Origin of the sequence: Leucobacter sp. NPDC077196 (genome assembly GCF_040687075.1) — a bacterium.
Taxonomy (GTDB): domain Bacteria; phylum Actinomycetota; class Actinomycetes; order Actinomycetales; family Microbacteriaceae; genus Leucobacter.
On the sequence record NZ_JBFBML010000006.1, the window covers coordinates 1 to 57,671 of the forward strand.

The following is a 57,671-nucleotide window of genomic DNA, read 5'->3' on the forward strand; positions in this document are numbered from 1 at the left end:
AAGACGCATCGTCACCGACTGAACAGGGGTGGCGACAGGCAAGCAAACTCTGCCCTGCACATCATCGCGATCGGGAGACTCAGAACTGACCCGCGCACCCAGGACTATGTGGCGAAGAAGCTATCTGAAGGGCACTCGAAGATGGAAGCGCTCAGATCTGTGAAACGATACTTGGCGCGGGAAATGTTCTACGTACTCAGAGCGAGAACCGAGGTGATCAATCAGACCCAGATTGCTGCTTGACACTTAGAAGGGCGTCCGTGGATGCTGCCGAGATCACTCGATCATTCGTCAAAGATGCGCTTGCGTTGCCTCTCAGTATCGAAACGCTTCAGATGCACGTGGCGCGACAGCCGAATACCCGGCTTGATGAGGAGTTGCACGCTGCCGAAAACGAAGAACCAGGTTCCGATGAGCGATGTCGCTTCTCGCAGGAACAGCAGGCTCCCCACGACGAAGAGCACACCGATCCCGATGTCGTTGACAAAGCTGAGCACCTGGTATCGGTTGCGAATCACCAGCTCATTGCTGCCGAGCGCAACTTCGATATCGTGAGCGCGGTCATCCGACGACGTATCAGAAGCCATTGCTCCAGTCTCGCAGAACGCGCACCCGGATGCGGCGCGAACAACACACGCTAATGCCGCCGAAGCGCATTCAGTGCAAGCGCGCCAAGCGGCACGAGCGACACCAGGAGCAAGGTGGTACTGAGGGCCACATCGGCGTCCCGAACCAACGCACCACCGATGAGGAACGATCCGAAGAGGATCGCCGGGGTCTGGCTCCGCCGCCTCGTTTCACCCCGAGCCACGCGCTGTTCAAGCTGCGGCGTGCGCACCTCGAGTTCGCCGCTATCGATCCGGTCGAGTGTGGCGCCGAGGCGTGACGGCAGTACCACGAGAGCTCGGGCGGCTTCCAGAACGCGGCTGGCGACATCGCCGACCACGTTGCCGCGCTCCTCACGAATGAGCTGCTGGGCGTACGGCTCGATCGCGTCCCACAGATTGAATTCGGGATCGAGGGTGCTGCACACCCCAGAGGTCAGGGAGATCGCCCGAATGATAAGCAGGAAGTTCTCGGGAAGCTGGAATGGAAGCGTCCGGATCACGTCGCTGAACTCGTGACCGAAGTCGCTGAATTCACGCGGGTCGACGTCGCGCAGCTCGGCGAAGCCCATTCCGCCGAATCGGGCGAAGAGTTGCGTCATGGCTCGCTCCAGCTCGGAAGCATCCGCACTGGGCAGGAGCACGCCAACCTCGCGCATCGCCGCCACAAGACCGCGTCCGTCGCGCGTGGCTGCTGCAACGAGCAGCGAGCGCAGCGCGCCTCGGGTGCCGGAAGGCACCTCACCCATCATGCCGAAGTCGATGAAGGTGAGACGCCACTCCCCTGGCTCACCAGTCTCACTCGGTGTGACGAACACGTTCCCGGGATGCGGATCGGCATGGAAGAAGCCGTGTGTGAAGAGTTGATCGAACATGACCGATGCGAAACGCAACGCTACTTCGTGAGGGTCGATCTCCGACGCACGCAGAGCGTCAACGTCAGACACTTTGATCGCCGAGACATCTTCGAGCGTGAGCACCCGACGACTGGTGCGCTCCCAGACGACCTCGGGTACGGCGACGCCAGAGTGTTCGGCGAAGTTCTCGCGAAAGCGCTCCGCGTTCGCCGCCTCCTGCAGATAGTCGATTTCCTGGAGACTAGTGGCAGCAAACTCTTCGACGAGGGAGGGCATGTCGACGCGTCGGGAGACCAGGCGCACATGGCTCAACCACCGACCGACCTTGCGCAGCGCAGCGAGGTCGACCGCGACGATGCCGTCGATTCCCGGCCGCTGCACCTTGAGCACCGACCGCGAAAATCCGACGTCAGCTGCCAACGCGGGAGCGAGTACCGCCGCATGTGCCTGTCCGAGCGAGGCCGCCGCGAGTGGCGAAGCATCGATTTCTGGGAACACCGTGGAGAGCGAGACCCCCAGCTCTGCCTCGGCGAGCCTGCGGATGTCTTCGAACGCTTCAGCAGGAACTTCATCTTGCAGCCCTTCGAGCTCCGCCGTGATCTCCGGCGGCAAGACGTCCAGCCTCGACGACATGAACTGACCGACTTTGATCATGAGCCCGCCGAGCTCGATTGCGAGACCGTGAAACGCCCGGGCAAATCGCCGCATTCGACGCGCTCGGGTGCGCTCCGCGATCCGCTGGAGACCGAATCGCGGCAGCACGAGCTCGTACCACCACGCGTGCGCGAGGTGGCGCGAAGCGAACCTCAGAATGCGTCGATAGCGGGCCTGGTCGATCTCAGTCGGGAGGTCGCCGCTCGAGGCCTCGAACGACACCCCGCTCAGCCCTGGGCGAGGATGCTGTACAGGCGTCGACGCGTCTCTTCGAGCACCTCGACCGCCTCGGAAACCTGCTCCGTGTTCCCTGACCGGCCGACCTGTGCGGCCGCCTGTGCTAGTTCGAAGCCGGCTTGGGCGAGGGCTCCGTGACGCTTGGGGGCGCTTTCCGAAGCCGTATCCCAGGGAGCTTTCGCCTCGCCCGCAGCCACGGCTTCGCCGCCCGCGTCCGTCAGCGCGTACGTCTTGCGACCGTTCGACTCTTCAGCGGAGATGAGGCCCTCGTCGGCGAGCATCTGCAGCGTCGGATACACCGATCCAGCGCTGGGCTTCCACGAGCCGCCGCTGCGCTGCTCGATCTCGCGGATGATCTGGTAGCCGTGCATCGGCTCTTCTGCGAGGAGCGACAGCACTGCCGCGCGCACGTCACCACGCGCCATGCGGGATCCGGCGCGCTTCTCGAACCCGGTACGGAGCTGATCCATCGCCTCCCACAGCGACTCCCCCGGTGATCCTGAACCGAATCCGAATGAGTTGAATGACTGATGCATGGCGTCCTCCGTGTCTGTCGTGCGACGTTCGTGAGCGATAATCAACAACATACGCCGACATGCTGAACGATACATGTCAACCCGCGACGAATCCGCCCTCGTGGCAAGGTGACACCGGCGGAATGCAGGCTCAGTACTACGCCGCATCACGTTTCGGTGACTTCCGTGCCGTCGCGCGCTTCTTCGCGGCGGATTTCGTCGTGGTGCTTTTCTTCGCCGTCGCTTTCTTCGCCGTCGTCTGCTTCGCCGTCGTTTTTTTCGCCCCAGCACCGGACTTGGAGCTGGCCGACCGGCGAGCTCCCGAGCCGCCGCGCCCGCGCTTCTTCGCAGCCCGTGAGCGCTGCACGCTCTCCTTCAGCGCGGCCATGAGGTCGATGACCTCCGCGTCGCTCCCCTCGTCGCCCTCAGAACCGCCGAACGTGGCATCCGTATCCAGCGCGTCCCCCTCCGCGAGCTTCGCCTGCACGAGCTTGCGCAGCTCTTCCTGGTACTCATCGTGGAAGTCGGCGGCGTCGAAGTCTCCCGAGAAGCTCTTCACGAGCGCAGCAGACAGCTGGAGCTCTTTCGCGGTAATGCGCACCCGCTCGTCGAGCTCGGGAAACTCGGCCTCGCGCACCTCGTCTGGCCAGAGCAGGTTCTGCACGACGAGCACATCGTCGCGCACGCGGAGTGCGGCGATGCGCGTCTTCTGCCGCAGCGCGAACTGCACGATCGCGGTGCGGTCTGTCTGCTCGAGCGTGCGCCGCAGGAGCACGTAGGCCTTCGACGACTTTCCGGCGGGTCTCAGAAAGTAGCTCTTCTCGAACATGATGGGGTCGAGCTGGTCGGTGGGCACGAATTCGACCACCGAGATCTCGCGGTTGCGTTCCTGCGGGATCGCGTCGAGCTCATCCTTCGTCAGAATGACCGTTTCGTCTTCCTCGACGTAGGCGCGATCGATATCGGCGTACTCGACCGTCTCGCCGCAGACCTCGCAGCGTCGCTGGTAGCGGATGCGCCCGCCGTCGCGCGCGTGCACCTGGTGCAGTTCCACGTCGTGATCCTCGGTCGCACTGAACAGTTTCACCGGCACATTGACGAGCCCGAAGGTGATCGCCCCGGTCCATATGGCTCTCATACGTACAGTAGAGCCGAATCGAGTGTCAACGGGCTACGCCTTGTGCCTCGGCGGAGGAATGCTGTAGCCATGGCCGCTGCACAGCACACCGTGCGCATCGACGGGCGCTCGATTCGGTTGTCGAACCTCGACAAGGTGCTGTATCCGGCGAGCGGCACGACGAAGGGCGAGGTGCTCGGCTACGTCAGCGCGATCGCGGAGACCATGATCCCTCACTGCCGCGACCGCGCGGCGACGCGCAAGAGATGGCCGGACGGCGTGGGCGAGAACGGCGAGGCCTCCAGCTTCTTCCAGAAAGACATCGGCGAAGATGCGCCGGCCTGGGTGCCACGGGGAAGGATCGACCACAGGAACCACCGCAACGCGTACCCGGTGGTGAACGACGAGTCGACCCTCGTCTGGCTGACCCAGCTCGCGGCCCTCGAGATCCATGTGCCGCAGTGGAGATTCGCATCGACGTCCTCGGCTGCGGACGGCGGCGAGCCCGACGCCCGCAGCGCCCCGGATCGCCTGGTTCTCGACCTCGACCCGGGACCCGGCGTGGGTCTGCGGCAGTGCGCGCGCGTCGCGTTTCTGGTGCGCAACCTCTTGGCGGGCATGGGACTCGATGCGGTTCCGGTCACGAGCGGAAGCAAGGGCATCCACGTCTACGCGCCTCTCGACGGAAACCAGACGTCAGAGGAGGTCTCGGCCGTGGCGCGCGAACTCGCTCGGGCTCTCGAGAAGGATCATCCCGACGACATCGTCAGCAGCATGAAGCGCGACCTGAGACCCGGAAAGGTGTTCATCGACTGGAGCCAGAACAACGGCAACAAGACGACAATCGCCCCGTACTCACTGCGCGGTCGCGCTCGGCCGACCGTTGCCGCACCTCGAACCTGGCGCGAGCTGGCCTCGCCCCACCTGCGTCACCTCGAGTTCCGGGAAGTACTCGATCGCGTCGAACGTCGAGGCGACCCGCTCGCGGCACTCACCCGAGAGAGCGCATCGGTGCGCACGTCCGAGCGCCTCGAGGTCTACCGGTCCAAGCGAGACCCGACGCGCACGCCCGAACCGGTGCCGGAGGCGTATCGCAGAAACGAAGCGCCGGCGCGTGCAGACAGCTCTGCGGCGGACACCGAACCCGGCGCGCCGGTGTTCGTGATCCAACGCCATCAGGCACGCCGTTTGCACTTCGACTTCCGCCTCGAGCACGACGGCGTGCTCGTGAGCTGGGCGCTCCCCAAGGGCGTGCCGACCGACCCGAAGCAGAACCATCTCGCGGTGCCGACGGAAGATCACCCCATGGAGTACCGGCACTTCGAGGGCACGATCCCGAAGGGAGAATACGGGGCGGGCACCGTGCGCATCTGGGATTCCGGAACCTTCGTGCTCGAGAAGTGGCGGGATGATGAAGTGATCGCCACGCTCACCGGATCCGCAGAGCACGGCATCGGCGGTACGCGCACGTACGTGCTCTTTCGCACCCAAGTCGACCCGCCGCAGTGGATGATCCACCTGAAGGGCGAGACGGGGTCGGCGAAGGCCCGACCGACCCCACGGCGAAAGCCGGCGAGTGCTCCGCTGCCGTCGGCGCTCCGCCCCATGCTCGCAACGCGATCCTCTGCCGCCGCACTCGAGCGCCTCGAAGCCGACGACTGGTCGTTTGAGATGAAGTGGGACGGAATGCGGGCCGTCGTCGCAATCGACGGGGATGACGTGACCGTTACCAGCCGTTCTGGAAGAGACGTCACGGAGGGCTTTCCAGAGCTGCTCGCGGCGGTTGACGCCGTCGGGGCCGACTCCGCCGTCATCGACGGAGAGATCGTCGCACTCGGGCCGAACGGGGCGCCGAGTTTCTCGAAACTGCAGGAGCGCATGGGTCTCACGGGCGCTCGCGACATCGCGAAGGCGCGACGCTCGGCGCCGACGCGGTTTCTCGCCTTCGACGTGCTCGCGATCAACGGAACCGATTGTCGAGCGCTCCCGTACGAGGCGCGGCGTGAACTCTTGCTCGACGCAATCGCCACGGAAACGGACGTCGAAGATGACGCCGTTGATGCGAGCGCGATCTCGGTGCCACCCGCCTTCGACGGCGATGCCGAGAGCGCGCTACGCGCGAGCGAGCGGCTCGGGCTCGAGGGCGTTGTCGCGAAGCGGCGATCCAGCCCCTACCGCCCGGGCACGCGCTCGCAGGACTGGCTCAAGGTGCCGCTCTTCGACACGACCGAGGTGATCGTGATCGGGTGGCGGGCGAGCGACGCAGACCCTTCGGGCTTCGCGTCACTACTCCTCGCCGTTCCAGAGGCGGGGGGTCTGCAGTACGCGGGCCGCGTCGCGAGTGGATTCACCGCTGCCGAACGCCGTCACACGAGGCGTCGACTACAGACGACAGAGCGACCGGACGCGCCGATCGACGTGCCCAGCGAAGCTCGGCTCGAAGCGCACTGGGTCGCACCTGAGTCGGTCGGCGAGGTGACCTTCAGGGAACGCACCCCGGAGGGACGACTGCGACATGCGGTGTGGCGCGGTTGGCGGCACGACCGCGATGCGTCGGAGTTCGTCGCCGACACGTAGCGACACGTAGACTCGTGCGTTATGGCAATCGGATCGACTATGCACACGTTCGAGGTGGAACTCGCCGACGTGGATCGCGGGGTCTACGAGCACTTCACCCTGCGAGTCGCGCGACACCCTTCTGAAACCGAGCCATTCATGGTCACGCGGATCATCGCGTACTGCCTGGAGTACACAGATGGCATCGCGTTCGGCGGCGGCGTCTCGACGAGCGACGAACCCGCGGTGCTGGTGCGCGACCTCTCCGGCGCGTTGCGAGCGTGGATCGAGGTCGGCGCTCCCGACGCCGCCCGGGTGCACTCCGGCAGCAAGTCGGCCGAGCGGGCGGTCGTCTACACGCACCGCGACCCCGAGAAGGTGATCGCGAGCTGGCGCGGCAAGACGATTCATCGTGCCGCCGACATCGCTCTGTACGCCGTCGACCCGGCACTCGTCGCGGGTGCCGTCGCCGTTCTCGAGCGCCGGAACACGCTGACGGTATCGCGCACCGAGGGGCAGCTCTACCTCGATCTCAACGGCGCGAATCTCTCCGGCACTGTGGTCGAGCACGGCCTCGACTAGGCAGCGCCGCACTCAGACGATGATCGTCGCGGACCCGGGGTCGACGCGGCGTGGCTTCGCGGCGCTCCAGATGATTCCGACGCCCACGGCGGTGAGCACCAGGCCGGCGACCACTGCGGCGATCGAGAGCGCGATCCCGGGCCAGACCAGCGCGAGGATGCCGCCTGCGAGCAGCACCGCGCCGGGCACGATGCCGATGCTCGGCCGGCTGCGACCGAACTTCATTCCTATCGCGAGCCACAGTGCACCGAATGCGATCAATCCGAAACCGGCGAAGCTCACGAGTGCGCGCGCGGTGATCCCTGTGAACGCCATGGCGATCACGCCCGCGACGATCAGCAGGATCCCTCCGATCGACCCTCCGCGAGCGAGCAGCATCACTCCGTTCGCGATGAGCGCCGCACCGAAGAGCACGACGAGAATCCAGCTCGCCGCGAAGAACGGCCACACGACGAGCCCGAGTCCGATCAGGGCCACGATCACTCCGATCGCGACCACCGTAGCCTGTGGAAACGCCCGCCCGCCCGGCGTGTTCGAGCCGCCCTGCATCGGGCGCGGAATGGGTGGCTGGGACACGGAAACCTCCGAGTTCGATTGGACGCTGCATGGCGGGCGACCGAACTTGCGCGCACGCGCCGTTCGGGCCATGCCGCTACTGTACGGGGTCAGCCTTTGCGGCTTCGCCGCGCCAGGCACCTGATCGCCGTCGGCGTATCTCGGTGCAGATCGCGGGTGGTGGCGGCAGAATGGAGTCGATGGATCGCGATGACTTCTCCCGGCCGGCCCTCGAAGTCGCCCCCCAGATCCTGGGTGCGCGGCTCACCGTGCACTCCCCCGATGGCACGGTGTCGATTCGGATCACCGAGGTGGAGGCGTATCACGGAGTGGGCGTCCCCGGGGTGCACGACGCCGGATCGCACGCGAGAAACGGGCGCACGGAGCGCAACGCTTCGATGTTCGGCCCACCGGCGCACGCGTATGTGTACTTCAGCTACGGCATGCACTTCGCGCTGAACCTCGTGTGCTCTCCGGAGGGCATGGCCTCCGGAGTGCTCGTGCGCGCCGGGGAAGTCGTCGCCGGCGCGCAACTCGCCGCGCAGCGACGCACAGCCCGACGACCGGGAGCGGAGATTCGATCCGTGCAACTCGCACGCGGGCCGGGCAATGTCGCCCAGGCGCTCGGCATTCGCCGAGAGTCGCACGACGGCCTGCAACTCTTCGCAGACCCGTTCGCGCTCGAACTCCCCGAGCACCCAGCGCCCGAAATCGCCGCGGGACCCCGAGTCGGCGTCGCGGGCCATGCTGGCGGCCCCGACTTCCCCTGGCGATTCTGGATTCCCGAAGACTCCACCGTTTCCGCGTTTCGACCGGGTAGAGGCGCCCCGAAACCGACGAGACCGGTCTAGCGCGCCTCATCCGCGTCGGGCTTCACCAGTGCCGCGAGCGCTGACGCGCCGGTCTGGGGGTGGAACTTCGCGAGCCCGACCACACCGATGATGGCCACGGCACCGGATGCGATGAAGGCGATGATCGCCCAACCCGGCGCCCCGGCGGCCTCATCGAGCACCACGATGCCGATCAGCACGGCAACAATCGGATCGATGACGGTGAGGCCCGCGACGACGAGATCGGGCGGCCCGGATGAGTAGGCGTTCTGCACGAAGACGAGGCCCAGCAGCGCACCTGCGAGCAGTGCGGCCACGCAGGCCCAGGTGAGCCATTCGAACTCGCCCTGCTGCAGCCGTCCGATCACGGACTTCGCGAAGGTTGCGACGAACCCGTACAGCACGCCGGCTCCCACGATGTAAATGAGCGCGACGCCGCGATGACGAAAGATGAGTGTGAGCACCGCAATTACCGCGAACACGACGCCGAACGTGATGAGGATCTCGATGAGTTTCGAGTCGGTGACAGGCTGATCCGAAGCGGTGAAGGCTGCAATGGTGACGAACACCACGATCCCGAGCACGGCGAGGCCGATCGACGACTGCACCCGCTTTCCGAGCTTCACTCCGCTGACGCGAGAATTGAGGATCGACGTGATCACGAGTCCGACGACGCCGATCGGCTGCACGATGATGAGCGGCGAAAGCGACAGCGATCCGATTTGAAAGACGACCGCCAGACCGAGCAATAGCGTGCCCGCCACCCACGAGGGGCGCGTGAGCAGACTCGCCACGTGGCGGAACGACAGGCCCGCTCCAGCACTCTGGCCGGTAATGCGCTCGACCTTGTTCAGGCCCCGTGACTGGTACTGCGCGCCGAACGCGAGCAGCGCAGCACCAACGAGCGCAAGCGGAATGCCGATGAACTGCCTCGGATCGAGCGAGGTCATCTCGCTCACGGCGTCGGTGAGACCGAGGTCTCCCATGTGCCGGGCGGCGTCAATCAAGCTCGAATGCACAGCACCACCCTAGCGCCTGGGTTGCGCCTCACGGAGTCGTCGAGCCGGACGCGGCGAAGGCGGACGCGCACCGGTTACGCGTCGTCACCGCGCATCAGCTCGACCAGTCGCGCCGCCGCGCGCGGCACCTCGTCATTGACGATGACCTCATCGAATTCGTCAGCGGCAGCGAGCTCCACCTTCGCAGTCTCGAGACGACGCTCCCGCTCCGCCTCGTTCTCCGTGCCGCGCCCGACCAGTCGGTCCACGAGTTCTTCCCAGCTCGGTGGCGCGAGAAAAACGAGGCGCGCTTCGGGCATGCTCGCGCGCACTTGGCGCGCGCCCTGCAAGTCGATCTCGAGCAGCATGAGCGCCCCGCGCTCGGCTGCCTCGAGCACGGGACGGCGCGGCGTGCCGTACCGGGACTGGTTGTGCACGGTCGCCCACTCAAGCAGCTCGTCTGCGGCGAGCATCCGATCGAAGCCTTCGTCATCGACGAAGAAGTAGTGCCGCCCGTGTTCCTCGCCGGGGCGAGGCGCGCGGGTCGTCGCCGAGACCGAGAGCTGCACCTCGGGATAATGCTCCCGAATGTACGTCGCGACGGTCCCCTTACCCACCGCTGTGGGCCCGGCGAGCACCGTAAGCGGGGGGCGCGGTCCGACGCGACCGCTTCCGGTGCGTTCGCGCACGAACGACTCCAGTCGATCCCGCTGCAGTTTGCCCAGGCCTCCGAGGCGCTTCCGGTCGGAGATGCCGAGATCGTCGCGCACACGCTCGGCCTTCACCGAGCCGATCGCCGGAAACGACAGCAGGAAATCGGTAATGCGCAGTGACGCCGCAGCGGTGTCGGGGACGCGAGACTGCTCGAGCACGCGAAACGGCGACACCTCACCGGAGCGCAACCGCCGCTTCAGGTCGGCCCTCGCCTGTCGCGCCGCGATCGCAGCGCGATTCGCCGCCACACGATCCACCTCTGGCATCGTCCGAGCAGTCGTCACCGTGTCACTCCCTCGTCGTCATCACTGCGTCATCTGCACGCAATGCGTCATAGCCTAGGCCGGTTCGCCGTTCAATGCGAAGCGAACTGCGGCTGCGCGCTCGCGAAGCCGCTCGCTCAGCCCGTTCGGCCCCCCGTTCAGTATGCTTCGCGACTCGTTTGCGAGCAGCGCGTTCCCGATGCCCCCGAAGATCGTGCCCGCTTCTTCGATGCGCGCGCCCTGGTGTCCGAATCCGGGAGCCAGAACCGGGAGGGCCGGTCCGACTGGCCGCTCGGAGATGTCGATGTCGAACGCGGCGAGGTTGAGCGTCGCGCCGAGCACGACGCCGACGCTTCCCACTGCGGCATTCCCCATGTGCGCCGCGTTCCATTCGAACGCATCCTCCACCATCGACGCTGCGACCGTGCGTCCGTCAGCCCGCCGCGCCCGCTGCACGTCGGCGGCTTCGGGGTTGGACGTCGCCGCCAGCACGAACACCCCCTTGCCGTCGACCTCAACGCGATCCAGTGCGCCCGACAGCGTGCCGAAGCCCTGATAGGCCACCACCGTCATGGCGTCGGCTTCGAGGGGTGAGCCGGGGGCGAGCCAGGTTTCGGCGTAGGCAGCGAAGCTCGAACCGATGTCTCCGCGCTTCACATCGGCAATCACGAGCAGACCCGCGGCCCGTGCGTCGGCGAACACCCGCTCGAGTGCCGCGAAACCAGCCGAGCCGAAGCGCTCGAAGAACGCGACCTGCGGCTTCACGCACGCCGCTGTGCCGGCGGCCGCCGCAACGACGTCGCGTCCCATGCGCTCGGCACCGGCAGCGTCGTCAGCCACTCCCCACTCAGCGAGCAGGGGGCCGTGCGGGTCGATGCCCGCGCACAGGTGCCGGCCCGCGGCGAACTCCGCCGCGAGCCGGTCCCCGAACGATCGGTGCGTCATCGAGCGGCCAGAGCCGTGTCGCGATCGATCTGGTACTCCTGCAGCGACTTCACATCGAATCCGCTCCTCTGCGCCGAGATCGCTCCGACCGCAGCTGAGAGCTCCGACACGGTGGTGAAGATCGGCTTGTCCGCCGCCACCGCCGCCGCACGGATCTCGTACCCGTCTGCGCGAGCCGAGCTGCCCGACGGCGTATTGATGATCATGTCGACCTCGCCGCGGTTGATGAGATCGACGATCGTGTCGCCCTCGGCGACCGCGCTGTGCTTGCGCACGACCTCAGAAGCGATGCCGTTGCGCCCGAGCACCACCTGGGTGCCCTGCGTGGCCAGGATGCGGTACCCGAGCTCCTGCAAGCGGAGCGCGGGCAGCACGATGGAGCGCTTGTCGCGATCTGCGACCGAGAGGAACACTGTTCCGCTCTCGGGCAGCGCGCTGCCCGCCGCCGACTGGCTCTTCGCGAATGCGGTCGGGAAGTCGCGGTCCATGCCCATGACCTCTCCCGTCGAGCGCATCTCGGGTCCGAGCAGCGAATCGACGACGAGCCCCTCGTGCGTGCGGAAGCGCTTGAACGGCAGCACGGCCTCCTTGACCGCGATCGGCGCGTCGATCGGCGCACGCGAACCGTCGCGCTCGGGCAGCAGTCCCGCCGCGATCAGCTCGGCGATCGTCTCACCGGCCATGATCCGCGAGGCGGCCTTCGCCAGCGGAATCCCGAGTGCCTTCGAGACGAACGGCACGGTACGCGATGCACGCGGGTTCGCCTCGAGCACGTACAGCACGCCCTGGCCGATGGCGAACTGCACGTTCAGCAGTCCGCGCACGCCGATACCCTCGGCGATGCCGAGCGTCGCCTCGCGCACGCGTGCGATCTGGTCGTGACCGAGCGTCACCGGAGGCAGCGTACAGCTGGAGTCTCCCGAGTGCACGCCGGCCTCCTCGATGTGCTCCATGACGCCGCCGACGTAGAGCTGCTCGCCGTCGAAGAGGGCGTCGACATCGATCTCGATCGCGTCGTCCAAGAACCGATCCACGAGGAGCGGGTGGCCCGGTCCGACAAGAGCGTGGCCCTCGATCCGACCGAAGTATCCGCGCAGCGACTCGGTGTCGTACACGATCTCCATGCCGCGGCCGCCGAGCACAAACGACGGGCGCACGAGTACGGGGTAGCCGATCTCCTCGGCGATGCGAATCGCACCCTCCTCGTCGATCGCGGTGCCGTTGCGCGGTGCGAGCAGACCGGCACGATCGAGGATCCGGGAGAACGCGCCCCGCTCCTCAGCGAGATCGATCGCCTCGGGCGTCGTGCCGAGGATCGGGATCCCGGCGTCCTTGAGCGGCTGCGCGAGACCCAGCGCGGTCTGGCCGCCGAGTTGCACGACGACGCCGAGCAGCTCACCAGACGCCTGCTCGGCGTAGATGACCTCGAGCACGTCCTCGAGCGTGAGCGGCTCGAAGTACAGGCGATCCGAGGTGTCGTAGTCGGTCGACACGGTCTCTGGGTTGCAGTTGATCATGATCGTCTCGTACCCCGCGTCGGAGAGCGCGAACGAGGCGTGCACGCAGGAGTAGTCGAACTCGACGCCCTGGCCGATTCGATTCGGGCCGGAGCCGAGAATGACGACCTTCTTGCGGTCGCTCGCCGCGACCTCGGTCTCGAAGTCGTACGACGAGTAGTGGTACGGCGTCAGCGCGGGGAACTCGCCGGCGCAGGTGTCGACGGTCTTGAACACGGGACGCAGACCGAGGCCGTGCCGCAGGCCGCGGATCTCCGACTCCGAGACCCCGCGAATCGAAGCGATCTGCACGTCGGAGAAGCCGTGATCCTTCGCCTCTCGCAGCACGTCGAGTGTGAGCTGCGGTGAGCGCTGCACCATCTCGGCGACCTCGTTGATCAGCTGGATCTGGTCGAGGAACCAGGGATCGATCGAGGTCGACTCGAAGACCTGCTCGATGGTCGCGCCGAGCCGCAGCGCCTGCTGCACGTCGACGATGCGGCCGTCGGTCGGGCGCTTGATCGTCTCGAGAATGTCATCGACGGGGCGCGACTCATCCCCCCAGTGGAACGAGGAGCCGCGCTTCTCCAGCGAGCGCAGCGACTTCTGCAGCGCCGTCGTGAAGTTGCGGCCGATCGCCATGGCCTCGCCGACCGACTTCATGGTCGTCGTCAGGGTGTCGTCGGCCGCCGGGAACTTCTCGAACGCGAACCGAGGAGTCTTCACCACGACGTAGTCGATCGATGGCTCGAAGCTCGCCGGCGTCTTCTGGGTGATGTCATTCGGGATCTCGTCGAGGCGGTACCCGAGAGCGAGCTTCGCAGCGATCTTCGCGATCGGGAAGCCGGTGGCCTTCGACGCGAGCGCCGAGGAGCGGGAGACGCGCGGATTCATCTCGATGACGATGATGCGGCCGGTCGCCGGGTCGACGGCGTACTGGATGTTGCAGCCGCCGGTGTCGACGCCCACGCGACGGATGATGTCGATGCCGATGTCGCGCAGCTTCTGGTACTCGCGGTCGGTCAGGGTCAGCGCGGGGGCGACGGTGATCGAGTCGCCGGTGTGGACGCCCACGGCATCGACGTTCTCGATGGAGCACACGACGACCGTGTTGTCGGCCGTATCGCGCATGAGCTCGAGCTCGTACTCCTTCCAGCCGAGGATCGACTCTTCGAGCAGCACCTCGCTGGTGGGGCTGTAGTGCAGACCGTCACCCGCGATGCGGACGAGGTCCTCCTCCGTATACGCGAACCCCGAACCGAGGCCGCCCATGGTGAAGGACGGGCGCACGACCAGCGGATACCCGAGATCCTTCGCGAACTCCTTCGCCTCTTCGAGCGTGTGCGCGATGTGCGAGCGGGCGACCTCTGCCCCCGACTCGATGACGAGGTCCTTGAAGATCTGGCGATCCTCGCCGCGCTGGATCGCCTCGACCTTCGCACCGATGAGCTCGACGCCGTGCTTCTCGAGGATGCCGAGATCATGCAGCTGGATCGCCGCGTTGAGCGCCGTCTGGCCGCCCAGCGTGGGGAGGATCGCGTCGGGTCGCTCCTTGATGATGATCGACTCGATCACCTCGGGAGTGATGGGCTCGACGTACGTCGCATCCGCGAAGTCGGGGTCCGTCATGATGGTCGCCGGATTCGAGTTCACGAGGATGACGCGCACGCCCTCCTCGCGAAGCACGCGGCAGGCCTGGGTGCCCGAGTAGTCGAACTCGCACGCCTGGCCGATGACGATCGGCCCGGAGCCGATGACGAGTACTGAATTGATGTCTGAACGCTTGGGCATCGGGTCAGGCCTCCTGGGCGTGTGCGCCGGTCGAACGGGTGGAGCGGCTCGAGACCAGCTCGCGGAAACGGTTGAACAGGTAGAAGGCGTCGTGCGGTCCCGCCGCGGCCTCGGGGTGATACTGCACCGAGAACGCCGGGATGTCGAGGCATTCGAGGCCTTCGACGACTTGATCGTTCAGGCTGAAGTGGCTCACCTGCACGCGGCCGAAGCCTTCAGGCGCTTCGATCTCTCCCTCGATCGGTGCATCGACTGCGAAGCCGTGGTTCTGCGCGGTGATCTCGACGCGGCCGGTGCGCTTGTCGAGCACCGGCTGGTTGATGCCGCGGTGGCCGAAGGGCAGCTTGTAGGTGCCGAACCCGAGCGCACGGCCCAGCAGCTGGTTGCCGAAGCAGATGCCGAAGTACGGCACCCCGTCGCGCAGCAGCTCGCGCAGCACGTCCACCTGCAGATCGCTCGCAGCGGGGTCCCCCGGGCCGTTCGAGTAGAAGAGCGCATCGGGAGCGATCGCGCGGATCTCGTCGAGCGAGGTCGATGCGGGAAGTACCGTCACGTCGAAGCCGTGCTCCGAGAGGTAGTGCACGGTCGCGCGCTTGATGCCGAGATCGAGCACCGCGATCGAGCCGACGCGATCCACCCCTTCGGCCGCCGGTACGTCGTAGCGCTGCGGCGTCGTGACGAGCTCAGACAGGTTCTTGCCAGCCATCGGCTCCTGCGCGCGCACGAGGGCGAGCTGCTCGTCGTCCGAGAGATCGAAGTCGGCGCCCGAGAACACCCCGGCGCGCATCGCGCCCGCCGAGCGGATGTGGCGGGTGATCGCGCGCGTGTCGACGCCCGAGATGCCGACGACGCCGTCTTCGACCAGGTCCTCGTCGAGCGAACGCTCGGCTCGGAAGTTCGACACGCGGCGCGCGGGATCGCGGACGATGAAACCGGCCACCCAAATCTTGCGCGACTCCATGTCGTCGGCGTTCGCGCCGGTGTTGCCGATGTGCGGCGCCGTCATGAGCACGATCTGGCCCGCGTAGGAGGGATCGGTGAGCGTCTCCTGGTACCCGGTCATGCCGGTCGAGAAGACGACCTCACCGAGCGTGCGCCCGGTCGCTCCGTATGCGCGCCCTACGTATCGTCGCCCGTCTTCGAGCACCAGCACGGCTTTGCCCGTGGGCACTGCAGAAGCTGGGGGCGCGGTGACGCCCTGGGGCGCCACGGCGTCGTTCGCCGTCTCTTCGGTCGGGTTCGTAGTCACGCATCCTCCTGGGTGGTGTGGGAAGTGGAATGGGTCTGGGGGCCGGAGGTCGGCAGCGCCGTCCCGGCAGGAATGATCTGAGCGACCGTGTCTGCGAAACGTAATTGCTCAGCGGCCTGCGAAAATCTGAAGCTCGACTCGATCTCGGTGCCATCGGCGGCGCGCCACTGGAGCAGAGAGAGCCCGTCGCGCTCGACTGCCTTGCCGACCCGCCGGCTCGCGACCCCGCTGCCGATCAGTCGTTCGACCGGAAGGTGCACTTCGGGCTCGCCGGTGACGGCGATGGTGGCGCCGTCTGCGCGCAGCGTGAGGTCGGCGAAGCCCTTGAACTGGAGTCCAGGAATCGACAACCGGTCGAGCGGGGCGCCGACGCGGGTCGTCGACACGTAGCTCACTCGGGGGAACGTGGCGAGCACCATGCCCACGAGGGCGTCGCCATGCTCGGCGAACTCGGTATGACGCCGTGCGCGCCCCCGCCAACCGAGCCACATCGCGAGCAGCACCAGCGCAGCAATGGCGATCATGACGAGCGCGAAGGTACCGCGGCTCACTGCAAGGCTCCGATCCCTCGCGCCGCGGCCGCAACCGTCTCGGCCGCCACCACGTCCCCGCCATCCACCGTGAGGTATCCGCGGCGCAGCGTGTACGCCACACGACCGGGCAGCTCCATGCCGAGGAACGGCGAATTCACGCTCTGGCCGCGCAGATGGTCGGTCGAGAACGTGCTCGTGCCAGACGGGTCGACGAGCACGAGATCGGCGGGTTGGCCGGCCTCGATCGCCGTCGGGTGCCCTTCGAGACGCCCGATCTCGGCGGGCCGCTGCGACAGCAGCACTTCGAGTTCGGCCCAGCTGGCGTGCGCCTCCTGCACGAGGGTCAGGAGCGAGATCGGTAGCGCCGATTCGAGGCCGACCATTCCGAATGCGGCGGCATCCCACTCACAGTCCTTCGCCTCGACGGGGTGCGGCGCGTGGTCGGTGGCGATGATGTCGATGATGCCGTCGGCGACCGCAGCGCGGAGGGCGAGCACGTCCTCCTCGCGACGAAGTGGCGGGTTCACCTTGTAGCGCGCGTCGTAGCTGCGCGCCAGCTCCTCGGTGAGGATCAGGTGGTGGGGCGTCACCTCGGCGGTCACCTGCACGCCACGGGCCTTGGCCCAGCGGATGACCTCGACCGACCCGGCCGTCGAGAGATGGCAGATGTGGAGTCGCGCTCCGATGTGCTCGGCGAGGAGCACATCGCGCGCGATGATCGATTCCTCGGCGACCGCAGGCCACCCTTTGAGGCCGAGCTCGCTCGAGAGGGCGCCCTCGTTCATCTGCGCACCCTCGGTGAGCCGTGGATCCTGCGCATGTTGAGCGATGACGCCGTCGAAGGTCTTCACGTATTCGAGTGCTCGTCGCATGAGCAGCGGATCGTGCACGCACTTGCCGTCATCGGAGAAGACGCGCACCGCGGCGCGCGAATCCGCCATCGCGCCGATTTCGCTGAGTCGCTCTCCCGAGAGATCTTCGGTGACCGCACCGATCGGCCGCACGGTCGCGTAGCCTGCCGCGTCACCGAGCGCCTGTACCTGCTCGACCACGCCCGCCGTATCTTGCACCGGCAGGGTGTTCGCCATCGCGAAGACGCTCGTGAATCCGCCGGCCGCGGCGGCGCGCGTGCCCGTGAGCACCGTCTCGGACTGCTCGAAGCCCGGCTCGCGCAGATGCGTGTGCAGATCGACGAGCCCGGTCAGCGCGACGAGCCCTTCGGCGTCGATGACGCGCTCGCCCTCTCGGGGCTCGAGCCCGCCGGCCGCCTGCGTGGCGCGCTCGACGATCACGCCGTCTGCGATCCGCACGTCGACGGCGGCGGCATCGTTCACGTGCTGCCCGCGCTCGGTGAGCGCTGCGGCAAGGCGTGCGCCGCGGATGAGAATCCCGTTCGTCGGGGTGGTGTGCGTCATGCTTGCTCCGTTCGCTCGCCGGAAAGTAGAAGGTACAAGGCCGCCATCCGCACCGAAACGCCGTTCGCGACTTGCTCGAGCACCGTCGATCGGTGCGAATCGGCAGCACCCGAAGATATTTCGAGCCCGCGGTTCATGGGGCCGGGATGCATGACGATCGCGCGATCCTGCAGACCCGAGAGCCGGGTGTCATCGAGCCCCCACACACGCGCGTACTCTCGTTCGTTCGGGAAGAACGCGGCGTGCATCCGCTCGCTTTGAATGCGCAGCATCATCACAACGTCGGGGCGCTCCTCACGGAGGGCGGTGTCGAAGGAATGGTGTACCTTCACCGGCCAGGTGCGCGCGCCGTATGGCAGCAGCGTCTCGGGAGCGACGAAGCTGACGTGAGCGCCGAGGGCGTTCAGCAACCAGAGATTCGACCGGGCGACGCGGGAGTGCGCGATGTCTCCCACGATCACCACGGAGACACCGTCGAGGTCGCGACCGCGACTCGCCTCACCGCTCTGCGACGCCCCGAAGAGCCGGCGCCGCATCGTGAACGCGTCGAGCAGTGCCTGCGTCGGGTGCTCGTGAGTGCCGTCGCCCGCGTTCAGCACACCGGCGTCGATCCAGTTGCTTGCGGCGAGCTTCGCCGGTGCGCCTGATGCCGGGTGCCGGATGACGACGCCATCGGCGCCGATCGCCTGCAGCGTCTGGGCGGTGTCCTTGAGCGACTCGCCCTTCGAGACCGAGGAGCCCTTCGCGCTGAAGTTGATGACGTCGGCGCTGAGGCGCTTCGCCGCCGCTTCGAATGAGATGCGGGTGCGCGTCGAATCCTCGAAGAAGAGGTTCACCACGGTCTTGCCCCGCAGTGTCGGCAACTTCTTGATCTCGCGCTGCTGCGTGGCCGCCATCTCTTCAGCGGTGTCGAGAATCAGGATCGCCTCATCCCGCGAGAGGCTGCGCGTATCGAGCAGGTGCCTCATGCGATCGGCTCCGTGCTCGCTCCGGGCTCGGCACTGGCATGGGCGTCGCCGCTCGCGTGGGCGTCGACTCGGTCCTCCGAGGTGATCGTGACCTCGTCGCTCCCGTCATGCTCTTCGAGTCGCACGGCGATGCGCTCGTGCTTCGCGCTCGGCAGATTCTTGCCGATGTAATCGGCGCGGATCGGGAGCTCCCTGTGGCCGCGGTCGATGAGCGCCGCCAGGCGCACGACCTGCGGGCGCCCGTGGTCGTTCAGCGCGTCGAGCGCGGCACGCACGGTGCGACCCGAGTAGAGCACGTCGTCGACGAGCACCACCGTCGCTCCGTCGACGCCTGACGCGGGCATCTCCGTGGGGCGCGGCGCCCGAGTGGGATGCTGGGCGAGGTCGTCGCGGTACATCGTGACGTCGAGACTGCCGACGGGTACGTCGCGGCCCTCGATGCGCGAGATGATGTCGCCGATGCGCCTGGCGAGCAGGCTTCCACGAGTCGGAATGCCGACGAGAACGAGCCCGTCGACGCCCTTGTTCGCTTCGATGATTTCGTGCGAGATTCGAGTCAGCGCGCGCGAGATCTCAGCACGTTCGAGTACTGTTCGCGTTCCCATAACCGAGCCCCCCTTCCCCGCCTCACTGGACGGAACTTAAAGAAAAGCTTGCAACCGCGCCAGTCTATCGCATGCGGCGACACCCGGCATGCCGCGGCCCTGCGCCACCGCCGAGTCCCTGCGCTCCTGCCGATTCCCCGCCGAAAGTTGAACATCTCTGCGGGGACTCGGCAAGCGGGCGGGGACTCAGCGAACCACGGGAGACTCGGCCATCGCAATGGCGACGGTGCGCGCGGGATCAGGCGTCGGCGTGATCTGCGATCTTGCCGAGTACGCCATTGACGAAGCGACCGGAGTCGTCGGTCGAGTACTCCTTGGCGAGTTCCACTGCTTCGTCGATCGCGACCGCCGCGGGCACCTCCGCATTGAAGAGAATCTCCCACGAAGCGAGCCGCAGCAGTGCCCGATCCACGTGGGGCATGCGCTCGAGCGTCCACCCCTGGGCGTAGCTCATGATGAGCTCGTCGATGTGATCGCGGTGATCGGTCACACCGTCGACGATCTCGCGAGCGTACAGCCAGGAGGCCGCACGGTCGGGTTCGCTCGACGCGCGCTGCGCCTCGGCGTTCACGATCACGGCGATGGACTCGTCACGAAGATCGGCCTGGTACAACATGTCGAGGGCGCGCTTGCGCGCCTTGGTACGTGCAGACACCGAGGACTAGTCGTTGACGCGGCCGAGGTAGTCACCCGTGCGGGTGTCGACCTTGACCTTCGTGCCGGTCTCGAGGAACAGCGGCACCTGAATTTCGGCACCGGTCTCGACGGTGGCGGGCTTCGTTCCGCCGGTCGAGCGATCGCCCTGCAGGCCGGGCTCGGTGTACGTGACCTCGAGCACGACCGATGACGGGAGTTCGAGGTAGAGCGGATCCCCCTCGTGCAGCGCGATCTGCACCTGAAGGTTCTCGAGCATGAACTTTGCGGCGTCACCGACGACTGCACCGGAAACGGTGAGCTGATCGTAGTCGGACTGGTCCATGAAGACGTAGTCGGCGCCATCCTGGTACAGGTACTGGTAGTCGCGGCGGTCGACATTCGCGGTCTCGATCTTCGCGCCTGCGTTGTAGGTCTTATCGATGATCTTGCCCGAGACGACGTTCTTCTGCTTGGTGCGAACGAACGCCCCGCCCTTGCCCGGCTTCACATGCTGGAACTCGACCACGCTCCAGAGCTGGCCGTTCTCCTTGATGACGGTGCCATTCTTGATGTCGTTCGTACTGGCCATGCAGTGATTCTCCGGATTCTATAAAGTTCGAGCGCCTGAATACGCGCCGAACCAGCATACATGCCACTCTTCTTGGATGCTTCGCACAATCGCGAGGCTGTGTGCTTGACGATCCCTCTAAGCTCTCTTCCATGCACATGTTCTTCCGCACTCTGTGGCACCAGTGGTTCGTGGGCCGGCGCGGCTCGAAGCTCGGCTTCGAGGGTGTTGCTCGCTCTCGCTTCCGCGTCTGGCCCACCGACCTCGACATTCTGCGACACATGAACAACGGCAAGTACCTCTCCATCATGGACGTCGCGCGGTTCGACCTCATTCAGCGCAACGGCGTGTGGGAGCTATTCGCGCGCGAGCGCTGGTACCCGGTGGTGGTCGGACAGACCATCTCGTACCGCAAGTCACTGAACCCGTGGCAGCGATTCTGGATCGAGTCGCGCATCCTCGGCTTCGACGATCAGGCCGTCTACATGGAGCAGCGTTTCGTGCGCCCAGACGCCCAGCGGCGACCCGACATCCACGCACGCGCGGTGGTGCGCGCTCGCATCCTGCGCCGCTCGGGCGGCGTCGTTCCTGTCGCCGAGGTCATTGCGAAGAGCGGGGCCGACCCGAGCCGGCTCGTGGTTCCCGACGAGGTGCTCGAGTGGGGGCGCTCCACTCGCCTCCCTTCCACCCGCGTCGACGCCATCAGCATTTGGGAGTAGCGACGTTCAACTGATCGGGGTGCGTGCGCCGAGATGCGGGCCCTGGTTTCCCATCTCGCGGCAGGTGATGCGGATCGCGCGTTCGCTCTCGTCGTACACGTGGCGAGCAGCGAGACGCCCCCCGGCAAGCGGCCCGTCGAGCCAGGTGAAACTTGCGGCGTCAACCGGTGCCGAGCCAGCCGCAACCAGCATGAGCTGCAGCATGAGCATTTCGGGCAGCGTCACATGGGGTCCATACGAGAACCCGAGCCCCAGCACCGGCGGCCGTGCTCCGGCGGGCACCAGGCGCAGGGTCCAGGTGACTCCCGATTCCGTCACCACCGGAGCGCCCGCTGGCGCCGCATCGAGCAGCTCGAATTCCTTCTCGGCCTCCGTCGCGAGCACGAGCGGAGACGCCCCGCTCGCATCGACCGCGAGCGGTGCTGACGAGGCACCCGACGGCGAGCCGGCAACTGCCTCCGCGGCACGCGTGAATGCCGCCTGCCAGGCTGTCGCACCGCACCCGAATGGTGCCGGCACAGCGGTCAGGGAGGCGTCTGCCGCAAGAGCGCTCCCCAGCTGCCCAAGATCGACACCGGCAGCGGCGAACGCTTCGACCTCTGGCACATCGATGCCGAGCCACGCACTCGCCTCACGGGCGGCCCCGAAGCTGCGCTCGGCTCTGCGCGCGGCATCGGGTTCTGCGACATCGGCGAACGCTGCGTGCGGCATCAATCGCGCCGCCGCGGCGTCGAGGCGCTCATCCAGAGCCTCAGCAGCACCCGGTACTGCGTAGCGCGCCGCCGCGGCATCGAGCTCGGCCGCGAGGTCGGGAAACAGAGCTCTCACGAGCTCGACGCGGTCGCGGCCGCTACGTCGACCAATCGGCCGAGTTCCAGAATCCATCACATCCCCCTGACTCAACTCCGCTTGCGCAACTTGAATGATTCAACTCTGCCGACTCAACCTGCCGCGCTCGCCGCTCCTCACGCTAGCGGATCCGGCGCGACTCTTCGTCGAACACGAGGCTCTGCAGCACCTCGGGCAGCGTGCGCGCGTCGAGCACCGTGCGCCCCTGCGGGGCGTACCGCGACGCGAGGTCCCCCGGCCCGATGCCAATGCCATGCACCTCCACACCCTCGGCGCGCAGGCGATGCAGCGCGTGCTCTGCGGCGACGGGATCATTTGATCCACCATCGCTCACCAGGATCACAATGCGTCGACGTTCGATCCCGTCGACCGACCGTAGCCGGGAGGCGCGGGCCGGGTTCAGGCCGAGCTGCACGCCGAGCTGCTCCGCCGCTGCTCGCAACGCAGCCCCGTCGTTCGTCGATCCCCGCGGAACTCGGATCGCACCGTGCACCGCTCGGCGCACGGCGTCGTCCAGGCCACTCGACAGCGGCTTCACCACGTCGACCGCAGAGTCGAAGACGATGAGCGCGGTGCGAATGTCGAGATCGAGGGCCACTCCGCTCGCGCGTTCGGCCTCTTCGATATCACGGGCGACCCCCGCGAGCGCCTCCGTCATGATGAGCATCGAGTCGGCTGCCGCTTCGGCCGCGACACCCTGCATCGAGGCCGATCGATCGACCAGCAGCACGTAATCGGTGCTGCCCGAACGGCGAGTGCGGCGCAGTCGGATCGCGCGATCGCGAAAGGCCCGCGGCCGAGCCACGCCGGCACGCGACTCGGCAATGGCAGCAGCGAGCGACTCCGCGGCGAGGTCGTCGCCTTCTGCGCGTGGTCGCGCGCTCGCCACGCGACGCGGTGCCGCCCGTTCGGCGATCACCCGTGACCAGACGGCGCGCATGCGCTCGATCGCGTCCGCCAGTTCGGCGGCGCGTCTCCGATACTCGGCCAGTGCGGTATCGGCGGTTCCACCTGCGGTACCACCGCTCGCGCCATCGACCGGTGGCTGTGGCGCAGACGGATCCTCCGCCGTCGCTGCCTCCGGAACGGGCCCTCGGGAGTCAGTGCGCCCGCCACCAGGCATTGGCGTGGCGAGCACCCGGTCCAAGAAACCGGCCTGCTCGGCAGCGAAGAGATCGGCGCCCTCTGCGGTCTCGCGCCCGTCTCCGGCGCGGGCGCGTTCGTCGCCGGAATCCCCTTCGGCGCCAGCCCTATCGGGCGTCTCGGGATCCTCAGTCGAATCGTTTTCCCCGCCCCCACCGGGATCGGGTTCGGCTGCGTCGTCGTCCTGCTCCTCCCCGCTCCCCGACACCCCACTCGGCGGGGCGTCCTGCTCGCCCATTCCTCGGCCTCCGCTGCCACCATCGAGCCCACGCTCCAGCGCGTCGAGCGCCGCGAGTCGATCGTAGGCGCCGAGCAGCCAGGCGACGGCGCGCTCATACCTGAGCACACTGCTTCGCTGCGCGTCTGGCGCCATCACCCGGCGGAACGCGCTGAGTCCGTCGATCGCTTCGTCCATTTCGCACGCTCCGCGCTCGCTGGAGGTGATCGGAGCCGCAGGTCCGATAGCTTCGACCATGAGGGCGCGCCACGCCAGCTGCACGTCGGAATGGGTGCCTGCCAGGAGCGCGCCGAAGTCAGCGCGGCCGACGAATGCCGCGCGCAGCACGACAGCAGCCCACTGCAGGTGACGCGGCCACGCGGTCACATCGGTCGGTACACTGCGGTACGCCGCCGCGGCGAGGGGCGCGCGAAGTCCGGGCATGGCAGTGAGCAGTTCGGCGCTTGACTGCACGCGATAGACGGCGTCGAACAGGGGCGCAGCGTCGGGGCGCACCCGCACGAGCGAGCTTCGCCGCCGTGCGCGAGCCGCCTCAACACGGGCGTTGCGCGGTCCCTCCCACAGGTGCAGGAACGCGAGCGCCGCAGCTTCGGAGTGGCCGTGACCACGAGCACCGTACCAGCCGAGACCCACCTGCAGTCCCGAGTCGGTGAGCTCCCACGTCTCATCGTCGGTGACGCGTACCGACATCCCGACGATCGCACCGACCGCTTCGAGGCGAGCACGCAGTTGCCCGCTCATCGAGCTCGGCTGTGACTCCATTCCCTCACCCTAGCCCGGCCCGAACTGCAGTCCGTTCGCCGTGGTAGCGTGACGCCATGCTCCCCGTCGACTCAGACCCTGTTCTCGGAGAGGCCGCGGCGCTGCGCGAGGAGACACGCCGCATTCGGCGTGCGATCGCGATCGATGATCCTGCTGAGGCTGCATCGCTCCGGTCAGAACTCGCGCGGGTCAGCGGCCGTCTCACGGCCCTCGCCGAGGAGCCGTCGAACCGGCAGATCTTCTCCGCGGCGCTCGACGAACGCGCGGCGTCGCTCCGCGTCGCTGTGCGGGCACACCGCGCTGCAGCAGCCGTGGTGCGCGACCGCACTGCGGCCGATACGATCGTCGCCCGCGCGATGCGCGGTGCGCGCCCGTTGACCGCCGGGGAGAGCGACCGCATCCGCGAACTTCGCACGCATCGTCCCGACGCTGCCTGGCAGGCGTCCATCGACAGCGAGAATCGCCGAGATGCCGTACTGGTGGCACTTGGCACCCTCCGCATTCGCGAGGCGCGTCGACAGCTGCGCGACGGTCTGCTGCAGACGGCGCAGATGCGCGGCATCATCGCCGAGGCCATTCCCGCGCTGCGGCAGGGCGACCCCGTGTTCCTCGTCGGTGAGACCGGCGGCGCCAAGACGGCGCTTGCGGAGCATCTCTCCCGCACAGGCCTCACCCTCGAGCCCGAACTCATTTCGGGCTACGGCGATATCACCAGCGCTCAGGTCATCGGCACGCACGAGCTCCGCACCGAGGCCGGCGCAACCGTCAGCATCTTCACGCCAGGTCCGTTGCTTCGCGCCATGCGCGAGGGCCGCCCGGTGATCCTCGACGAGGTGAACGCGATGCCGCCCGAGTTCTTGAAGCGGCTCAATCGAATTCTGCAGTTGAGGCCGGGTGACACACTGCACGTGCAAGAGGACACGGGGCGTCCTGTCACCATTGCATCCGGTTTCGCCATTCTCGCCACGGCGAACGAGCAGACCCCGCACCGCTACCGCGGCCTCGATCGGCTGAGCGCCGAGCTCGTCAATCGCTTCGGGGCGAACACATACCGGGTCCACTACCCCGATACCGGGCGCGACTATGCCGAGTTCCCCGCTGAGAACGGCTTGCTCGCGGTCGCCGCGGTCGCCGACCATCACGGTGAGATCCCCGACCATGTCGCACCCCAGGCGCTCATCCGTGCCGCGCGAGCGGCCTTCATCAGTCAACAGGTGTTCGCGGGCGAGCACGGTTCGGGGTTCGCCGACTATGTGAGTGCGGAACGAGAGATCGACGGTCGGCCCGGGCTCGAGGAGTCCGTCATCGCGCCGCGCACGCTCGTCGCGATCCTGCAGAAGGTCGCTCGTAGTGCGGGCGAGATCAGCCTTGACCGCGCGTTCACCCGCTTCGTCGAGGGGGTCATGCACCGGGAGGATCGACGCGTGCTCGCACTGATCCTCGAGGGCCAGGGGTTCAGGATCGCCTGACCAGAGTTCGCGTCAGCCTTTCTCCGCGCTGAACAGACCTCCGGGCGAGGTGTCGGATCAGAGATCCCCACCCTCGCCCGGAGGTCTGCGGTCAGGTTACCCGGTCGCCCGAGCAGTGGTACTACTCGGAGCCGTCACCGCGTGCTCGTCGCAGACGCGACTGCGCGAGGAACAGCACCAGGCTGAGTGCTGCGAGCCCGAGCCCCATGCCCAGCATCGGCATCATCTCTGAGCCCGTCGTGGCGAGGCCCTGCGGCGTCTCGGCGTCCGCCTGCGGCGTGCCGGGCTGTGTCGGCTGCTCAGGCTTCGCCGCCGCATCCTGTTCAGGCTCCGTCGACTCCTTCTTCGGGTCGGAGGGGAGCTCGACCGGAGTCGTGGTCGTCGCCGAGCAGGTGCCTTCGATGAGGCAGAACTCCTCGGGCACCGAGGCCGCATTGACGAGACTCAGGTCGCCCGAGCCGGTGACCTCGACCGAGTACGAGAACGACGTCGATGCGCCCACCGGCAGGGGGCCGCTCCACGTCAGCATCGGCTCCGTGTACGAGACCTCACCCGTCTCGGCTGTGGCATCACCGTTGTAGGTGGCGTCATCGAGGACCGCGGAGAGGTCATCATGAGCCATTGCAGGTTCGGCGTCGGTGAATGCGACTCCGCCGGTGTTCTTCACCGTCACGGTGTAGTCCACGCGATCCCCGGGCGCCGCGACGCCGGTGAACAAGGATGACTTCTCGATGCCAAGACCGGGAATGCCGTGGCTCGTGCAGTCCGCACGCTCACCGTCGGCTGGTGCGCACGTCGTCGGCTCATCGCCGGGGTCGCCCAGGAAGTTCGCCAGAGCCATGTCTCCGAGCTCGGCTCCCGGCTTCACCGTGACGGAGTAAGTCACCTCGGCGTGCTGCCCCGGGAGGAGCGTCCCTTCGATGGTGAAGCGTCCATCGGCGATCGGCGACACCGTCAGGCTGTCCGTGCTCGAGACCGGAGCCGAAACTACCTCGGCATCGTCGAGCACGCCGCTCAGGTTGTCTTCGCGGAGCAGTTCGACCGGGGCCGTGCCGATGCCCTCGAAGTGGAGCACGTAGTCGATCGTCTCGCCCGGACGCACCACCGAGCCGCTCGCCGGGTTGCTCTCCTTCCAGTCTTCCCAGGCTCCCGAGCCCGTGATGCTCGAGGTCGCACAGGGAGATTCAGGATCCGCCGCGAATTCCGTGAGGCAGACCGTGTTCAGAAGGTGATAGTCGCCCGATTCGTTCGGCTCCGCGGTCACGGAGTACGTCACCGTCGCGGTCTCGCCCGAGGCGAGCGAACCCTCCCACGTCAGTTCGGACCCGTCGACCGCGACGGTGCCGCTGCTCGCGGCAGCGTCGTCGTTGTACGATGCATCGTCGAGCACGCCGGACATGTCGTCGGTGAACGAGCAGGGCCGTTCGGCGGTGCACTCACCGGGGCCGTTGTTGGTCACATCGATCGTGTACTCCACGCGTCCGCCGGACGCGGGAAGTTCAGTCACGTTCGCCGACTTCTCGATCACGAGCTCGGGGTCGAGCGGAGTCGCGGTGTTCATCACGGTGCAATCGACCATGCTGCCTGGCGGAAGGGTTCCAGCTTCGACGACGAGTGAGGTCGCCCCGTCTGCGGGAGCCAGAACGGCGTCGGGCTCTCCGTTGACCGAGCACTGCCACGCCGGCTCGTATTGGCCGAGATCCGTCGCCCCGTCGCCGACTTCCGAGAGTTCGACTCGCGTGTTGGAGAGCACGACGACCTCGTCGGTGGACGCGGTGTTGCCGGCGGCCGTCGAAGCCGACGACAGCACGTTGCCGTCGCTGGCCGCCTGCACCGTGAACGAGTCCTCCGGGGCGATGCGGGAATCCACCTGCTTCGTGAGGCGCACCTTCGACGTCATGATGCCGAACGCGACGGCCTGGCGGGAGTTGACCGTCTCCCCCAGTCGCTGGGTGAGGTACGACGGCTCGGTCGCACTGACCACGGTCGCGAGCGTCGCGCCGTTCGCACCCCACGTGCCGTCGCAGAGCACCTGGGTGGTGCCTTCTCCGGGCATCGGATCGGGGCAGCCGCCCGGGTTCGCAGGATTGGTCTTCGGACCACGGTCGATCACGTTGATCGGCGCGTCGGAGGACCAGGTGATCGTCTCACCGCCGTCCAACTGTGGGCCATCGGTCGACTCGGCATCGGCACCGACGAGGGCGTAGCCCGTCACCACGTTGCCTGCCACGTCCTTCACCTCGATGTCGCGCAGCGTCAGCAGATTGGCGCCATACGACCCCTCGCCCGCGGTCATCAGCGCCGGCTTGCCCGGAATGTCGTTGTACGTGCCCCCGCCCAGCGCGCCACCCGTCGCACCCCCCAGAGTCGGCACCTCGGAGGCGACGATGTCGCGATGCGTGTGCGTGATTTCCGGCGTGTCCTCCGCCGGTGTGTCCGTGATGTTGAACGACACCGTGTACCCGCCATCGAGGCCGATCTGCATGTCTTGCCCGGCATCCGATTTCGCCTGCGCGTGATCGAAGCCGGACATGTCGAGCCAGAAGATCGTGTCGGCGTACTTCCCGCTCGTTGCGTAGCCGCCGCCTGCGGCCTCCCCCACCGCGTTGGCACTCGTCGGCGTCGAAGCCACCAGCGATGTCCCCGCGATCACGGCGCTGATGAGGAGTGCCCCCGCCGCCCGTACTGGCCGACGAAGCCAGTGTTCCCTATTCGTTTGCATGTCAATCCTCTGAACCAAAACTGGACTACGCGCAGCACAGAAGGACCTGCACGCTGCGCAACGACCAATTTCTCATCAGAGTCGGGACGGGCTGCCTCAATCAGGAGAAGGCAGTACTGGGTGAACGATTCTTACGCACGCTGACGCCGCTCTAGCGTATGAGACGCGCGCGAATCGCGGCTCAGCGCGCTCCGAGCGTCGACGCTAGTTCGCGATTTCCTGGTAAGCGAACTGCAGCATCGACTCGTCGACACCGGCGAGTACCCGCGGCTTGCCGATCTCGTCGAGCACGATGAATCGCAGCATTCCCGCACGCGCCTTCTTGTCGCGCTGCATGGCCGCGAGCAGGCCGGGCCAACGGCCTGCCGGATATGCGAGCGGCAGCGTGAGCGAGGTGAGAATTCTGCGGTGCCGGTCCACGGCCTCATCGGAGAGGGCGCCCGCCAGGCGGCCGAGTTCTGCCGCGTACATCATGCCGATCGAGATTGCGACGCCGTGCCGCCACTGGTAGCGCTCGGCGTGCTCGATCGCGTGTCCCAGCGTATGTCCGTAGTTCAAGATCTCGCGCAGGCCGCCCTCGCGAAAGTCCTCAGAGACCACGCGCGCCTTGACACCGATCGATAGCTCGACGACGCGCTGAAACTCGGGCGTCGTCGGGTCGGTCGCCCGTTCGACGTCCCGCTCGAGGATCTCGAGGATCTCGGGCTCGGCGATGAAGCCGCACTTCGCGATCTCGGCAAACCCCGCAAGGATTTCGTTGCGGGGCAGCGTCCCGAGCAGTTCGAGGTCGCAGATCACCGCAGACGGGGCGTAGAAACTGCCCACGAGGTTCTTGCCCTCGGTGGTGTTGATCCCGGTCTTACCGCCCACCGATGCGTCCACCATGCCGAGCACGGTCGTGGGAATCTGCACGAGGCGCACGCCGCGAAGCCACGTCGCCGCGACGAAGCCGGCCAGATCGGTCACGGCGCCTCCGCCCAGCCCAATCACCGCGTCGGTGCGCGTGAAATCGGATTGGCCGAGAATTTGCCAGCAGAATGCCGCCACCTCCACGCGCTTCGCCGACTCGGCGTCGGGAACCTCTGCGAGCAGCACTTGGGTGTAGCGATCCTGCAGCGCTTCGCGCAGATCGTTCGCGATCTTCCCGACCGTTGGCGTGTGCACGATCAGCACCTTCGCCACGCGCTCTCCGAGCGCCTCCGGTACGCGGTCGAGGATGCCCCGGCCGACCGCAACCGTGTACGGGTTCTCGCCGGTGACTGAGATCTCGGTGACATCCGTCATGACTGCTCCTTCTCGCCGCGGCGGGCGCTGCGCTGGTGGCGTCCGCCGTTACGGGCCCACTGGGCCACGCGGCGAACGAGTTGGTCCTGGGTCGCACGGTCGGTGCGATAGGTGACGTCGGCAACCGCCTCATAGAGCGGACGACGCTCCCGCAGAATCCGCCCCCAAGCCTGCGGGTCGTCGCGAAGCAACGGTCGCCGTGCGAGGTTCGCCGTGCGCAGTACAGCTTCCTGAGTCGTCATCAGCAGCACCACGGGATGCTGCGCAAGCAGTTCACGCGTGGATTCCGTGAGCACCGCGCCGCCGCCGAGTGCCACGATGCGACACCCCTCGGCCGCCAGCTCATCGGCGATGACCTCCGCCTCGATGCGCCGGAACTCCGCCTCGCCGTGCGTTGCGAAGAACTCGGTGATCACACCGTGCCGACGCACGATCACCGCATCGGTATCCACGAATGGCACGCCGAGCTCTCGTGCGACGCGCTTGCCGAGGCTGGTCTTTCCCGCTGCCATCGGACCGACGAAGACGATGGCGCGATCGGGAAGCCGCGCGCCGGGTCGCCGGCGCCGACGTCGGCGACCGCGCGCACGGGCGGAGGTCGTCGCACCGCTCGCTGAAGGATCGTTGCCGGTGCCCGATGCGCCAGAAGCGTCTCGGTTCGCCGCTCCACCGGAATTCGCCGCCTTCGCTTCCTCTGCCACGGCCGGAGGAATCACCTGCAGCGGACTCGTCGGCGGTGAGGGCTTCGGCTTCTGCGCGGGCGGCCCGACATCACGGGCCACCCGGCGGTGCCCGTTCATCGTGTTCGCCCGTTCACGACTCGATGACGGTTGACAGGCGCTCCGGGATCGCCGCGACGAACGCCTCGAGGTTCCGACGGGTCTCGGCGACGCTGTCGCCACCGAACTTCTCGGTCACGGCATCCGCGAGCACCAGCGCGGTCATCGCCTCCGCCACCACTCCTGCAGCGGGTACGGCAGAAACATCGCTGCGCTGATGATGCGCCTTCGATTCCTCACCTGTCGAGATATCGACCGTTGGCAGCGCGTGCGGCACAGTTGCGATGGGCTTCATTCCCGCGCGCACGCGCAGCACCTGGCCGGTGGTCATACCACCCTCGATGCCACCGGCACGAGAGGTCTCACGCGCAATGCGACCGTCGTCGAGGTGCAGCTCGTCGTGCGCTGCAGATCCACGGCGCCGCGTCGTCTCGAAGCCGTCGCCGACCTCGACTCCCTTGATGGCCTGAATTCCCATGAGAGCCCCGGCGAGACGCGAGTCGAGACGGCGATCCCAGTGCACGTACGAGCCCAGTCCGGGCGGCAACCCATAGGCCAGCACCTCGACGATGCCGCCGAGCGTATCGCCCGACTTCTTCGTATCGTCGACCTCCGCGACCATGCGTTCGCTCGTCTCGGCGTCGAAGCAGCGCAGCGGATCAGCATCAAGGGCGCCGACGTCTTCAGGTCGCGGCAGCTTGGCTCCGGCGGGGACGACGACGTCTCCCATCGAGATGGTGTGGCTGACGAGGCGAATGCCGAGTTCACCGAGAAAGGCTCGAGCGACCGCTCCAAGGGCTACGCGAGCTGCAGTCTCACGGGCACTCGCCCGTTCGAGCACCGGGCGCGCTTCGTCGAAACCGTACTTCTGCATTCCCGCGAGGTCGGCATGGCCCGGACGTGGGCGCGTGAGCGGCGCTCCTCTGCCGCGCGATTTCTCCGAGAGCTCCGTGGCTTCGGCAGACATGACCTCTGTCCACTTCGGCCACTCCGTGTTGCCGATACGGATGGCGACGGGACCGCCGATCGACACCCCCTGCACCACTCCGCCTGAGAGACTGAGCTCGTCCTGCTCGAACTTCATGCGCGACCCGCGCCCATACCCGAGCTTGCGGCGCGCGAGATCTTCACGGATCCCGTCGAGCGATACGGGGACGCCGGCAGGCAATCCCTCGAGGACGGCGATCAGTTCGGGGCCGTGAGATTCTCCGGCAGTCAGCCAACGCAGCATACCCGCTATCCTCCCACACCCCGCGGCGTCCGTCAGACGGCGCGGCGCATTGCGCAGCGTACGGCATCTTCATTCTCGAGGGGAAGCGCAGGATCGCCATGGGTGAAGATGCGCACCTGCACGAGCGCCTGTTCCACGAGCATTTCGGTGCCTGCATAGGCGACGCCTCCCGCCGCACGCCAGCGCGTGGCCAACGGGGAGGGCCAGGGATCGTAGGCGACGTCGAACAACGGCACGACGGCCAGGCTCGCCGGAATCTCGATCGCGGCGGTGGCGGGGCCCGGCAGTGTCGAAATGACCAGCGTCGGCGCGTTCGGTCCCGTCGGCTCGACCGCGTCGATCGGGCTCCCCGCGCCAGCGCCGCCGTACACGAGGTCCAGCGCCTGCTGCTCGGCGCCGACAGCATGCGTTCCGGCGAAACGGGCGACGAGCGCCTGCCCGGCCGCAGCATTGCGCGCGAGCAGCGTCACATGCTCGGCGCCGAGCCCGCGTACGGCGAGTATCGCCGATACCGCAGTCGCGCCAGAACCCAGCACCACGGTGCGTCGCACATCGAGTCCGGCTCCCGAGATCGCCGACGCGAGGCCGGGCACATCGGTGTTTGCGCCGAACCACCGGCCGTCGTCCAAGCGCCGCAGCGTATTGACGACCCCACTCTCGGTTGCCACCGGGTCGAGGGTGCTGGCGAGCCGATGCGCTTCGCTCTTGAGCGGCATGGTGACAGAGAATCCACGCCAGTCGTCGCCCCTCCCTGCAAGGAACGCCGAAAGGCCGGCCTCCGCGCATCGCACGGCCGAGTAGTGCCAGTCGAGCTTGAGCGCGCGGTACGCCGCCATGTGGATGCGCGGTGATCTCGAGTGCGCGATCGGCGACCCGAGCACCGCGAGTCGCACTGGCACTCAGCAGCCCTGATCCGGATTCGCGGCGCACCACTCGTTGAGCTGGCCGATCGCTGTCTCGTGCTCTTCCTGAGTCGTCGAGAAGACCGACTCCCCCGTCGATAGGTTGACGGCGACGAAGTAGACCCAATCGCCGGCAGGCGGGTTGAGCACAGCGGAGATCGCGTCGCGACCAGGGTTCGCGATCGGACTCTGGGGAAGTCCCTTGTGCACGTACGTGTTCCACAGGTTGTCGTCGGCGAGTGCCTCGTCCGTCGACCAGACGCTGCCGTCGGCGTGCTGACCATAGCCGTACTGAGCGGTGGAATCCATCTGCAGCAGCATGTCCTGCGCGAGCCGGTTCTCGATCACCCGAGCGACCTTCGGGAAGTCCTCAATGCGGCCGCCCTCCCGCTGCACGATGGAAGCCTTGGTGAGCACCTGCTCGCGCGATTCGGGGGCGACGCCCATCTCGTCGAGCACTTGGATCTGGGTATTCACGAGCTCTGCGATCGCCTCGGCGCCGGTCGTGTCTTCCTGGAACTCGTATGTCGCTGGAAAGAGCCACCCTTCCAGGCTCGCCACGCCTTCGGGCAGCCCGTAGGCTCCGACGTCGGCAGCCGCGGCCTGCAGCTCCTCCATGGGAATGCCGCCGCCCGCGGAGACCAGTTCGAGCGTCTGCTCCACAGTCTTGCCCTCGGGAATGATCGCCGTGAACGCCATACGATTATCCGGGTTCTGCAGTGCGTCGAGTGCGGCCTGGGCACTCATTTGCGACTTCACCTGATACGAACCGGGCAAGAACGCAACCTCTTCCGGCTGTTCGAGCAGCAGATCGTAGAACGCCTCCGAAGTCTTCACGACCCCGGCCTCCTCCAAGGAGGCCGCGATGTCTTCACCGATCTCCCCCTCGGTGATCACCACCACGACTTCGCCCGAACCGTCGCCCTCGTAATCGTTCGTGCTCCAGCCGAACGCTTGCGAAATGCCTGCACCGTAGTGCGACCAGAGGTAGGCGCCGGCCCCCGCCAACCCCCCAAGCAGCAGCACCGTTACGAGTAGTGAGATGAGCACTCGCCGGCCCGTGCGCCGTCTATCTTCGCGCGTCCGTGCGTTCATTCCGCGACCTCCCCGGTCCCCATCGTTGTCACTTCTACGGCATGCCCGGCCGCCGCTCCGCTCGCCCGCTCGATGTCGAGGGCGTGCTGCAAGATCACCACAGCCGCCGCTTGATCGATGATCGATCGGCTCTGTTTCGTCCGTTTTCCCGCAGCCCGCAGGTGTCCCTGCGCCGAGACCGTCGACAATCGTTCATCGACCAGGCGCACGAGCACGCCCGAGGGTGCCAGGTGCGCTGCGAGGCGGTCGGCGAATCCTGCTGCATCGTCAGTTGACGGCGTGCGTTCTCCGCGCAGGTTGAGTGGCAGTCCGACCACGGCCTCGAAGCCGTCGTGTTCTGCAACGATCTCGGCGATCCGCGCGATGTCAGCGCCATGATCTGCTGCGCGTGGCACGGTTTCCAACGGCGTCGCGAGCATGCCGTGGGGATCACTGCGCGCGACGCCGATGCGAGCCTTGCCCACATCGACGCCGATTCGCACACCGACTCGCACGATCACCCGCCCAGACTGCGACGAATCTCGGCGAGCGCGGCGTCGATTCGCGCCGCGTCCGTGCCGCCGCCCTGTGCGAGATCATCCTTGCCGCCACCACCACCGCCGAGCACCTGGGCACCGATGCGTACGAGCGCTCCCGCCTTCGCACCTGCCTCACGTCCAGCCTGGGTCGTGGCGGCGATGACAACCGGTTTGCCCGCGGCCACTCCGGCCAGCACCACGACTCCCGGCTGAGCGCCGAGCTGCTCACGCAGCGTGAGCGCCAAGCTGCGGATGTCATCGGCGGAGCCGACCGCACCGAGCGATGCGAGCACGGCGCGCACCCCACCGAGCTGCTCAGCGTCCGCGAGGAGCTGCGGCACGCGCTCGCGCAGCTTCTCGGCTTCGAGCGCGGCAATCTTCTTCTCCGCGGCGCGCAGTTGCGCGCCGAGATCCTGCACCTTGGTCACCAGTTCGCCGCGCGGCACTTTGAGGCCGCCCGTGAGCTGCTGCACGATCGCGCGTTCTGCAGCGAAGTTGCGGAACGCCTCGATGCCGACGAGCGACTCGACGCGCCGATTCGTGGATCCCACCGAGCTCTCGGAAATGAGATTGATCATCCCGATCTCCGCCGAGCTCGTCACGTGGGTTCCAGCGCAGAGTTCGCGCGACCAGGGCCCGCCGATGTCGACGACGCGCACGCGGTCGCCGTACTTCTCGCCGAAGAGCGCCATGGCGCCGAGCGCCTTCGCCTCGTCGAGGGGCATCTCCCGCGTCACCACCTCGTAGTCCGAGCGGATGGCGAGGTTCGAGATCTCTTCGATTTCGCTCTTGGTCTCGCTCGACAGGGCTTCCGTGTGCGAGAAATCCAGCCGCAAGTAGCCGGCCTTGTTATACGAACCGGCCTGGTGCGCGCCCTGTCCCAGAACGTCGCGCAGCGCCGCATGCACGATGTGCGTGCCCGAGTGCGCCTGCGTGGCGCCACGCCGGTAGTCGGCGTCCACCCGGGTCTCCGCTCGTACATCGAGCCCGATCGTGCCGACGTCGACGCGCACCGTGTGCACGATGAGGCCGGGTACCGGCTTCTGCACATCGAGCACCTCGGCTTCGAAGCCGTCACCGATGATGAAGCCCTGGTCGGCATCCTGGCCGCCGGACTCGGCGAAGAGCGAGGTCTCTGACAGCACGAGTTCGGCGATGTCACCCTCGCGCGCCTCGTTCACGGGCGCTCCGTCCACCACGATGCCCAGCACTCGGCTTTCATGCACGAGTTCGTCGTAGCCGGTGAAGAGCGTCTCACCGAGGCCGCGGAGCTCCTTGTAGATGGAGAGGTCGGCCCGCTGGCCCTTCTTCGCCTTCGCGTCGGCCTTCGCCCGATCGCGCTGCTCCTGCATCAGCGAGGTGAACACCTCCGCGTCGACCGGCACGCCGGCCTCCTCGGCGATCTCGAGCGTCAGTTCGATGGGGAAGCCATGCGTGTCGTGCAGCAGGAATGCGGTGTCGCCCGGCACAGGGGCTCCGGCGCTCTTCGCCGAGCCCACCGCGGAGTCCAGAATCTGAATGCCAGAGGCCAGCGTACGCAAGAACGTCTTCTCCTCGGCGTAGGCGGCGCGCGCGATGAACTCGAAATCCTCCGCGACGGCAGGGTAGGCGGCACTCATCGCATCCCGCGAGGCGGGGAAGAGTTCCGAGAAGCACGGCCCCTCCACGCCCAGGAGTCGCATCGACAGGGTCACGCGTCGCAGCAAGCGACGCAGGATGTAACCCCGACCCTCGTTCGACGGCGTGACTCCGTCGGCGATGAGCATGAGGCCGCTGCGCACGTGGTCGGCGATAACGCGCAGGCGCACATCGTCTGCGTGGTTCTCGCCATAGGTCTTGCCGGCGATCTCGGCCGCGCGGTCGAGCACCGGGCGCACCTGGTCGATCTCGTACATGTTCTGCACGCCCTGCTTGATGAACGCCACGCGTTCCAGGCCGAGACCGGTGTCGATGTTCTTCTTCGGCAGCTCGCCCAGAATCGTGAAGTCGGTCTTCGACTGAACGTCCGCGACCTCGTACTGCATGAAGACCAGGTTCCAAATCTCCACATACCGGTCGTCGTCCGTCGCGGGCCCGCCATCGATGCCGTGCTCGGGACCGAGGTCAAAGAAGATCTCCGAGCAGGGACCGGCGGGCCCGGGCTGACCGGTCGACCAGTAGTTCGTGTCCTTGCCGAGCCGTTGGATTCGCTCGTCGGGCAGCGTGGAGTGTTCGCGCCACAGCGCGATCGCTTCCTCGTCCTCCTCGTATACGGTCACCCAGAGATCCTTCGGCTCGAAGCCCAGGCCCCCATCCGCCTCGCTCGTCGTGAGCAGCTCCCAGGCGAAACGGATCGCACCCTCTTTGAAGTAATCGCCGAACGAGAAGTTGCCGCACATCTGGAAGAACGTGCCGTGCCGCGGAGTCTTGCCGACCTCTTCGATATCGTTGGTGCGAATGCACTTCTGCACGCTTGTGGCGCGAGCGTACGGCGCCGGAACGAGACCGGTGAGGTACGGCACGAACGGCACCATGCCGGCGACCGTGAACATCAGGCTCGGATCGTCGCTCACGAGCGATGCCGAGGGCACGATCGTGTGCCCCTTCTTCTCGAAGAAGTCGAGCCAACGGCGGTGGATTTCGGCGGTCTTCATCCGGGGTCCTTCTCTGGAAGTCGGTGTGGTGTGTGCGAGCGGCAACCGGTGCGAGGATCAGCCGCGCGCACGGACGGCGGCGCCCAGTGCTTCGGCGTCGGCCTCGTCGTCGGCATCCGCTTCGCGGTAGCCGGATGCGAACGCGCGCCCGAGCTCGTCCATGCCTCGGGTGACGCGCGCGAAGAATCGGCGCCCCTCGGTCGTCTGATTGACGAAGTGCGCGCCAACGAACCCCACCGCGACTCCGGTGACCAGCCAGAACAGCTTGCCCATGTTTCGATCCTTCCGTCGGCGTCGGTGCGCGGCCGCGCGCCCGCGCGTGTTCGAGCACTCGACAAGCTTAGCGGGTGGCTTCTGACCGGCGACGTGCTCCGGATACGGCAAACGGGGCGCCGGATCGAATCCGACACCCCGTTGACCACGGCAATACGAGTGCTTAGCGTCCCGAGTAGTACTCGACCACGAGCTGCACTTCGCAGGTCACGGGGACCTCGGCGCGCTTCGGACGACGCACCAGACGCGCCTGAAGCTTGTCGAGCTCGACCTCGAGGTAGCTCGGAACGTTCGGGAGCACCTCGGCGTGACCGCCGGCAGCTGCGACCTGGAACGGCTCGATCGCTTCGGAGCGTGCCTTGACGTGGATGAGCTGACCCGGCTTCACGCGGAAGGAGGGGCGATCGACGATCTTGCCGTCGACGAGGATGTGACGGTGCACGACCATCTGACGGGCCTGAGCCGTGGTGCGAGCGAAGCCGGCGCGCAGCACGAGCGCGTCGAGACGCATCTCGAGCAACTCGACCAGGTTCTCACCGGTCAGTCCGTCCTGACGACGGGCTTCCTTGAAGGCGATGGTGAGCTGCTTCTCGCGGATGCCGTACTGGGCGCGGAGACGCTGCTTCTCACGCAGGCGGACGGCGTAGTCGCTGTCGCTCTTGCGCTTCGTGCGGCCGTGCTGGCCGGGGCCGTAGGGGCGCTTCTCGAGGTAGCGAGCCGCCTTCGGGGTCAGCGCGATGCCGAGCGAGCGCGACAGGCGGGTCTGGGAACGGGTACGCGACGTAGTCGACACGTGGATCCTTTCGGGTTTCTGAAATATGACAGCGCGATCTGAACTTCGGATCGCGCAGGTTCTCTCGGCCAGGCTGCGCCCGCATCAACCAGTGATGCACGCGACGCAGCGAACCGTTGTTCGGTGAGGGAACGACCAGTGCAGAAACCCGGCTACAGGGCGACTGCCATCCGGTCCCCGCGTGCAGCCAGCAGCGGGGGCGGTGTTGGCCAGCGGCTAGCTTATCATCTTCTCGACCGCGATGCTCACCGCGACGCGCTCCGCCGTTTACCCCTGAGAGCCCCGGGTGATCCGGCGAATCTTCTCGAGCCTCTCCGAGATCTCGCGCTCGTTTCCATGCTGCGTGGGCTCGTAATACACCTTGTCGCGGAGCTCGTCGGGGAGATACTGCTGCTGCGACACCCCACGCGGATCGCTGTGCGGGTATCGGTATCCCTTTCCGTGCCCCATCCGCTTCGCTCCGGGATAGTGCGCGTCGCGCAGATGCTTCGGCACCAGCCCGAAGCGACCCGCCTTCACATCCGAGATCGCAGCATCGATGGCCGAGATCACGGCGTTCGACTTCGGCGCCGTAGCGATGTAGATGGTCGCCTCGGCGAGCGGGATTCGGGCCTCGGGCAGACCGATGAGCTGAGTCGCCTCGGCAGCCGCGACCGCGACGCTCAGCGCGTGGGGATCCGCCATGCCGACGTCCTCCGCAGCGTGCACCATGAGCCTGCGCGCGATGAAGCGGGGATCCTCACCAGCCTCGATCATGCGGGCGAGGTAGTGGATCGCCGCATCGGGGTCCGATCCGCGCATCGACTTGATGAAGGCGCTGATGACGTCGTAATGCTGGTCGCCGTTCTTATCGTATCGGAGCAACGCGCGATCTATCGAGATCGCGACCGTCTCATCGGTCACCACGGGGGTAGCGTCATCAGCTGCGCTCGCGATCGCCGAAGCCCCGGCGGCCTCGAGACCCGTGAGCGCGCGCCGCGCATCGCCCGAAGCGACCTGTACGAGCGCCTCGAACGCGCCGTCGGTCACTTCGACCCCTGCCGCGAGACCCCTGGGGTCGGAGACCGCGCGCTCCAGCAGACTGCGCAGGTCGGGGTCGGCCAGCGGCTCGAGCGTCAATAGGAGCGAGCGCGAGAGCAGCGGACTGATCACCGAGAACGAGGGATTCTCGGTCGTCGCCGCCACGAGCGTCACCCACCCGTTCTCGACGCCGGGCAGCAGGGCATCCTGTTGCGCTTTGGTGAAGCGGTGAATCTCATCGAGGAACAGCACCGTCGCGATGTCGTACAGATCACGATCGTTGAGGGCACGTTCCATGACCGTGCGCACATCCTTGATGCCCGCCGTCACCGCGGAGAGCTCGACGAATCTCCGGCCGCTCGAATGCGCGATCGCCTGTGCCAGCGTCGTCTTCCCGGTTCCTGGCGGCCCCCAGAGGATGACGGAGACTGCTCCACCACCGCCCGTTGCGTCCGATGCGAGCGTGCGCAGCGGCGATCCAGGCTTCAGCAGATGCTGCTGACCGACGACCTCATCGAGCGATTGCGGGCGCATGCGCACCGCGAGCGGTGCCGTGTGCGCGGGCGCAGGTCTCGATTCCACCCGTCCATCGTATCGACCGCAGCTGCTCGGGCCCTCGGCGCCGCACTGTGGCATAGTGGTGGTGACAATTCCGTCCGGTCGGCCCGCCGACCCCACACACGACAGGTGAGCACAATCGTGAGCGAAGCGAGCAACGAAACGTCCTGGGGACGAGTCGACGAGGACCGCACCGTCTACGTGCGCGACGGCGATGCGGAGCGCGTCGTCGGTTCCTTCCCCGACGGCACCCCCGAGGAGGCGCTCGCCTACTTCACGCGCAAGTTCGCCGACCTCGCCGGCCAGGTGACGCTGCTCGAGGCGCGCATCGCACGCGGCACCGCTGACGCGTCGGCGGCCGATACGGTCGCCAAGCTCCGCGAGCATCTCGTCGAGCCCGCAGCCGTCGGCAACATCGCGGCGCTTCGCGAGCGCGTGGAGAAGCTCGGCGCGAAGACGGCCGAGCTCAGCGAGAAGCAGACCGCTGAACGCGAGGCTGCTCGCACTGAGGCCGTGGCGCAGCGCGAAGCCATCGCAGTCGAAGCCGAACGGCTCGCTGCTCAGCCCGAGGCGTCGATCCGTTGGAAAGACACGAGTCAGGCCTTCGAGCAGCTGTTCACCGACTGGCAGACCGCTCAGCGCAGCGGCCCCCAGATTCCGAAGTCGCAGGCCGACGCGCTGTGGAAGCGATTCCGCTCGGCGCGCCAGACGTTCGATTCCGCGCGCCGCGCGCACTTCGCCCAGATGGATGCGACCAACAAGGACGTCAAGCAGCGCAAGGAACGGATCATCGCCGCAGCGGAGGCCCTTGCGCCTCGCGGAGTCGAAGGAATCCCGGCGTATCGCGCTCTGCTCGACGACTGGAAGGCCGCCGGGCGCGCGAGTCGCAAACTCGACGATCAGCTCTGGGCCCGCTTCAAGGCCGCGGGCGACCTGCTCTACGAGGCGAAGGCTGCCGAGGCAGCACAGACTAATGAGGAGTATGCCGAGAACCTGACGGCAAAGCAGGCGCTGCTCGACGAAGCAGCTCCCATTCTCGAGGTCAAGGATCACGCTGTCGCCCGCAAGCAGCTCACCGCGATCCAGCTGCGCTGGGACGAACTGGGGCGGGTTCCTCGCGAGGCGCTTCGCGATATCGAAGGTCGGCTGCGCAAGATCGAGGATCACGTCAAGCAGCTCGAGGACGAACACTGGAGCAAGACCAACCCCGAGACGAAGGCGCGCAGCGAGGGCCTGCGGGGACAGCTCGAGTCGTCGATCGCAGACGTGACTGCCGAGCTCGAAGCGGCTCGGGCTGCAGGGGACGCACGCAAGGTCAAGGACGCCGAGGAGAAGCTGGCCACCCAGCAGTCCTGGCTCGCCGCCATCGGCGACTGATCTCCGCTCGCGCGGCTCACGCTGCTCACTCCGCTCACTCGGGCATCGCGTGAGGGATCGGCCCAGTTCTCCACAGATTCTTCAGCACGCCCCTCGGACGGGTCATGCCTCCCCCAGGATGGAAGTATGACCGGCCCGTTGTTGTCTTCTCAGAACTCTGAAACCGACCATATCTGGATCTTGCCGCACTCGGCTCGACGCCCGAGGCTTGCCGTTCCGCGCACGCACGAATGGCCACCCGCGGTGCGCTCCGCCGAGCGGCTGCGCGGCTCGCTCGTCAGCTGCGGTCCGGGTCTGCGCCCCGCAGCCTGGCCGGAGACGCCCAGAGTCCGACTGGCCGCGCTCGCACCATGGCTCGGTAACCAGTTCGTCGCCATCGGAACGACCGCGGCTTGGGTCTGGGGCGTCACCCGTCGCCCCGCAGTGCCCTTGCAGAGTTCTACAATGGGGAGAAAGCGCCCGCCGGCACGCGCCATTGCCGGTATCGCGGTTCACGAGCACGCGCTCACTGCTTCCGACATCGCGCAATTCGGCGACGGGCGCGTTACGACACGCACGCGCACGCTCTGCGACCTGCTGCGATCGGCGACTCCCCTCTCACGCGTCGACCGCGTCGCATGCCGACTCTTGCTCCTGCAGCACGAGGGAGGCAGATCATCGGTGCAGGCCGCCTTGGACGCGGGTGCTCGGCGCTACCGGCGGGTCGCGACCACCCGCCTCCGCGACCTCTGACACCCTGCGCAGTCGCAGTCGCAGTCGCAGTCGCAGTCGCACTCGCAATCGCGGATCGCCCGCGCCGCGGCGATACCGACGACCGCTCCTGGCTAATTCGTGATGCGGTACACGTCGTACACGCCGTCGATGCGTCTCACCGCGTTCAATACATGATCGAGATGCGTCGCATTGGCCATCTCGAACACGAACTTGCTGATGGCAAGACGCGAACTCGACGTGTTCACCGACGCCGACAGAATATTCACGTGGTGCTCGGAGAGCGTGCGCGTAACGTCGGAAAGCAGGCCGGCGCGATCGAGCGCCTCCACCTGAATCTGCACCAAGAATACGCTCTTGGACGTCGGCGCCCACTGCACCCCGACCACGCGATCCTCTTGCTCGCGGAGGGTGATGAAGTTATGACAGTCCGTCCGGTGCACTGAAACTCCCTGCCCCTTCGTGACATAGCCGAGAATCTCATCCCCAGGCACCGGAGTGCAGCACTTCGCGAGCTTCGCCAACACATCGGACGCGCCGGCCACCACGACCCCGCTCGAGTCGGTGGTCTTCGGTGCGCGAGGCGCCTCGATGATCGGCAGCGTCGCCAGTGCCGGCTCGGTGGACGTTTGCTCGTCGAATACGAGCGCGGTCACCTTCTCGACGACGGACTGCGCGGAAACATGCCCTTCGCCCACCGCGGCGTAGAGCGCGGTGACATCGAGATAGCGCAGCTGCAATGCGATCTGTTGCAGCGCCGCGGAATTCATCACTCGGTGGAGCGGAAGCCCTTGCTTGCGCAGCGCCTTGGTGATCTCGACCTTGCCGGTTTCAGCCGCCTCTTCGCGGCGCTCCTTCGTGAACCACTGCCGAATCTTGTTCTGCGCGCGCTTGCTCTGCACAAAGGCGAGCCAGTCGTGATTCGGGCCGGCGTTCGGGTCCTTCGAGGTGAACACCTCGACGACATCGCCGTTCTGCAACGCGGTTTCGAGCGGAACCAGGCGGCCGTTGACGCGAGCGCCCATGGTGCGGTGCCCGACTTCAGTGTGCACCGCATACGCGAAGTCAACCGTGGTGCCGCCGTCGGGCAGGCCGATGACGCGGCCCTTCGGCGTGAAGACGTACACCTCTTTCGCACCGATCTCGTACCGGAGAGCGTCGAGGAACTCGCTCGGATCCTCGGTCTCGGCCTGCCAGTCGGAGATGTGCGCCAACCAGGCCATATCGTTCGACGACTGGCTCTGATTCTGCTGTCGTTGCTTGTACTTCCAGTGCGCCGCGACCCCGTACTCGGCGCGCTGATGCATCTCGACTGTGCGAATCTGAATTTCGACAGCGCGGCCATCCGGGCCAATGACGGTGGTGTGGAGCGACTGGTACAGGTTGAACTTCGGCGTTGCGATGTAGTCCTTGAAGCGACCGGGAATCGGCGTCCATCGTGCGTGCACCGCGCCCAGCACGGCATAGCAGTCGCGTATGGAATTCACGAGCACACGAATGCCGACGAGGTCGTAGATGTCGTCGAATTCGCGGCCGCGCACGATCATCTTCTGATAGATCGAGTAGAGTTCCTTCGGTCGACCCGTCACTTCACCACGGATCTTCGACTCGCGAAGATCACCCTCGATCGATCCGATGACCATGCCCACCAGCTCATCTCGCTGCGGGTTGCGCTGCGCGACGAGATTCTGGATCTCGGCGTACAGCTTCGGCTTGAGAACCGCGAAGGACAAGTCTTCGAGCTCCGTCTTCATCGACTGGATACCGAGCCGGTGCGCGAGTGGCGCGTAGATCTCGATGGTTTCCTGCGCCTTGCGCTTCGCGGAGTCGCCCGAGACGAATCCCCAGGTACGCGCGTTGTGCAAGCGATCCGCGAGTTTGATCACGAGCACTCGGATGTCTTTGGACATCGCGACGACCATCTTGCGAACAGTCTCGGCCTGCGCCGAATCACCGTATTTGACCTTGTCGAGCTTCGTCACGCCGTCGACGAGCATCGTGATCTCTTCGCCGAAATCGATCGTGAGCTGCTCGAGCGTGTACTCCGTGTCCTCGACCGTGTCGTGGAGCAGAGCAGCTGCGATCACCACCGGTGCGATGCCGAGTTCAGCGAGAATCTGGGCGACGGCGATGGGGTGAGTGATGTACGGTTCGCCGCTGCGACGCTTTTGCCCGCGATGTGCGCGCTCCGATACGACGTAGGCGCGCTCGATCACCGTCAGATCTGCTCGGGGATGGTTACTGCGAACCGTACGGATCAACTGATCGACAGCGCCCGGAGCGCTGCCGCGGGAGAAGATTCTGGGCACCAGACGCCGAAGCGCAGTGGTCCCGCTGATCGTTGTATCTTGAGTTGCCACGAATCACCTCCCTCGAATGATTGAACGCTACACCCGTCGCGAGGTCCGGAGCAAAGCGAGCGAAGAGCACCGTGCATATGAAGAGAGCCGGGGCCCGTCGGGGTGGGCGCACCGCGCCTCCCCCAACGTCCCCGGCTCGAACATGCGTACTGTGAAATCTACCGTGCGGAGGCGGTATCGGCCTGGATGACGGCCTCGTCAGTCTCTTCTCCCTCACGCTCGCGAATACGCAACACCTTGGCGTCGCGCTTCTTGATCGCATCATCCCGACCACGCAACTGGGCATAGGCAGGAGCGGCGATGAAGATCGTCGAGTACGCACCCACGAGGATGCCGATGAAGAGCGCGAGAGCAATGTCGCGCAGGGTGCCGGCGCCCAGCACGAACGCGCCGATGAAGAGGATCGACGCCACGGGGAGCAGCGCGACCACGGAGGTGTTGATTGATCGGACGAGCGTCTGGTTGACGCCGAGGTTGACGGACTCCGCGAATGTGCGGCGGTCGTTGAGCTCCCCCGGCGCGGTGTTCTCTCGAATCTTGTCGAAGACCACCACGGTGTCGTAGAGCGAGTACCCGAGGATCGTCAGGAAGCCGATCATCGCCGCAGGCGTGATCTCGAAACCGGAGATGCCGTAGATGCCTGCGGTGATTACGAGGTCGTGCATCAGCGCGATGATGGCTGCGAGCGACATCTTCCACGTTCTGAAGTACATCGCCATGACCAGTGCAGCGAACAGGATGAATACGATCAGCGCGATGATCGCCTGGCGCGTGATGTCCTGTCCCCACGCAGGCCCGATGTAGGACGTCGTCACTTCTTCGACGGGCACGCCGTAACCGTCGGCGATTGCCTCGGCCACGGTGCGGTTCTCCGCGTCGGAGAGCGCTTCCGTCTGGACCCGAACATCGGTCAGTCCGATCTGGGACACGCGGGGAGCACTCGAGGGCAGCTCCTCGCGCACAGCCTCCTCGGCGATCGCCGGATCGCGATCCTGATTCTCACCGAGATGCACCTGGAACTGGCTTCCGCCGGTGAATTCGATGCCGAAGGTGAAGCCGCCGCGCAGCAGCGGGCCAACCACGCAAATGATGATCAGGATGAGCGAGACGGTGTACCACGTCTTACGACGGCCGACGAAGTTGATCGACTTCTCACCGGTGTAGAGCGCGTTGCCGAACTCTGAGAATGAGCGGGCCATGGTCAGCTTTCCTTTCCGGCTGACGCGTCGGCCATGAGGGCCTTGCGTTCGGCGATGGTCTGTCGACGGGCGGCCTCCGCCTGGCTTCGGGCGTTCTTCTTGCCAGCACCGCGAGCGGAGACGGTCGGCTCGCGGAACTGCAGGCGTCCGCGGTACACCGCGCCGAGTTTTTGCGGATCGAGCCCCGAGAACGGATGGCCGCCCTGGTAGAAGCGGGTGCGCGCGAGCAGCGTCATCACCGGATGCGTGAAGAACGCGATGACGATGACGTCGACGAGCGTGGTCAGGCCGAGCGTGAACGCGAAGCCCTTCACGTTGCCCACTGCGAGGACGAACAGAATGACTGCGGCGAGGAAGTTCACGCCGTCGGACGCGAGCACGGTGCGGAATGCCTTCTTCCAGCCATGCTCCACCGCGCTCTCGATTGAGAACCCATCGCGCAATGCATCACGGATTCGTTCGAAGTAGACGATGAACGAGTCGGCCGTGAAGCCCACCGCGACGATGATGCCCGCGACGCCCGCGAGTGAGAGTCGATATCCCTGGCGCCAGGAGAAGAACGTCAGCAGCAGGTAGGTCAAGATGCCTGCGACCACCAGAGACGCGATCGTGAGCGAGCCGAGCGCACGGTACTGGAACGCCGAGTAGACGACGACCAGGAGCAGCCCGATCAGGCCTGCCAGCAGACCTGCCGAGAGCTGGCTCGTGCCCAGCGTCGCTGAGATGTCCTCCTGGCTCTGCACCGTGAAGTCGATCGGCAGTGCGCCGAACTTCAGCTGGTCGGCGAGGGCGCCCGCGGACTCCTGCGTGAACTGACCACTGATCGAGGGGCGGCCGTCGAGGATCTGCGCCTGCATCGTAGGCGCAGAGAGCACTCGCCCGTCGAGCACAAACGCGAACTGGTTCTGCGGTTCTGCAGCGCCGAAGAGTCGCGTGCTGATCTTGCCGAAGGTCTCGGTGCCCTGCTTGTTCATGGTGATCTGCACGACCCACTCGCCGGTGGACGCGCCGGTCGACGTGGTGCCGACCTGCGCGGTCGCATCGGTGATCACCGAGCCATCGAGCTCGACCGGGCCGAGGATGTACTTGGCGGCGCCGGTGTCATCGCACGTGATGAGCGGCCGATCTGCCGGCGAATTGCCGGCGTCGAGCGCCGCGTCCGACGAGCACGTGAAGGCATCGAACTTCTCCTGGAGCGCGGGGGTGATCCAGGCGATGTCCCCAGCGCTCTCGGGAATCGTCTCAGGATCGAGGCTCTCATCGTAGGCTTCCGATTCATCTTCAGCGGCCTCGCTGGCGGGCGCCTCATCAGCGGCCCCATCTTCCTCCGCGGTCTCGTCCGTGGAGTCATCCTCTGCAGCGCCGGCTTCGTCGCCCTCCTCAGCCGTGGCCTCGTCGATGCTCGCCCCGATGCCGTACGTCAGCACGGGCCGGAAATCGAGGTTCGCGGACGCCTCGATGCGTTGCATGGTCGCTTCGTCAGCTTTGCCCGGGATCGACACCGAGATGTTCTGGCTGCCTTGCGTGGTGATCTCCGCTTCGGAGACACCGGCCGCATCGACGCGCTGTCGAATAATCGACACCGCCTGCTGCAGCTGATCGCCGGCAACAGCCTCGCCGTCGGTCTGCTCCGCAGCGAGGAGCACCTGCGTACCACCCTGCAGATCGAGCGCGAGCTTCGGAGTCCAGGTTGCGTTGCTGTTGAAAACGCCGTATGAGATCAATCCCACGAGACCAACGATGAAGACCAGGAGGAGAATGAGGGAACGACGGGCCCTCCGGACGGCGGGTGAAGACGCCAAGACAGACTGCTTTCTCTAAACGTGGACAGAGATGGCCTCGGCATCACCGCGGCCATCGGTTCAGGCCTTCGGGGCCGAACCGTTCCCCTGCTCATCGACGTCGGAGCCCTTGTCGCCTTCGCGACGAGGATCGGCTTCAGGTGCGAGCGGGGCATCGCCTGCTGCGGTGGGATCCACGAGCGGCGGCGCGTCGGTCGCGCCGAAACGCTCCCCGAAGGCGGGATCGTCGTCGGGTGCGAGCTCGGAGCTCTCGGCCTCCTGCGGCGCATCGACCGGCGCGACGACCTGTGAGACCGCATTGCGGTGCACGACGAAGGTCGAGGTGCCGCTGCGCAGCGTGACCTTGTTGTCCTCTTCGTCGATCGAATCGATCGTGCCGAAGATGCCCGACTGGAGCATGACCTCGGCGCCGGGTTGAACGTTGTTCTGCAGCTCCTGCTGCGCCGCCTGGCGCTTCTTTCCGTTCCGGAACATGAAGAAGATCAACAGCGCGATCAGCGCGAACATCACAAGAGTGATCGGGTCCAGAGCCACAACGGTCCTTTCAACAGGCGAATTCATGCCTCTCATGAGGCACAGATTCGACCAGTTTAACGGGTCGCCGCTGGGAACACTCCATCTTATTCTGCGGGTATGCCCGGAGGCACCGCGCCGAGGTGCTCCCAGCCCAAGCGCGTCGCCACACGACCGCGCGGTGTGCGCGAGAGCAATCCGGTGCGCACGAGGAACGGCTCGACCACCGCTTCGATGGTCTCCGATTCCTCTCCTACTGAAACCGCGAGTGTCGAGAGGCCGACGGGCCCTCCGTTGAAGCGCTCCACCACAGCGCGCAGCACTTCACGATCCAGACGATCGAGCCCGTGATCGTCGACGTCGTACAGCGCGAGCGCAGCCTGAACCGTCGACGTGTCCCCCGGCACACCGTGCACCAGACCGTAGTCGCGCACGCGACGCAGGAGGCGGTTGGCGATTCGCGGGGTGCCCCGCGAGCGCCGTGCGATCTCGTCGATTCCGCTTTCGGAGAGCCCGAACTCGATGAGTCCGGAGGCGCGGCGCACCACGTTCGAGAGCTCGTCGTCGGAGTAGAACTCGAGGTGGGCGGTGAACCCGAAACGGTCTCGGAGCGGATTCGGCAGCAGGCCGGCCCGCGTCGTTGCTCCCACGAGCGTGAACGGCGACAATTCCAGTGGCACCGAAGTCGCCCCGGCACCCTTGCCCACCATGATGTCCACTTTGAAATCCTCCATGGCGAGGTACAGCATCTCCTCGGCGCTGCGGGCCATGCGGTGAATCTCGTCTATGAAGAGCACCTCACCGGGAGTCAACGCGGAGAGCACGGCGGCGAGGTCGCCCGCGTGCTGAATCGCGGGCCCCGATGTCTGGTGCAGGGGCTTGTCGAGCTCCGTCGCAACGATCATGGAGAGCGTCGTCTTGCCGAGGCCGGGCGGACCGGCGAGCAGAATGTGATCCGGCGTATGCCTCCGCATGGTTGCGGCGTCGAGCAGCAGACCCAGTTGGCGCCGAACCTTCGACTGCCCGACGAACTCGGCCAGGCTGGTCGGCCGCAGCGCCCCCTCATAGCCCTGCTCCGATGCGGTGGCCTGCGCCGAGAGCTCCCCGCTCATCGAGCGCCTCGCGATCCTCGGCCGCCGCTGCGACCCGCTTGCAACAGGGCGAGCGCGGCCCGCAGCAACCCGGCGCTGTCATCGGGAGCACCGGCCTCACGCGCGTCCTGGACCGCCTGTCCGGCTTCGGCGTCGCCCCAGCCCAGGCCGACGAGGCCTTCGCGCACCCCATCGGCGACCGCGTCGGACTCGCGCGGCACCGATTCGGACGAACCGTCGACGTTCAACTCGAGGTGCGAGAGCTTGCCCGCCAGCGAGAGCGTGATGAGTTTCGCAGTTTTCGGGCCGATGCCCGAGACCTTGCGAAACGGCTTCTCGTCGTCGAGGGCGACTGCGGCCGCGATCTCCGCGGGTGTGAGAGCCGAGAGCACGCCGAGCGCGCTGCGCGGGCCGACGCCAGACACGGCGATCAAGTGGCCGAAGACGGCGAGTTCGGCCTCGGTCGCGAACCCGAACAACGTCAGGGAGTCCTCGCGCACCACAAGCGACGTCTGCAGGTGCAGCTGATCGCCGGGCACCGCGGCCGAGACGCGTCCGCTCGGCACTTCGACGCGCATCCCGAGCCCTCCGAGCTCGACGACGACCCACCCGGCACCCGCAGCGAGCACGGGCCCGCGAATCGAAGCAATCACGTGATCAGCCTAGAAGACCAACGCGCGATCGACCGCCTCGCCACACCGCACATTCGAACATATCTACGAAAACTCCCTCAACCCCGCGAGCGGGGTCACCCTCGGTGCGTGTCGCCGGGGCAACACGCACGAAGAGTGACCCCGCTCGCAGGGGGAAGGGGTGGATCGAGCACTCAGGCGTGGATGGACTCCGCAGCAGTGCCGTTGCGCACAGCTCGATTCACCGCGCTCACGATCGCCTCGAGCGTCGCGCGGCTCGTGTCCGCGTCGATGCCGACGCCCCAGAGACGCTGACCATCGACCTCGAGGTCGACGTACGACGCGGCGACGGCATCGCCGCCCGAGCTCATCGCGTGCTCCACATAATCGAAGAGCGTCACCGCATGCCCCGCCTCGTTGAGCGCGTTCAAGAACGCGTCGACCGGACCGTTGCCCCGCGCGGTGAGCCGCTGATCCTCGGATCCGACGCGGTAGTCCACGATCAGCTCGGTCACACCGTCTCCGGCGCTCGTGGTTGCGGTACGGAAGATCTTGTACCGCCCCCAGTTCTCCGCGTCCTCGACCTGCGTCGGAAGGTACTCGTCCTGGAAGATGCGCCAGATCTCGTCGCTCGACATCTCTCCGCCCGCCGTGTCGGTCACGCGCTGCACGACCGAGCTGAACTCGATCTGCAGGCGCCTCGGCAGGTCGAGGTGATGGTCGGTCTTCAACAGGTAGGCGACGCCTCCCTTGCCCGACTGCGAGTTCACGCGAATCACGGCCTCGTACGAGCGTCCGAGATCCTTCGGATCCACGGGCAGGTACGGCACCGCCCATTCGATCTCGTCGACGCTCGTTCCAGCCGATGCCGCGTCCTGCGCCATCCGCTCGAAGCCCTTCTTGATCGCATCCTGATGCGATCCCGAAAATGCGGTGTAGACCAGGTCGCCCGCCCACGGGCTCCGCTCGGGCACGCGCAGCTGGTTGCAGTACTCGGCGGTGCGGCGAACTTCATCGAGGCGCGAGAAGTCGATCTGCGGATCGATGCCCTGCGTGAACAAGTTGATGCCGAGCGCGACGAGGTCGACGTTGCCGGTGCGCTCGCCGTTGCCGAACAGGCAGCCCTCGATGCGATCGGCCCCTGCCTGGTACCCCAGCTCGGCGGCCGCCACAGCGGTGCCGCGATCGTTGTGCGGGTGCAGCGAGAGAATCACGTTCTCGCGGTGGGCCAGGTGCCGGCTCATCCACTCGATCGAATCGGCGTAGACATTCGGTGTCGCCATCTCGACCGTCGCCGGCAGATTGATGATCACCTTGCGCTCGGCGGTCGGCTCGAGCACCTCGAGCACCTCGTTGCAGACCTCGACGGCGTACTCGAGTTCGGTGCCCGTGTACGACTCGGGCGAGTACTCGTAGTAGACCTCGGTGCCGGCGCAGATGTGCTCGCTCGCCTTGCAGATCTTGGCACCGTCGACCGCGATCTGCTTGATGCCGGCGCGGTCGGAGCGGAACACGACGTCCCGCTGCAGAATGCTTGTGGAGTTGTACAGGTGCACGATCGCGCGCTTGGCCCCGATGAGCGACTCGTAGGTGCGCGTGATGAGGTGCTCGCGCGCCTGAGTCAGCACCTGAATGGTGACGTCGGCGGGAATCGCGTCGTCCTCGATGAGGTGCCGCACGAAGTCGAAATCAGTCTGGCTCGCCGAGGGGAACCCGACCTCAATCTCCTTGTACCCCATCTTGACCAGCAGATCGAACATGATCCGCTTGCGCTCAGGGCTCATGGGATCGATGAGGGCCTGATTGCCGTCGCGGAGGTCGACCGCGCACCAGCGCGGCGCCCCGGTGATGCGCTTCGAGGGCCACGTGCGATCGGGCAGATCAACGTCGATGATCTCGTGGAACGGGCGGTACCGATGGGTCGGCATCCCGGAAGGCTGCTGCAGGTTCTGCATGTGCTCGTCTTTCTCGTCGTGGTCTTGCTCAGCCAAACACGAACACCGCGACGAGGGAGGCCAGAGACTGATTAATTCGAAGTCGAGGACTCGTCGCGGCAGCTAAGGAGAAGCGAGCCGAACAGCATGCATGTCACTCTAGCAGCTGCGGCGCCGCTTCGGGCTCTGGCCGCTGGGCGCGGGTGTGCCCTAGCCTGATTCGTATGACCACAGGCATGCGCACCTCTCGCGGCATCATCGTCGCTCTCGCAATCGTCGCCGCGGCAGCCGCGTGGGTTCTCCCGCAGCCCGCCGTTCCCGCTGTAGCCGACGTGTCGGATTTCTCGTACCGCAGTTGGGATGTCGCCTACGAGATCGACGTCGACAAGGCGGGCAGGGCGGTCGCCCAGGTGACCGAGACGCTCGTCGCCGAATTTCCCGACTTCGACCAGAATCGCGGAATCGTGCGGGGCCTGCCCGAGAAGTACGAGGGCAGCTCGACGAATCCGTCGAATTTCACGGTGACTGACGCGTCGGGCGCATCCGTGCCCTTCGAGATCGAAGCAGACGACGGCTTTGTGGCGGTACTCACCGGCGACGATCGCTTCGTGCGCGGTGTGCAGACCTACGTGATCTCGTACACGCTCGAAGATGTCGTGCTCGCGCGCGACGACGCGGCCGCCGACGAGTTCAACTGGGACCTCGTGGACTTCGAGCACGAGCAGCCGATCGACAGCTTCGGCGCGACGGTCGCTTTCGGCCCCGGGCTGGCGGATCGCGTGAACGGCGACGCCCGCTGCTACGTCGGCCCGCCCGGCTCGACCGACGAATGCGCGATCGAGGCCTCGACAGACGGGGCGGAGTTCTCGATCAGCGGTGTCGAGCTCGGAGCGCAAGAGGGCGTGACCGCCGCCATCGGCCTCGAACCGGGGTCCGTCGTGCAGCCGTCAAGTCGCCTCCCGAACTTCACACTCGACACGCTCCCACTGCTCATCGGCGGCGCCGCGCTCGGCGCGTCAGGAATCGCCGCAGGATCCGCGATCCGCCTGCGGAGTCGCCGCAAAACGGGCCGCGGAACCATCGTCGCCCAATACGACGTCCCCGAAACGCTGCCCCCTCTGGTCGCAGGGCCCGTTGCCGGCGTCTCCGCGAAAACGGCCCCCGCCCAACTCGTGCACCTGGCGGTGCGCGGGGCGATCCGCATCGAAGACGGCGAGGCGGAGAACGGGCTGTTCGGGCCGAAAGACGCCCAGCCCGTGCTGCGCCTCGTCGATCCGAATCGCGCCGCAGATCCCCTCGACGCGGCTACCCTCACCGCGCTCTTCCCCGATGCGGCGCCGGGTGACGCGATCACGCTTCCCAAGAGCGACGAGCACTTCGGCAAGCAGATGCAAGAACTGGAGTCATCGGGACCGAAGGCTGCGCTGAATCGCGGATACTTCGAAACGGTGCACGTTGCGAGCGCTCGGCGCTGGGGCTGGATCGCGATCGGGCTCGTCCTCGTGCTCGGCGGATTCACGGTCGCGGCCCTGGCGGTCCGTGAGAACGCCCTCCCGGCGATCTTCATCGTCATGGGGATCGTCGCCCTCATCGCCGCACTGGCCTCGATCGTGAAGCAGCGCGTGTACACGCCGCTCGGCGCCGAGACGCGCGAGTACCTCCTGGGAGTGCGCGAGTTCATCTCGGTCGCTGAAGCCGATCGTCTGCGGGTGCTGCAGTCCCACAGCGGCGCCGAGCGCCAGGCCGACGGCGAAGTCGACGTGGTGCACCTCTACGAGCGGCTGCTTCCGTACGCGATGATCTTCGGTCTCGAGAAGGAGTGGACGAGTGTGCTGCAGGTCGCCTACGAAGAGCGCGCGGGCTACGTGCCGCTCTGGTACCCCGGCGTCGCAGCGGCGGGAATGTCGTCGTTCAGCAGCACGATCTCGCAGTTCACGAGCTCCCTGAGCTCATCGGTCAGCTATACCTCGAGCAGTTCGGGCGGCTCGACCGGCGGAGGCTTCGCGGGTGGCGGAGGAGGAGGCGGCTTCTCAGGCGGCCGGTGAGCGCTCGAGCTCAGTTGAAGCCGAGTTTACCCAGCGCCTTCGGGTCGCGCTGCCATTCCTTGAGCACCTTCACTCGCAGCGAGAGGTAGATGCGTCGGCCGAGCAGCGCTTCGATCTCGTGCCGAGCGCGCTCCCCGACGTCGCGGAGACGCGAACCACGATGCCCGATGATGATGCCCTTCTGGCTGTCGCGCTCCACGTACAGGTTCGCGTAGATCTCGAGCAGCCCGTCCTCCCGCTCCTCACGGTCCTCGACCGTGGCGGCGAGCGAGTGCGGAAGCTCGTCGCGAACGCCTTCGAGCGCCGCTTCGCGGATAAGCTCGGCGATGCGGTCATCCTCGCCTTCATCGGTGGTCTGCTCGGCTTCGTACAGCGGAGGCGACACCGGCATGAGGCCGAGCAATACCTCGGTGAGCACGTCGAGCTGCTCACGGGTCACCGAAGAAATCGGCACGACCGCGTCCCACTCTCTGAGCTCCCCGAGCCGGGTGAGCTGATCGATGACCTCACTGTTCGAAGCCTCGTCGACCTTCGTCAGCACGGCCACCTTCTTGGCGCGCGGAAAGTCGTTCAGACGCTCGTTGATGAATCGGTCTCCCGGCCCGAGCTTCTCGTTCGCAGGAACGCAGAACCCGATCACGTCGACATCGCCGAGCGTGGCCTCGACGAGCGCATTCAATCGCTCTCCGAGCAGCGTGCGCGGACGATGCAGTCCCGGGGTGTCGACGATGATCAGCTGCCCGTTGTCACGATGGGCGATGCCGCGAATCGCCCGCCGCGTCGTCTGCGGCTTCGGGCTCGTGATCGCGATCTTCTGCCCCACCAACGCGTTCGTCAGCGTCGACTTGCCGACGTTCGGTCGCCCCACGAAAGAGACGAACCCCGCACGATAGTCGCTGTGCGCAGCGCTCGAATCGACGCCAGCAGCGTCTGTAGCAGCGCCGGACTCGACGCCCGCGTCCGCCTCGACTGCTGCGCCCTCGATGTGCTCTTGATGGCTCATGCGCCGTCCTCTCCTTCGGTTTCCCCGATCCAGCGCGCCTCGACGGTGAGCAGGCGCTGACGGCGACGCTCCGTATCGATCGCGGTCAATTCGATGCCGGACACGACGACCGCGTCACCCGGCTCTGGCAGGCGGCCGAGCGACTTGGCGACCAGCCCTCCCACCGTGTCTACGTCCTCGTCTTCGAGCTCGAGCCCGAAGAGCTCGCCGAGCTCGTTCACCGACAGGCGTGCGCCGATGACGAATGATCCGTCCGGCCGCATCGACATCTCAGGAATGTCGCGGTCGTGCTCGTCCGAGATGTCGCCGAGCAGCTCCTCGATGAGGTCCTCGAGGGTGACGAGCCCCGAGATGCCACCGTACTCGTCGACCACCAGCGCGAGGTGGTTCGATTCCCGCTGCATCTGCCGCAGGAGATCATCGGCGCGCTGCACCTCTGGGACGAAGATGGCGGGTTTGGTAATGCGGGTGATCGGAGCGCGCTCCGACTCCTCCGGCCGACGCAGAACGAATCCGCTCGCATCTCGCAGGTAGGCGATTCCGACCACGTCGTCCACGTCGCCGTCGACGACAGGCACTCGGGAATGGCGCGAGGCGAGCAGTTGCTCGAGCGCCTCGCGCACGCTCTGATCGGCGTCGACCGTAATCATGTCGATGCGGGGAACCATGATCTCGCGCACGAGGGTGTCTCCGAATTCGACGAGCGAGTGAATGTAGTCCCGGTCGTCGCTCTCGAGCACCGCTTGCTCTGCCGCTTGATCGACCATGGAGAGCAGCTGCTGCTCATCGCGGATGCGTCGATTCGTTCCTCGACCGGGTGTCACCCGGTCACCGAACCTCATGAGCCCCGATGCGAGCGGGCCGAGCAGCAGTCGCAAGCCGCGCAAGAGCGGAGCAGCGAAGCGGATCACGGCGTCTGCGTGGTGCGAGCCGACCGTTCGGGGACTGGATCCGACGAGCACGAACGTCACCGCCGTCATCACGAGCGTGGCGATGACGAGTTCGAGCCACAGCGTCTCGAGCTGATAGGCCAGGACGAGAGTGATGAGCACGGCGGAGAGCGTCTCCGCGAAGACACGGGTGAACCCGAGTGCGTTCGCGTGCCGGCCCTCGTCTTCAGCGATTGCGCGGATCGCGGCCCCCGAACGCGGTGATTCTTCGGCCAGCGCCATGAGTTCGGCGCGCGAGCGCACCCCGAGGGCCGCGTCGGTCGCCGCGAGCAATCCGCCGACTGCGAGCAGCGCCACGGCCGCCGCGAGGAAGAGCAGTGCCAGAGGCAGGCTCATCGAGAGCGCTCGCGCATGGCGAAGGAGAGCAGCAGGTCGCGCTGGAGGCCGAACATCTCGGCTTCCTCTTCGGGCGTTCCATGGTCGTATCCGAGCACGTGCAGCATGCCGTGCGTCAAGAGGACGGAGATCTCCTGCTGCAGATCGTGGCCTGCGGCCTCCGCCTGCACCTCTGCGACCTGCGGGCAGATCACGATGTCGCCGAGCAGACCCGCGGGCGTCTGCGCATCCACGCGACCGGGGCGCAGCTCGTCCATGGGGAAGCTCAGAACGTCGGTCGGGCCGGGTTCGTCCATCCACTGCACGTGCAACCGTTCGATCGAAGTCTCATCGACGAACATCACGCCGACCTCGGTATCGGGATGCACGTAGAGCGACTCCAGCACGAACGCCGCGAGCCGCTGCACGCGGCCGACCTCGACCTCGATGCCCGACTCGTTGTTGATCTCGACGCTCACGAGGCGTCTCCCTTCTGCCGTTGTGCGGACTGGTCGAACGCACTGTACGCGTCGACGATGCGACTCACGAGGTTGTGCCGCACGATGTCGTCGGATCCCAGCTCCGCGAAGTGAATGTCTTCAACGCCGCGAAGGATGCGATTCACGACGCGCAGACCGCTCGCCGCGATGGGCAGGTCGACCTGAGTGATGTCGCCGGTCACCACCATCTTGGAGCCGTAGCCCAATCGCGTCAGAAACATCTTCATCTGCTCGGGCGTGGTGTTCTGCGCCTCGTCGAGCACCACGAACGATTCGTTCAAGGTGCGCCCGCGCATGTAGGCGAGCGGAGCGACCTCGATCGTTCCGCTCGCGAGGAGCTTCGGCACGACATCGGCGTCCATCATCGATCCGATCGCGTCGAAGAGCGGTCGCAGATAGGGATCGATCTTGTCCTCGAGCGTGCCGGGCAGATATCCGAGCCGCTCACCGGCCTCGACCGCGGGACGCGTCAGGATGATCTTCGCCACCTCGCGTCGCTGCAACGCTTGCACGGCCTTCGCCATCGCCAGATACGTCTTGCCGGTGCCCGCCGGCCCCACACCGAACACGATGGTGTGCGAGTCGATCGCGTCGACGTACGCGCGCTGGCCCCGGGTCTGCGCGCGAACCGCGTGCCCGCGCACACTCACAATCGGCTCGCTCAACATCTGCGCTGCCGTGGGGCCCTGTCCGTCATGCACCATTCGCGTCACTTCCTGCACGTCGCGTCGCGAGACCGTACCGCTGCGCCTCGCGAGTTCGAGTATCTCCCTGACGACCTCTTCGGCGGTTCGCACGCTTCCCGAAGGCCCGCGCAACGTGAGCACCTGATCCCTCGCGTGAAACGACACCTCGGGGTGCTGTGCTTCGAGATCGGAGATCAGCTGGTCGCGATGCCCGAGGAAGGAAGCGAGGTCGACGCCCGCGAGCATGATCGTGCGTTGCAGGTCGGGATCGCCCCCTGCGGCGGCGTCACTCGGCTGCGCGTCGGGTACGGCGTCGATCGGGAATTCAGGATCCACCGAGTGATCGCTCCTCAAGATTGCCTGCAAGGAGGTGGGCGTGGACGTGGAAAACCGTCTGGCCGGCCGTCGCGCCGCTGTTAAAGACGAGCCGGTACTCGCCGTTCGCGTGTGATTCGGCGAGGCGCTGCGCGACGGCGACCATCTCGGCGAGTGTCCCCGGCTCGGCGGCGGCGAGCTCGGAGACGTTCGCGTAGGCCGTGGTCTTGGGAATGACGAGAATATGCACAGGAGCCTGCGGACTGATGTCGGGAAAGGCGAGTACCCGATCGGTCTCCGCGAGGATCTCGACGGGAATCTCACCGGATACGATCTGTGCGAACACGGTCTCTGCTGCCATGGTTCCAGTGTAGACGCTGGTGGGATCGCGCTCAGCGCGGGTCGGGCGGATCGGGCTGGCGGCGCTCGGACTCTTGAGGCCTGGCCTGTGCCCTCCAGCGGTATTCGGTCTGCGGGCGACCCCGCGCCCCGAACCGGGCACACCGTTCCGCTCGATGATGGTGTGCGAGGTACTCCAGATATCGTCGACTCACTTCGCGC

50 protein-coding genes and 1 pseudogene (1 of these 51 running past the window's edge) are annotated in these 57,671 nt (G+C 66.5%); 9 read left to right on the forward strand and 42 right to left on the reverse strand.

Going from position 1 to position 57,671, the window contains the following annotated elements; translation table 11 throughout:
- A pseudogene (locus AB0O71_RS07735) lies at nt 1-243 on the forward strand (IS110 family transposase); the annotation flags it as partial.
- 41 nt (nt 244-284) lie between these two features.
- Here the strand turns inward: AB0O71_RS07735 and AB0O71_RS07740 are convergent.
- The 4 genes from AB0O71_RS07740 to AB0O71_RS07755 all read right to left on the reverse strand — a co-directional run bounded on the left by AB0O71_RS07740 (nt 285) and on the right by AB0O71_RS07755 (nt 4,006).
- Complete coding sequence (locus AB0O71_RS07740; RefSeq protein ID WP_363743926.1) at nt 285-587, reverse strand: YrhK family protein; 303 nt, start codon at nt 585-587, stop codon at nt 285-287.
- A 50-nt stretch (nt 588-637) separates the two neighbouring features.
- On the reverse strand, nt 638-2,338 hold the full coding sequence (locus tag AB0O71_RS07745) for an AarF/UbiB family protein (protein ID WP_363743928.1): 1,701 nt from the start codon (nt 2,336-2,338) through the stop codon (nt 638-640).
- A gap of 5 nt (nt 2,339-2,343) precedes the next feature.
- Nucleotides 2,344-2,889, reverse strand: a complete 546-nt coding sequence (locus tag AB0O71_RS07750) for a PadR family transcriptional regulator (protein ID WP_363743930.1) — start codon at nt 2,887-2,889, stop codon at nt 2,344-2,346.
- 136 nt (nt 2,890-3,025) lie between these two features.
- Nucleotides 3,026-4,006, reverse strand: a complete 981-nt coding sequence (locus tag AB0O71_RS07755) for a Ku protein (protein WP_363743932.1) — start codon at nt 4,004-4,006, stop codon at nt 3,026-3,028.
- A 69-nt stretch (nt 4,007-4,075) separates the two neighbouring features.
- Here AB0O71_RS07755 and AB0O71_RS07760 point away from each other — a divergent pair, with 69 nt between their 5' ends.
- Together AB0O71_RS07760 and AB0O71_RS07765 are read left to right on the forward strand one after the other, a co-directional pair.
- Nucleotides 4,076-6,562, forward strand: a complete 2,487-nt coding sequence (locus AB0O71_RS07760) for an ATP-dependent DNA ligase (RefSeq protein ID WP_363743934.1) — start codon at nt 4,076-4,078, stop codon at nt 6,560-6,562.
- Between the two features lie 21 nt (nt 6,563-6,583).
- Nucleotides 6,584-7,123: a YaeQ family protein gene (locus AB0O71_RS07765; protein WP_363743936.1), complete on the forward strand. Its 540-nt coding sequence runs from the start codon at nt 6,584-6,586 to the stop codon at nt 7,121-7,123.
- Nucleotides 7,124-7,135: 12 nt separating this feature from the next.
- Here AB0O71_RS07765 and AB0O71_RS07770 read toward each other — a convergent pair whose 3' ends face one another.
- Nucleotides 7,136-7,699 carry a DUF308 domain-containing protein gene (locus AB0O71_RS07770; RefSeq protein WP_363743939.1) on the reverse strand — a complete coding sequence of 188 codons (564 nt, stop codon included), beginning with the start codon at nt 7,697-7,699 and terminating at the stop codon, nt 7,136-7,138.
- Between the two features lie 179 nt (nt 7,700-7,878).
- Between AB0O71_RS07770 and AB0O71_RS07775 the strand changes: the two genes are divergently transcribed.
- Nucleotides 7,879-8,529, forward strand: coding sequence for a DNA-3-methyladenine glycosylase (locus AB0O71_RS07775; protein WP_363743941.1), 651 nt, complete (start codon nt 7,879-7,881; stop codon nt 8,527-8,529).
- On the opposite strand, the gene AB0O71_RS07780 is transcribed toward AB0O71_RS07775, so the two are convergent.
- The 11 genes from AB0O71_RS07780 to efp form a co-directional block, all read right to left on the reverse strand.
- Nucleotides 8,526-9,527, reverse strand: a complete 1,002-nt coding sequence (locus AB0O71_RS07780) for a DMT family transporter (RefSeq protein ID WP_363743943.1) — start codon at nt 9,525-9,527, stop codon at nt 8,526-8,528. The genes AB0O71_RS07775 and AB0O71_RS07780 overlap by 4 nt on opposite strands.
- Before the next feature lie 74 nt (nt 9,528-9,601).
- Nucleotides 9,602-10,486 (reverse strand): guanylate kinase, encoded by an 885-nt coding sequence (gene gmk / locus AB0O71_RS07785; protein WP_363744231.1) that lies wholly within the window; start codon nt 10,484-10,486, stop codon nt 9,602-9,604.
- Nucleotides 10,487-10,558: 72 nt separating this feature from the next.
- Nucleotides 10,559-11,428: an orotidine-5'-phosphate decarboxylase gene (gene pyrF, locus AB0O71_RS07790; protein WP_363743945.1), complete on the reverse strand. Its 870-nt coding sequence runs from the start codon at nt 11,426-11,428 to the stop codon at nt 10,559-10,561.
- Nucleotides 11,425-14,715: a carbamoyl-phosphate synthase large subunit gene (gene carB / locus AB0O71_RS07795; protein ID WP_363743947.1), complete on the reverse strand. Its 3,291-nt coding sequence runs from the start codon at nt 14,713-14,715 to the stop codon at nt 11,425-11,427. The genes pyrF and carB overlap by 4 nt, the downstream gene beginning before the upstream one ends.
- A gap of 4 nt (nt 14,716-14,719) precedes the next feature.
- Entirely contained in the window at nt 14,720-15,925 is a 1,206-nt protein-coding gene (gene carA, locus AB0O71_RS07800; RefSeq protein WP_363744233.1) for a glutamine-hydrolyzing carbamoyl-phosphate synthase small subunit, read from the reverse strand.
- A 35-nt stretch (nt 15,926-15,960) separates the two neighbouring features.
- The gene (locus AB0O71_RS07805; protein ID WP_363743949.1) at nt 15,961-16,515 is read right to left on the reverse strand and encodes a hypothetical protein; all 555 of its coding nucleotides are present in this window, start codon (nt 16,513-16,515) and stop codon (nt 15,961-15,963) included.
- Entirely contained in the window at nt 16,512-17,912 is a 1,401-nt protein-coding gene (locus AB0O71_RS07810) for a dihydroorotase (RefSeq protein WP_363743951.1), read from the reverse strand. Before AB0O71_RS07810 ends, AB0O71_RS07805 begins: the two co-directional genes overlap by 4 nt.
- On the reverse strand, nt 17,909-18,880 hold the full coding sequence (locus AB0O71_RS07815; RefSeq protein WP_363743953.1) for an aspartate carbamoyltransferase catalytic subunit: 972 nt from the start codon (nt 18,878-18,880) through the stop codon (nt 17,909-17,911). Before AB0O71_RS07815 ends, AB0O71_RS07810 begins: the two co-directional genes overlap by 4 nt.
- The gene (pyrR, locus tag AB0O71_RS07820) at nt 18,877-19,485 is read right to left on the reverse strand and encodes a bifunctional pyr operon transcriptional regulator/uracil phosphoribosyltransferase PyrR (protein WP_363743955.1); all 609 of its coding nucleotides are present in this window, start codon (nt 19,483-19,485) and stop codon (nt 18,877-18,879) included. Before pyrR ends, AB0O71_RS07815 begins: the two co-directional genes overlap by 4 nt.
- A 238-nt stretch (nt 19,486-19,723) precedes the next feature.
- Nucleotides 19,724-20,140 (reverse strand): transcription antitermination factor NusB, encoded by a 417-nt coding sequence (nusB, locus tag AB0O71_RS07825; protein WP_363743957.1) that lies wholly within the window; start codon nt 20,138-20,140, stop codon nt 19,724-19,726.
- A 6-nt stretch (nt 20,141-20,146) separates the two neighbouring features.
- Nucleotides 20,147-20,710 carry an elongation factor P gene (gene efp, locus AB0O71_RS07830; protein WP_090148613.1) on the reverse strand — a complete coding sequence of 188 codons (564 nt, stop codon included), beginning with the start codon at nt 20,708-20,710 and terminating at the stop codon, nt 20,147-20,149.
- Between the two features lie 131 nt (nt 20,711-20,841).
- Between efp and AB0O71_RS07835 the strand changes: the two genes are divergently transcribed.
- A complete protein-coding gene (locus tag AB0O71_RS07835; RefSeq protein WP_363743960.1) occupies nt 20,842-21,408 on the forward strand; it encodes a thioesterase family protein in 567 nt (188 codons plus the stop codon).
- 6 nt (nt 21,409-21,414) lie between these two features.
- On the opposite strand, the gene AB0O71_RS07840 is transcribed toward AB0O71_RS07835, so the two are convergent.
- Together AB0O71_RS07840 and AB0O71_RS07845 are read right to left on the reverse strand one after the other, a co-directional pair.
- A complete protein-coding gene (locus AB0O71_RS07840) occupies nt 21,415-22,293 on the reverse strand; it encodes a hypothetical protein (RefSeq protein ID WP_363743962.1) in 879 nt (292 codons plus the stop codon).
- An 85-nt stretch (nt 22,294-22,378) separates the two neighbouring features.
- The gene (locus tag AB0O71_RS07845) at nt 22,379-24,400 is read right to left on the reverse strand and encodes a vWA domain-containing protein (protein WP_363743964.1); all 2,022 of its coding nucleotides are present in this window, start codon (nt 24,398-24,400) and stop codon (nt 22,379-22,381) included.
- A 56-nt stretch (nt 24,401-24,456) separates the two neighbouring features.
- Between AB0O71_RS07845 and AB0O71_RS07850 the strand changes: the two genes are divergently transcribed.
- On the forward strand, nt 24,457-25,869 hold the full coding sequence (locus AB0O71_RS07850) for an AAA family ATPase (RefSeq protein ID WP_363743966.1): 1,413 nt from the start codon (nt 24,457-24,459) through the stop codon (nt 25,867-25,869).
- A 121-nt stretch (nt 25,870-25,990) separates the two neighbouring features.
- Here the strand turns inward: AB0O71_RS07850 and AB0O71_RS07855 are convergent, their stop codons facing one another.
- The 11 genes from AB0O71_RS07855 to AB0O71_RS07905 form a co-directional block, all read right to left on the reverse strand.
- Nucleotides 25,991-28,591, reverse strand: coding sequence for a hypothetical protein (locus AB0O71_RS07855; protein WP_363743968.1), 2,601 nt, complete (start codon nt 28,589-28,591; stop codon nt 25,991-25,993).
- A gap of 204 nt (nt 28,592-28,795) precedes the next feature.
- On the reverse strand, nt 28,796-29,875 hold the full coding sequence (aroB, locus tag AB0O71_RS07860; protein ID WP_363743971.1) for a 3-dehydroquinate synthase: 1,080 nt from the start codon (nt 29,873-29,875) through the stop codon (nt 28,796-28,798).
- Nucleotides 29,872-30,675: a shikimate kinase gene (locus AB0O71_RS07865; RefSeq protein ID WP_363743973.1), complete on the reverse strand. Its 804-nt coding sequence runs from the start codon at nt 30,673-30,675 to the stop codon at nt 29,872-29,874. The genes aroB and AB0O71_RS07865 overlap by 4 nt, the downstream gene beginning before the upstream one ends.
- Before the next feature lie 13 nt (nt 30,676-30,688).
- Entirely contained in the window at nt 30,689-31,885 is a 1,197-nt protein-coding gene (gene aroC, locus AB0O71_RS07870; protein ID WP_363743975.1) for a chorismate synthase, read from the reverse strand.
- A 32-nt stretch (nt 31,886-31,917) separates the two neighbouring features.
- Nucleotides 31,918-32,784, reverse strand: a complete 867-nt coding sequence (locus tag AB0O71_RS07875) for a shikimate dehydrogenase (RefSeq protein WP_363743978.1) — start codon at nt 32,782-32,784, stop codon at nt 31,918-31,920.
- Nucleotides 32,785-33,882 (reverse strand): endolytic transglycosylase MltG, encoded by a 1,098-nt coding sequence (gene mltG, locus AB0O71_RS07880; protein ID WP_363743980.1) that lies wholly within the window; start codon nt 33,880-33,882, stop codon nt 32,785-32,787. It abuts the gene before it with no gap.
- A complete protein-coding gene (gene ruvX / locus AB0O71_RS07885; protein ID WP_363744235.1) occupies nt 33,879-34,376 on the reverse strand; it encodes a Holliday junction resolvase RuvX in 498 nt (165 codons plus the stop codon). Before ruvX ends, mltG begins: the two co-directional genes overlap by 4 nt.
- Nucleotides 34,377-34,378: 2 nt before the next feature.
- Entirely contained in the window at nt 34,379-37,033 is a 2,655-nt protein-coding gene (gene alaS, locus AB0O71_RS07890; RefSeq protein ID WP_363743982.1) for an alanine--tRNA ligase, read from the reverse strand.
- A gap of 57 nt (nt 37,034-37,090) precedes the next feature.
- Nucleotides 37,091-37,306 carry a hypothetical protein gene (locus tag AB0O71_RS07895; RefSeq protein ID WP_363743984.1) on the reverse strand — a complete coding sequence of 72 codons (216 nt, stop codon included), beginning with the start codon at nt 37,304-37,306 and terminating at the stop codon, nt 37,091-37,093.
- A gap of 163 nt (nt 37,307-37,469) precedes the next feature.
- Nucleotides 37,470-38,099: a 30S ribosomal protein S4 gene (gene rpsD / locus AB0O71_RS07900; RefSeq protein WP_090148577.1), complete on the reverse strand. Its 630-nt coding sequence runs from the start codon at nt 38,097-38,099 to the stop codon at nt 37,470-37,472.
- A gap of 267 nt (nt 38,100-38,366) precedes the next feature.
- Nucleotides 38,367-39,653: a replication-associated recombination protein A gene (locus AB0O71_RS07905; protein ID WP_363744237.1), complete on the reverse strand. Its 1,287-nt coding sequence runs from the start codon at nt 39,651-39,653 to the stop codon at nt 38,367-38,369.
- A gap of 165 nt (nt 39,654-39,818) precedes the next feature.
- Between AB0O71_RS07905 and AB0O71_RS07910 the strand changes: the two genes are divergently transcribed.
- On the forward strand, nt 39,819-41,054 hold the full coding sequence (locus AB0O71_RS07910; protein ID WP_363744239.1) for a DUF349 domain-containing protein: 1,236 nt from the start codon (nt 39,819-39,821) through the stop codon (nt 41,052-41,054).
- A gap of 126 nt (nt 41,055-41,180) precedes the next feature.
- Nucleotides 41,181-41,786, forward strand: coding sequence for a hypothetical protein (locus AB0O71_RS07915; protein WP_363743987.1), 606 nt, complete (start codon nt 41,181-41,183; stop codon nt 41,784-41,786).
- 92 nt (nt 41,787-41,878) lie between these two features.
- On the opposite strand, the gene AB0O71_RS07920 is transcribed toward AB0O71_RS07915, so the two are convergent.
- The 7 genes from AB0O71_RS07920 to leuA all read right to left on the reverse strand — a co-directional run bounded on the left by AB0O71_RS07920 (nt 41,879) and on the right by leuA (nt 51,317).
- Nucleotides 41,879-44,125, reverse strand: a complete 2,247-nt coding sequence (locus tag AB0O71_RS07920; RefSeq protein WP_363743989.1) for a bifunctional (p)ppGpp synthetase/guanosine-3',5'-bis(diphosphate) 3'-pyrophosphohydrolase — start codon at nt 44,123-44,125, stop codon at nt 41,879-41,881.
- 158 nt (nt 44,126-44,283) lie between these two features.
- The gene (gene secF, locus AB0O71_RS07925; RefSeq protein WP_363743991.1) at nt 44,284-45,324 is read right to left on the reverse strand and encodes a protein translocase subunit SecF; all 1,041 of its coding nucleotides are present in this window, start codon (nt 45,322-45,324) and stop codon (nt 44,284-44,286) included.
- A gap of 2 nt (nt 45,325-45,326) precedes the next feature.
- A complete protein-coding gene (gene secD / locus AB0O71_RS07930) occupies nt 45,327-47,126 on the reverse strand; it encodes a protein translocase subunit SecD (RefSeq protein WP_363743993.1) in 1,800 nt (599 codons plus the stop codon).
- A 60-nt stretch (nt 47,127-47,186) separates the two neighbouring features.
- Nucleotides 47,187-47,660 (reverse strand): preprotein translocase subunit YajC, encoded by a 474-nt coding sequence (yajC, locus tag AB0O71_RS07935; protein WP_363743996.1) that lies wholly within the window; start codon nt 47,658-47,660, stop codon nt 47,187-47,189.
- A gap of 86 nt (nt 47,661-47,746) precedes the next feature.
- Entirely contained in the window at nt 47,747-48,751 is a 1,005-nt protein-coding gene (ruvB, locus tag AB0O71_RS07940; protein ID WP_363743998.1) for a Holliday junction branch migration DNA helicase RuvB, read from the reverse strand.
- Entirely contained in the window at nt 48,748-49,383 is a 636-nt protein-coding gene (ruvA, locus tag AB0O71_RS07945; RefSeq protein WP_363744001.1) for a Holliday junction branch migration protein RuvA, read from the reverse strand. Before ruvA ends, ruvB begins: the two co-directional genes overlap by 4 nt.
- A 173-nt stretch (nt 49,384-49,556) precedes the next feature.
- The gene (gene leuA, locus AB0O71_RS07950) at nt 49,557-51,317 is read right to left on the reverse strand and encodes a 2-isopropylmalate synthase (protein ID WP_363744241.1); all 1,761 of its coding nucleotides are present in this window, start codon (nt 51,315-51,317) and stop codon (nt 49,557-49,559) included.
- Nucleotides 51,318-51,520: 203 nt separating this feature from the next.
- Here leuA and AB0O71_RS07955 point away from each other — a divergent pair, with 203 nt between their 5' ends.
- Nucleotides 51,521-53,341: a DUF2207 domain-containing protein gene (locus tag AB0O71_RS07955; RefSeq protein ID WP_363744004.1), complete on the forward strand. Its 1,821-nt coding sequence runs from the start codon at nt 51,521-51,523 to the stop codon at nt 53,339-53,341.
- A 10-nt stretch (nt 53,342-53,351) separates the two neighbouring features.
- Here AB0O71_RS07955 and era read toward each other — a convergent pair whose 3' ends face one another.
- The 6 genes from era to AB0O71_RS07985 form a co-directional block, all read right to left on the reverse strand.
- On the reverse strand, nt 53,352-54,344 hold the full coding sequence (gene era / locus AB0O71_RS07960; RefSeq protein ID WP_363744006.1) for a GTPase Era: 993 nt from the start codon (nt 54,342-54,344) through the stop codon (nt 53,352-53,354).
- The gene (locus AB0O71_RS07965) at nt 54,341-55,630 is read right to left on the reverse strand and encodes a hemolysin family protein (protein ID WP_363744009.1); all 1,290 of its coding nucleotides are present in this window, start codon (nt 55,628-55,630) and stop codon (nt 54,341-54,343) included. The genes era and AB0O71_RS07965 overlap by 4 nt, the downstream gene beginning before the upstream one ends.
- A complete protein-coding gene (gene ybeY, locus AB0O71_RS07970; RefSeq protein ID WP_363744011.1) occupies nt 55,627-56,088 on the reverse strand; it encodes an rRNA maturation RNase YbeY in 462 nt (153 codons plus the stop codon). Before ybeY ends, AB0O71_RS07965 begins: the two co-directional genes overlap by 4 nt.
- On the reverse strand, nt 56,085-57,041 hold the full coding sequence (locus tag AB0O71_RS07975; protein ID WP_363744243.1) for a PhoH family protein: 957 nt from the start codon (nt 57,039-57,041) through the stop codon (nt 56,085-56,087). Before AB0O71_RS07975 ends, ybeY begins: the two co-directional genes overlap by 4 nt.
- Nucleotides 57,042-57,120: 79 nt before the next feature.
- The gene (locus tag AB0O71_RS07980) at nt 57,121-57,471 is read right to left on the reverse strand and encodes an HIT domain-containing protein (RefSeq protein WP_363744014.1); all 351 of its coding nucleotides are present in this window, start codon (nt 57,469-57,471) and stop codon (nt 57,121-57,123) included.
- Nucleotides 57,472-57,502: 31 nt separating this feature from the next.
- A protein-coding gene (locus AB0O71_RS07985; RefSeq protein ID WP_363744016.1) for a response regulator crosses the window boundary here: on the reverse strand, nt 57,503-57,671 show its end. The gene runs 593 nt beyond the window's last position; 169 of the gene's 762 nt are visible here — the last part of the coding sequence; the start codon falls outside the window, past its right edge — the gene reads right to left on this strand; it ends in the stop codon at nt 57,503-57,505.

Excerpts from the sequence above, each read along its gene's own strand:
- aroC (WP_363743975.1), bottom strand. The coding sequence starts at position 31,885 with ATGCTGCGTTGGCTGACTGCCGGAGAATCTCACGGCCCCGAACTGATC.
- AB0O71_RS07905 (WP_363744237.1), bottom strand. The coding sequence starts at position 39,653 with ATGCGCCCGCAATCGCTCGATGAGGTCGTCGGTCAGCAGCATCTGCTG.
- AB0O71_RS07810 (WP_363743951.1), bottom strand. The coding sequence starts at position 17,912 with ATGACGCACACCACCCCGACGAACGGGATTCTCATCCGCGGCGCACGC.
- aroB (WP_363743971.1), bottom strand. The coding sequence starts at position 29,875 with ATGACGGATGTCACCGAGATCTCAGTCACCGGCGAGAACCCGTACACG.
- AB0O71_RS07740 (WP_363743926.1), bottom strand. The coding sequence starts at position 587 with ATGGCTTCTGATACGTCGTCGGATGACCGCGCTCACGATATCGAAGTT.
- AB0O71_RS07755 (WP_363743932.1), bottom strand. The coding sequence starts at position 4,006 with ATGAGAGCCATATGGACCGGGGCGATCACCTTCGGGCTCGTCAATGTG.
- AB0O71_RS07895 (WP_363743984.1), bottom strand. The coding sequence starts at position 37,306 with ATGGGCAAGCTGTTCTGGCTGGTCACCGGAGTCGCGGTGGGGTTCGTT.
- efp (WP_090148613.1), bottom strand. The coding sequence starts at position 20,710 with ATGGCCAGTACGAACGACATCAAGAATGGCACCGTCATCAAGGAGAAC.
- AB0O71_RS07750 (WP_363743930.1), bottom strand. The coding sequence starts at position 2,889 with ATGCATCAGTCATTCAACTCATTCGGATTCGGTTCAGGATCACCGGGG.
- AB0O71_RS07840 (WP_363743962.1), bottom strand. The coding sequence starts at position 22,293 with ATGGATTCTGGAACTCGGCCGATTGGTCGACGTAGCGGCCGCGACCGC.
- AB0O71_RS07765 (WP_363743936.1), top strand. The coding sequence starts at position 6,584 with ATGGCAATCGGATCGACTATGCACACGTTCGAGGTGGAACTCGCCGAC.
- AB0O71_RS07955 (WP_363744004.1), top strand. The coding sequence starts at position 51,521 with ATGACCACAGGCATGCGCACCTCTCGCGGCATCATCGTCGCTCTCGCA.
- gmk (WP_363744231.1), bottom strand. The coding sequence starts at position 10,486 with ATGCCAGAGGTGGATCGTGTGGCGGCGAATCGCGCTGCGATCGCGGCG.
- AB0O71_RS07975 (WP_363744243.1), bottom strand. The coding sequence starts at position 57,041 with ATGCTCGCGGGCGTCGACCTCGCTTCCTTCCTCGGGCATCGCGACCAG.
- AB0O71_RS07915 (WP_363743987.1), top strand. The coding sequence starts at position 41,181 with ATGACCGGCCCGTTGTTGTCTTCTCAGAACTCTGAAACCGACCATATC.
- AB0O71_RS07835 (WP_363743960.1), top strand. The coding sequence starts at position 20,842 with ATGCACATGTTCTTCCGCACTCTGTGGCACCAGTGGTTCGTGGGCCGG.
- AB0O71_RS07815 (WP_363743953.1), bottom strand. The coding sequence starts at position 18,880 with ATGAGGCACCTGCTCGATACGCGCAGCCTCTCGCGGGATGAGGCGATC.
- AB0O71_RS07980 (WP_363744014.1), bottom strand. The coding sequence starts at position 57,471 with ATGGCAGCAGAGACCGTGTTCGCACAGATCGTATCCGGTGAGATTCCC.
- AB0O71_RS07855 (WP_363743968.1), bottom strand. The coding sequence starts at position 28,591 with ATGCAAACGAATAGGGAACACTGGCTTCGTCGGCCAGTACGGGCGGCG.
- leuA (WP_363744241.1), bottom strand. The coding sequence starts at position 51,317 with ATGCAGAACCTGCAGCAGCCTTCCGGGATGCCGACCCATCGGTACCGC.
- mltG (WP_363743980.1), bottom strand. The coding sequence starts at position 33,882 with ATGAACGCACGGACGCGCGAAGATAGACGGCGCACGGGCCGGCGAGTG.
- AB0O71_RS07965 (WP_363744009.1), bottom strand. The coding sequence starts at position 55,630 with ATGAGCCTGCCTCTGGCACTGCTCTTCCTCGCGGCGGCCGTGGCGCTG.
- AB0O71_RS07760 (WP_363743934.1), top strand. The coding sequence starts at position 4,076 with ATGGCCGCTGCACAGCACACCGTGCGCATCGACGGGCGCTCGATTCGG.
- AB0O71_RS07865 (WP_363743973.1), bottom strand. The coding sequence starts at position 30,675 with ATGAACGGGCACCGCCGGGTGGCCCGTGATGTCGGGCCGCCCGCGCAG.
- era (WP_363744006.1), bottom strand. The coding sequence starts at position 54,344 with ATGAGCCATCAAGAGCACATCGAGGGCGCAGCAGTCGAGGCGGACGCG.
- pyrF (WP_363743945.1), bottom strand. The coding sequence starts at position 11,428 with ATGACGCACCGATCGTTCGGGGACCGGCTCGCGGCGGAGTTCGCCGCG.
- AB0O71_RS07845 (WP_363743964.1), bottom strand. The coding sequence starts at position 24,400 with ATGGAGTCACAGCCGAGCTCGATGAGCGGGCAACTGCGTGCTCGCCTC.
- secF (WP_363743991.1), bottom strand. The coding sequence starts at position 45,324 with ATGGCCCGCTCATTCTCAGAGTTCGGCAACGCGCTCTACACCGGTGAG.
- AB0O71_RS07775 (WP_363743941.1), top strand. The coding sequence starts at position 7,879 with ATGGATCGCGATGACTTCTCCCGGCCGGCCCTCGAAGTCGCCCCCCAG.
- carB (WP_363743947.1), bottom strand. The coding sequence starts at position 14,715 with ATGCCCAAGCGTTCAGACATCAATTCAGTACTCGTCATCGGCTCCGGG.
- AB0O71_RS07850 (WP_363743966.1), top strand. The coding sequence starts at position 24,457 with ATGCTCCCCGTCGACTCAGACCCTGTTCTCGGAGAGGCCGCGGCGCTG.
- alaS (WP_363743982.1), bottom strand. The coding sequence starts at position 37,033 with ATGAAGACCGCCGAAATCCACCGCCGTTGGCTCGACTTCTTCGAGAAG.
- ruvB (WP_363743998.1), bottom strand. The coding sequence starts at position 48,751 with ATGAGCGGGGAGCTCTCGGCGCAGGCCACCGCATCGGAGCAGGGCTAT.
- pyrR (WP_363743955.1), bottom strand. The coding sequence starts at position 19,485 with ATGGGAACGCGAACAGTACTCGAACGTGCTGAGATCTCGCGCGCGCTG.